At 69.2% G+C, this 57,031-nt stretch carries 56 protein-coding genes and 1 pseudogene (2 of these 57 only partly in view); 32 read left to right on the top strand and 25 right to left on the bottom strand.

Translation table 11 applies throughout. The annotated features are described in order from the left end of the window. From lipB to sucB, 3 genes are all read right to left on the bottom strand, one after another. A protein-coding gene (lipB, locus tag A5781_RS03065; RefSeq protein ID WP_067200950.1) for a lipoyl(octanoyl) transferase LipB crosses the window boundary here: on the bottom strand, window positions 1-618 show its 5' portion. The gene continues 81 nt to the left of window position 1, outside the view; the window shows 618 of its 699 coding nt (coding positions 1-618); its start codon is at window positions 616-618; its stop codon lies off the left edge, out of view. Window positions 619-770: 152 nt separating this feature from the next. Further along, window positions 771-1,682, bottom strand: coding sequence for a TIGR01777 family oxidoreductase (locus A5781_RS03060; RefSeq protein WP_067200947.1), 912 nt, complete (start codon window positions 1,680-1,682; stop codon window positions 771-773). A 14-nt stretch (window positions 1,683-1,696) separates the two neighbouring features. Beyond that, window positions 1,697-3,517: a 2-oxoglutarate dehydrogenase, E2 component, dihydrolipoamide succinyltransferase gene (gene sucB, locus A5781_RS03055; protein WP_067200944.1), complete on the bottom strand. Its 1,821-nt coding sequence runs from the start codon at window positions 3,515-3,517 to the stop codon at window positions 1,697-1,699. 196 nt (window positions 3,518-3,713) lie between these two features. On the opposite strand from sucB, the gene A5781_RS03050 reads away from it, so the two are divergent. Continuing rightward, window positions 3,714-5,489 carry an SDR family oxidoreductase gene (locus A5781_RS03050; protein WP_067200941.1) on the top strand — a complete coding sequence of 592 codons (1,776 nt, stop codon included), beginning with the start codon at window positions 3,714-3,716 and terminating at the stop codon, window positions 5,487-5,489. 7 nt (window positions 5,490-5,496) lie between these two features. Here A5781_RS03050 and A5781_RS03045 read toward each other — a convergent pair whose 3' ends face one another. Next, window positions 5,497-5,841: an aminopeptidase gene (locus A5781_RS03045; RefSeq protein WP_067201068.1), complete on the bottom strand. Its 345-nt coding sequence runs from the start codon at window positions 5,839-5,841 to the stop codon at window positions 5,497-5,499. A 136-nt stretch (window positions 5,842-5,977) separates the two neighbouring features. Between A5781_RS03045 and A5781_RS03040 the strand changes: the two genes are divergently transcribed. Next, window positions 5,978-6,427 carry an SRPBCC domain-containing protein gene (locus tag A5781_RS03040; RefSeq protein ID WP_067201064.1) on the top strand — a complete coding sequence of 150 codons (450 nt, stop codon included), beginning with the start codon at window positions 5,978-5,980 and terminating at the stop codon, window positions 6,425-6,427. Continuing rightward, window positions 6,424-8,019, top strand: coding sequence for an NAD(P)/FAD-dependent oxidoreductase (locus tag A5781_RS03035; RefSeq protein ID WP_067200938.1), 1,596 nt, complete (start codon window positions 6,424-6,426; stop codon window positions 8,017-8,019). Before A5781_RS03040 ends, A5781_RS03035 begins: the two co-directional genes overlap by 4 nt. 15 nt (window positions 8,020-8,034) lie before the next feature. Here A5781_RS03035 and A5781_RS03030 read toward each other — a convergent pair whose 3' ends face one another. Beyond that, window positions 8,035-9,582 (bottom strand): leucyl aminopeptidase, encoded by a 1,548-nt coding sequence (locus tag A5781_RS03030; protein WP_156624331.1) that lies wholly within the window; start codon window positions 9,580-9,582, stop codon window positions 8,035-8,037. Between the two features lie 11 nt (window positions 9,583-9,593). Beyond that, complete coding sequence (locus A5781_RS03025; RefSeq protein WP_067200931.1) at window positions 9,594-10,718, bottom strand: adenylate/guanylate cyclase domain-containing protein; 1,125 nt, start codon at window positions 10,716-10,718, stop codon at window positions 9,594-9,596. A 41-nt stretch (window positions 10,719-10,759) separates the two neighbouring features. On the opposite strand from A5781_RS03025, the gene gcvT reads away from it, so the two are divergent. Both gcvT and A5781_RS03015 read left to right on the top strand, forming a co-directional pair. Next, window positions 10,760-11,857, top strand: coding sequence for a glycine cleavage system aminomethyltransferase GcvT (gcvT, locus tag A5781_RS03020; protein WP_067200929.1), 1,098 nt, complete (start codon window positions 10,760-10,762; stop codon window positions 11,855-11,857). Between the two features lie 53 nt (window positions 11,858-11,910). Further along, window positions 11,911-13,017: a branched-chain amino acid aminotransferase gene (locus tag A5781_RS03015; protein ID WP_067201062.1), complete on the top strand. Its 1,107-nt coding sequence runs from the start codon at window positions 11,911-11,913 to the stop codon at window positions 13,015-13,017. A gap of 66 nt (window positions 13,018-13,083) precedes the next feature. On the opposite strand, the gene A5781_RS03010 is transcribed toward A5781_RS03015, so the two are convergent. Genes A5781_RS03010 through A5781_RS02995 form a run of 4 tightly spaced genes read right to left on the bottom strand, consistent with a single transcriptional unit; the run spans window position 13,084 to window position 16,126 of the window. Continuing rightward, a complete protein-coding gene (locus A5781_RS03010; RefSeq protein WP_067200926.1) occupies window positions 13,084-13,842 on the bottom strand; it encodes an adenosylcobinamide-GDP ribazoletransferase in 759 nt (252 codons plus the stop codon). After that, window positions 13,839-14,894 carry a nicotinate-nucleotide--dimethylbenzimidazole phosphoribosyltransferase gene (gene cobT, locus A5781_RS03005; RefSeq protein ID WP_156624346.1) on the bottom strand — a complete coding sequence of 352 codons (1,056 nt, stop codon included), beginning with the start codon at window positions 14,892-14,894 and terminating at the stop codon, window positions 13,839-13,841. The genes A5781_RS03010 and cobT overlap by 4 nt, the downstream gene beginning before the upstream one ends. Then, window positions 14,891-15,427 carry a bifunctional adenosylcobinamide kinase/adenosylcobinamide-phosphate guanylyltransferase gene (locus A5781_RS03000; protein WP_067200920.1) on the bottom strand — a complete coding sequence of 179 codons (537 nt, stop codon included), beginning with the start codon at window positions 15,425-15,427 and terminating at the stop codon, window positions 14,891-14,893. Before A5781_RS03000 ends, cobT begins: the two co-directional genes overlap by 4 nt. A gap of 24 nt (window positions 15,428-15,451) precedes the next feature. Continuing rightward, window positions 15,452-16,126, bottom strand: a complete 675-nt coding sequence (locus A5781_RS02995) for a DUF3043 domain-containing protein (protein WP_067200917.1) — start codon at window positions 16,124-16,126, stop codon at window positions 15,452-15,454. 191 nt (window positions 16,127-16,317) lie between these two features. Between A5781_RS02995 and A5781_RS02990 the strand changes: the two genes are divergently transcribed. Together A5781_RS02990 and A5781_RS02985 are read left to right on the top strand one after the other, a co-directional pair. Then, window positions 16,318-17,394 (top strand): glycerate kinase, encoded by a 1,077-nt coding sequence (locus A5781_RS02990; RefSeq protein ID WP_066951824.1) that lies wholly within the window; start codon window positions 16,318-16,320, stop codon window positions 17,392-17,394. Between the two features lie 100 nt (window positions 17,395-17,494). Beyond that, on the top strand, window positions 17,495-17,851 hold the full coding sequence (locus A5781_RS02985; protein ID WP_067200914.1) for an iron-sulfur cluster assembly accessory protein: 357 nt from the start codon (window positions 17,495-17,497) through the stop codon (window positions 17,849-17,851). 16 nt (window positions 17,852-17,867) lie between these two features. On the opposite strand, the gene A5781_RS02980 is transcribed toward A5781_RS02985, so the two are convergent. Further along, window positions 17,868-18,527, bottom strand: a complete 660-nt coding sequence (locus tag A5781_RS02980; RefSeq protein ID WP_067200911.1) for a hypothetical protein — start codon at window positions 18,525-18,527, stop codon at window positions 17,868-17,870. A 185-nt stretch (window positions 18,528-18,712) separates the two neighbouring features. Here A5781_RS02980 and A5781_RS02975 point away from each other — a divergent pair, with 185 nt between their 5' ends. Further along, on the top strand, window positions 18,713-19,687 hold the full coding sequence (locus A5781_RS02975; protein ID WP_067200908.1) for a carbohydrate kinase family protein: 975 nt from the start codon (window positions 18,713-18,715) through the stop codon (window positions 19,685-19,687). 79 nt (window positions 19,688-19,766) lie between these two features. Here the strand turns inward: A5781_RS02975 and asnB are convergent, their stop codons facing one another. After that, a complete protein-coding gene (gene asnB / locus A5781_RS02970) occupies window positions 19,767-21,710 on the bottom strand; it encodes an asparagine synthase (glutamine-hydrolyzing) (RefSeq protein WP_067200906.1) in 1,944 nt (647 codons plus the stop codon). 156 nt (window positions 21,711-21,866) lie between these two features. Between asnB and A5781_RS02965 the strand changes: the two genes are divergently transcribed. From A5781_RS02965 to A5781_RS02950, 4 genes are all read left to right on the top strand, one after another. Beyond that, on the top strand, window positions 21,867-22,943 hold the full coding sequence (locus A5781_RS02965; protein WP_067200904.1) for a cytochrome c oxidase subunit II: 1,077 nt from the start codon (window positions 21,867-21,869) through the stop codon (window positions 22,941-22,943). A gap of 13 nt (window positions 22,944-22,956) precedes the next feature. Beyond that, window positions 22,957-23,376, top strand: coding sequence for a cytochrome c oxidase subunit 4 (locus A5781_RS02960; RefSeq protein WP_067200900.1), 420 nt, complete (start codon window positions 22,957-22,959; stop codon window positions 23,374-23,376). Window positions 23,377-23,557: 181 nt separating this feature from the next. Further along, the gene (locus A5781_RS02955; RefSeq protein WP_067200897.1) at window positions 23,558-24,502 is read left to right on the top strand and encodes an MmpS family transport accessory protein; all 945 of its coding nucleotides are present in this window, start codon (window positions 23,558-23,560) and stop codon (window positions 24,500-24,502) included. Further along, window positions 24,502-25,149 carry a DUF2561 family protein gene (locus A5781_RS02950; protein ID WP_067200895.1) on the top strand — a complete coding sequence of 216 codons (648 nt, stop codon included), beginning with the start codon at window positions 24,502-24,504 and terminating at the stop codon, window positions 25,147-25,149. The genes A5781_RS02955 and A5781_RS02950 overlap by 1 nt, the downstream gene beginning before the upstream one ends. 3 nt (window positions 25,150-25,152) lie before the next feature. Here the strand turns inward: A5781_RS02950 and A5781_RS02945 are convergent, their stop codons facing one another. Next, window positions 25,153-25,386, bottom strand: a complete 234-nt coding sequence (locus tag A5781_RS02945; protein ID WP_067200893.1) for a hypothetical protein — start codon at window positions 25,384-25,386, stop codon at window positions 25,153-25,155. A gap of 367 nt (window positions 25,387-25,753) precedes the next feature. Here A5781_RS02945 and A5781_RS02940 point away from each other — a divergent pair, with 367 nt between their 5' ends. Beyond that, window positions 25,754-26,215 (top strand): DUF5994 family protein, encoded by a 462-nt coding sequence (locus tag A5781_RS02940; protein WP_067200890.1) that lies wholly within the window; start codon window positions 25,754-25,756, stop codon window positions 26,213-26,215. Here the strand turns inward: A5781_RS02940 and A5781_RS02935 are convergent. From A5781_RS02935 to A5781_RS02920, 4 genes are read right to left on the bottom strand one after another with little or no spacing between them, the layout of a single operon-like run. Continuing rightward, on the bottom strand, window positions 26,212-27,909 hold the full coding sequence (locus A5781_RS02935) for a cytochrome bc complex cytochrome b subunit (RefSeq protein ID WP_067200887.1): 1,698 nt from the start codon (window positions 27,907-27,909) through the stop codon (window positions 26,212-26,214). The two genes, A5781_RS02940 and A5781_RS02935, sit on opposite strands and share 4 nt — an antisense overlap. Then, entirely contained in the window at window positions 27,906-29,117 is a 1,212-nt protein-coding gene (locus A5781_RS02930) for a ubiquinol-cytochrome c reductase iron-sulfur subunit (RefSeq protein WP_067200884.1), read from the bottom strand. The genes A5781_RS02935 and A5781_RS02930 overlap by 4 nt, the downstream gene beginning before the upstream one ends. After that, a complete protein-coding gene (locus A5781_RS02925; RefSeq protein ID WP_067200882.1) occupies window positions 29,114-29,968 on the bottom strand; it encodes a c-type cytochrome in 855 nt (284 codons plus the stop codon). Before A5781_RS02925 ends, A5781_RS02930 begins: the two co-directional genes overlap by 4 nt. 40 nt (window positions 29,969-30,008) lie before the next feature. Next, window positions 30,009-30,620, bottom strand: a complete 612-nt coding sequence (locus A5781_RS02920; protein WP_055401014.1) for a heme-copper oxidase subunit III — start codon at window positions 30,618-30,620, stop codon at window positions 30,009-30,011. 138 nt (window positions 30,621-30,758) lie between these two features. Here A5781_RS02920 and trpD point away from each other — a divergent pair, with 138 nt between their 5' ends. Further along, window positions 30,759-31,853: an anthranilate phosphoribosyltransferase gene (gene trpD / locus A5781_RS26035; RefSeq protein ID WP_156624327.1), complete on the top strand. Its 1,095-nt coding sequence runs from the start codon at window positions 30,759-30,761 to the stop codon at window positions 31,851-31,853. Here trpD and A5781_RS02910 read toward each other — a convergent pair. Continuing rightward, a pseudogene (locus A5781_RS02910) lies at window positions 31,791-33,632 on the bottom strand (DEDD exonuclease domain-containing protein); the annotation flags it as partial. The gene trpD and the pseudogene A5781_RS02910 sit on opposite strands and share 63 nt — an antisense overlap. Before the next feature lie 167 nt (window positions 33,633-33,799). Here A5781_RS02910 and A5781_RS26030 point away from each other — a divergent pair. From A5781_RS26030 to pimB, 4 genes are all read left to right on the top strand, one after another. Next, window positions 33,800-34,054, top strand: a complete 255-nt coding sequence (locus tag A5781_RS26030) for a hypothetical protein (RefSeq protein WP_082939197.1) — start codon at window positions 33,800-33,802, stop codon at window positions 34,052-34,054. A 183-nt stretch (window positions 34,055-34,237) separates the two neighbouring features. Next, window positions 34,238-35,389 carry a peptidoglycan hydrolase RipC gene (gene ripC, locus A5781_RS02905; RefSeq protein WP_067200879.1) on the top strand — a complete coding sequence of 384 codons (1,152 nt, stop codon included), beginning with the start codon at window positions 34,238-34,240 and terminating at the stop codon, window positions 35,387-35,389. Continuing rightward, the gene (locus A5781_RS02900) at window positions 35,352-36,275 is read left to right on the top strand and encodes a hypothetical protein (protein ID WP_369817670.1); all 924 of its coding nucleotides are present in this window, start codon (window positions 35,352-35,354) and stop codon (window positions 36,273-36,275) included. Before ripC ends, A5781_RS02900 begins: the two co-directional genes overlap by 38 nt. A 46-nt stretch (window positions 36,276-36,321) precedes the next feature. Beyond that, a complete protein-coding gene (gene pimB / locus A5781_RS02895; RefSeq protein WP_067200876.1) occupies window positions 36,322-37,473 on the top strand; it encodes a GDP-mannose-dependent alpha-(1-6)-phosphatidylinositol monomannoside mannosyltransferase in 1,152 nt (383 codons plus the stop codon). Window positions 37,474-37,482: 9 nt separating this feature from the next. Here pimB and A5781_RS02890 read toward each other — a convergent pair whose 3' ends face one another. Beyond that, window positions 37,483-39,285 (bottom strand): long-chain fatty acid--CoA ligase, encoded by a 1,803-nt coding sequence (locus tag A5781_RS02890; RefSeq protein ID WP_067200873.1) that lies wholly within the window; start codon window positions 39,283-39,285, stop codon window positions 37,483-37,485. A gap of 131 nt (window positions 39,286-39,416) precedes the next feature. Here A5781_RS02890 and A5781_RS02885 point away from each other — a divergent pair, with 131 nt between their 5' ends. The 5 genes from A5781_RS02885 to A5781_RS02865 all read left to right on the top strand — a co-directional run bounded on the left by A5781_RS02885 (window position 39,417) and on the right by A5781_RS02865 (window position 42,812). Further along, window positions 39,417-39,806: a polyketide cyclase / dehydrase and lipid transport gene (locus A5781_RS02885; RefSeq protein ID WP_067201051.1), complete on the top strand. Its 390-nt coding sequence runs from the start codon at window positions 39,417-39,419 to the stop codon at window positions 39,804-39,806. A 116-nt stretch (window positions 39,807-39,922) separates the two neighbouring features. Further along, on the top strand, window positions 39,923-40,357 hold the full coding sequence (locus A5781_RS02880; RefSeq protein WP_067200870.1) for an SRPBCC family protein: 435 nt from the start codon (window positions 39,923-39,925) through the stop codon (window positions 40,355-40,357). Then, complete coding sequence (locus A5781_RS02875) at window positions 40,354-41,622, top strand: ArsA family ATPase (RefSeq protein WP_197503674.1); 1,269 nt, start codon at window positions 40,354-40,356, stop codon at window positions 41,620-41,622. Before A5781_RS02880 ends, A5781_RS02875 begins: the two co-directional genes overlap by 4 nt. Next, complete coding sequence (locus A5781_RS02870; RefSeq protein WP_067200863.1) at window positions 41,619-41,999, top strand: hypothetical protein; 381 nt, start codon at window positions 41,619-41,621, stop codon at window positions 41,997-41,999. The genes A5781_RS02875 and A5781_RS02870 overlap by 4 nt, the downstream gene beginning before the upstream one ends. Window positions 42,000-42,083: 84 nt before the next feature. After that, window positions 42,084-42,812 (top strand): 1-acyl-sn-glycerol-3-phosphate acyltransferase, encoded by a 729-nt coding sequence (locus A5781_RS02865; RefSeq protein ID WP_067200860.1) that lies wholly within the window; start codon window positions 42,084-42,086, stop codon window positions 42,810-42,812. A gap of 13 nt (window positions 42,813-42,825) precedes the next feature. Here the strand turns inward: A5781_RS02865 and A5781_RS02860 are convergent, their stop codons facing one another. Continuing rightward, window positions 42,826-44,121, bottom strand: coding sequence for a glycosyltransferase 87 family protein (locus A5781_RS02860; RefSeq protein WP_067200856.1), 1,296 nt, complete (start codon window positions 44,119-44,121; stop codon window positions 42,826-42,828). A 109-nt stretch (window positions 44,122-44,230) separates the two neighbouring features. Here A5781_RS02860 and A5781_RS02855 point away from each other — a divergent pair, with 109 nt between their 5' ends. Genes A5781_RS02855 through A5781_RS02845 form a run of 3 tightly spaced genes read left to right on the top strand, consistent with a single transcriptional unit; the run spans window position 44,231 to window position 47,081 of the window. Next, window positions 44,231-45,097, top strand: coding sequence for a hypothetical protein (locus A5781_RS02855; protein WP_197503673.1), 867 nt, complete (start codon window positions 44,231-44,233; stop codon window positions 45,095-45,097). Between the two features lie 10 nt (window positions 45,098-45,107). Further along, a complete protein-coding gene (locus A5781_RS02850; RefSeq protein WP_067200850.1) occupies window positions 45,108-45,632 on the top strand; it encodes a polyadenylate-specific 3'-exoribonuclease AS in 525 nt (174 codons plus the stop codon). Between the two features lie 60 nt (window positions 45,633-45,692). Beyond that, window positions 45,693-47,081, top strand: coding sequence for a class II 3-deoxy-7-phosphoheptulonate synthase (locus A5781_RS02845; RefSeq protein WP_067200847.1), 1,389 nt, complete (start codon window positions 45,693-45,695; stop codon window positions 47,079-47,081). Here the strand turns inward: A5781_RS02845 and A5781_RS02840 are convergent. Then, window positions 47,078-48,316, bottom strand: a complete 1,239-nt coding sequence (locus tag A5781_RS02840) for a protein kinase (RefSeq protein WP_197503669.1) — start codon at window positions 48,314-48,316, stop codon at window positions 47,078-47,080. The two genes, A5781_RS02845 and A5781_RS02840, sit on opposite strands and share 4 nt — an antisense overlap. 80 nt (window positions 48,317-48,396) lie before the next feature. On the opposite strand from A5781_RS02840, the gene A5781_RS02835 reads away from it, so the two are divergent. Further along, window positions 48,397-48,801 (top strand): Rv2175c family DNA-binding protein, encoded by a 405-nt coding sequence (locus tag A5781_RS02835; RefSeq protein WP_067200840.1) that lies wholly within the window; start codon window positions 48,397-48,399, stop codon window positions 48,799-48,801. A 4-nt stretch (window positions 48,802-48,805) separates the two neighbouring features. On the opposite strand, the gene A5781_RS02830 is transcribed toward A5781_RS02835, so the two are convergent. Both A5781_RS02830 and idsA2 read right to left on the bottom strand, forming a co-directional pair. Beyond that, window positions 48,806-50,350, bottom strand: coding sequence for an alpha-(1->6)-mannopyranosyltransferase A (locus tag A5781_RS02830; protein WP_067200837.1), 1,545 nt, complete (start codon window positions 50,348-50,350; stop codon window positions 48,806-48,808). Between the two features lie 4 nt (window positions 50,351-50,354). Further along, window positions 50,355-51,404, bottom strand: a complete 1,050-nt coding sequence (gene idsA2 / locus A5781_RS02825) for a bifunctional (2E,6E)-farnesyl/geranyl diphosphate synthase (RefSeq protein ID WP_067200834.1) — start codon at window positions 51,402-51,404, stop codon at window positions 50,355-50,357. A gap of 279 nt (window positions 51,405-51,683) precedes the next feature. Here idsA2 and A5781_RS02820 point away from each other — a divergent pair, with 279 nt between their 5' ends. Then, window positions 51,684-52,580, top strand: a complete 897-nt coding sequence (locus tag A5781_RS02820; protein WP_067200831.1) for a mycobacterial-type methylenetetrahydrofolate reductase — start codon at window positions 51,684-51,686, stop codon at window positions 52,578-52,580. Here A5781_RS02820 and A5781_RS02815 read toward each other — a convergent pair. Together A5781_RS02815 and A5781_RS02810 are read right to left on the bottom strand one after the other, a co-directional pair. Beyond that, window positions 52,577-53,224 (bottom strand): DUF3153 domain-containing protein, encoded by a 648-nt coding sequence (locus tag A5781_RS02815; protein ID WP_067201046.1) that lies wholly within the window; start codon window positions 53,222-53,224, stop codon window positions 52,577-52,579. The genes A5781_RS02820 and A5781_RS02815 overlap by 4 nt on opposite strands. A gap of 140 nt (window positions 53,225-53,364) precedes the next feature. Then, complete coding sequence (locus A5781_RS02810; protein ID WP_067200828.1) at window positions 53,365-53,973, bottom strand: N-acetyltransferase; 609 nt, start codon at window positions 53,971-53,973, stop codon at window positions 53,365-53,367. 329 nt (window positions 53,974-54,302) lie between these two features. Here A5781_RS02810 and A5781_RS02805 point away from each other — a divergent pair, with 329 nt between their 5' ends. The 4 genes from A5781_RS02805 to A5781_RS02790 form a co-directional block, all read left to right on the top strand. Next, window positions 54,303-54,707 carry a DUF3040 domain-containing protein gene (locus A5781_RS02805; RefSeq protein ID WP_066947030.1) on the top strand — a complete coding sequence of 135 codons (405 nt, stop codon included), beginning with the start codon at window positions 54,303-54,305 and terminating at the stop codon, window positions 54,705-54,707. Window positions 54,708-55,137: 430 nt separating this feature from the next. Continuing rightward, a complete protein-coding gene (gene mraZ, locus A5781_RS02800; protein ID WP_007170790.1) occupies window positions 55,138-55,569 on the top strand; it encodes a division/cell wall cluster transcriptional repressor MraZ in 432 nt (143 codons plus the stop codon). Then, entirely contained in the window at window positions 55,544-56,701 is a 1,158-nt protein-coding gene (rsmH, locus tag A5781_RS02795; RefSeq protein ID WP_156624323.1) for a 16S rRNA (cytosine(1402)-N(4))-methyltransferase RsmH, read from the top strand. Before mraZ ends, rsmH begins: the two co-directional genes overlap by 26 nt. Further along, window positions 56,698-57,031, top strand: the beginning of a protein-coding gene (locus A5781_RS02790) for a hypothetical protein (protein WP_067200822.1). 839 nt of this gene lie beyond the right edge of the window; the window shows 334 of its 1,173 coding nt (coding positions 1-334); the start codon lies at window positions 56,698-56,700; its stop codon lies off the right edge, out of view. Before rsmH ends, A5781_RS02790 begins: the two co-directional genes overlap by 4 nt.

Here is a 57,031-nt window from a genome sequence, read left to right as displayed (position 1 = left end):
GACGGCCGCGCGGACGTCGTCGACGACCACCGAATGTCCCAGCTCGGCGGACAACGACGTCACGCCGGCGTCGCTGATGCCACAGGGCACGATCGTGCCGAAAGCGCCGAGGTCGCAGTCGCAGTTGAGCGCGAACCCGTGCAGGGTGGTCGCGCGCGACACCCGGACGCCGATGGCCGCCACCTTGCGGTCGGGCCGGCCGCCAACGCCGGGCACCCACACCCCGGAGCGGCCGTGCACCCGACCGGTCTCCAAGCCCAGGTCGCCGCACACCTTGATCAACGCCTCCTCCAGGCGCCGCACGTAATTCACCACGTCGAGCGGTTCGGCCAGGCCGATGATCGGATATCCGACCAGTTGCCCCGGGCCGTGCCAGGTGATCTTGCCGCCGCGGTCGGTGTCGACGACGGGGGTGCCGTTAACCGGCCGCTCGTGCGGCTCGGTGCGCCGCCCCGCGGTGTAGACGGGCGGGTGCTCCAGCAACAGCAGCGTGTCGCTGCCGCCGGCGACCCTGGCGTCGGCCAGCTCGCGCTGCAGCTGCCAGGCGGTGCTGTAGTCGACTGTTCCGAGCTGGCGAACCTCGATCGCGGCCCGGCTGGACCGGATGGAATCGCTCACGTTCGCGACGGTACTCGCCGGACAACCACCCCGCGACGGGGCGTCACGCTGGGCGGCGTCAGCCACGCTGGCGTGACACTCGGCCGGCCGTAGTGGCTAGTCCCGATGGCGGCGACCCGCTTCGACCGGCTCCGCCGCCCTCGCGATCGCCGCTAGTCCTGGTCGCGCCGCGCGGTGGCGTAGCCGAGCGCCTCGCCAATCGTGTTGTGGTGGAACTGGAAACCGGCCCGCTCCAGCGCGGACGGGATGGCACGCTGGCCGGTCAGCACGCCCTCGTCGGCGAACTCACCGAGCGCGGCGCGCACTGCGAAACCGGGCATCATCAGCGGCGTCGGCCGGTTGACCGCCCGGCCGAACGCGGTGGTGAACTCGGCGTTGGTGACGGGCGCGGGCCCCGTCATGTTGACCGGGCCGGACAGCGCGGTGTTGGAGATCGCGAACAGCAGCGCCCGCACCTCGTCCTCCAGGGTGATCCAGGACATGTATTGACGGCCGCTGCCCAGCCGGGCCCCGAGGCCCGTCCGGAACAACGGCCGCAACCGCCCCAACGCGCCACCTGAGGGGGCGAACACCAGCCCCGTGCGGGCGAGCACCACCCGGGCGCCACCGTATTGCGCCGGCAGCGTGGCGGCCTCCCAGTCTTCGCACAGCTGGGCCAGGAAACCCCTTCCCGCCCGGTCGTTTTCGTCGACCACGTGGTCCTTGGTGTTCCCGTAGTAGCCCACCGCGCTGGCGTTGACCAGCGTCCCCACCCCGGCCTCGGCGACGGCATGCGCCAAGACTTCGGTCGGAGCGATCCGGCTGTCCCGCAGACCCTGCTTGAAGGCGCCCGACCAGCGGCGCTGGCCGACGTTGACACCGCACAGGTTGACGACGGCGTCGGCATCGCTGATCGCGTCGACGTCGAATTCGCCGCTCTCGGGGTTCCAGTGCAATTCGTCGGAATTCGACGGCGCCCGGCGCACGATGCGCAACACCCGGTGGTCGGCCGCACGCAGCGCCGCGGTCAAAGCGGATCCGATCAGTCCGGACGACCCCGCTATGGCGATGACGAGCTTGCCCACCGTTCGCCCGCCCCCTAAAGACCCAAGTCGGCCTCGAACGCTCCCTCTTCGAGGCGGTTCTTGATCGTGGTGAGGAAGCGTCCGGCATCAGCGCCGTCGATGAGCCGGTGGTCATAGGTGAGCGGGAGATAGCAGATGGAGCGGACGCCGATGGACTCGTTGCCGAATTCGTCGACGATCACCCGGGGCCGCTTCACGATGGCCCCGGTGCCCAGCATGGCGGCCTGCGGCGGAACCAGGATGGGGGTGTCGAACAAAGCGCCCTGGCTGCCGATGTTGGTGATGGTGAAGGTCCCGCCGGACAGTTCGTCGGGTTTGAGGTCACCCGAGCGGGCGCGCGCGGCGATGTCGGCGATGGCCCGGGCCAGTCCGGCCAGCGAGAGGTCGCCGGCGTTGTGGATGACGGGGGAGAGCAGCCCCTGTTCGGTATCGACCGCGAAGCCGAGATGCTCGGCGTCGTAGTAGGTGATCTCCTTGGTCTGCTCGTTGTAGCTCGCGTTGATGTTGGGGTGGACCTTCAACGCGTCGATCACCGCCCTGGCGATGAACGGCAGGAAGGTCAGGTTCACCCCCTCGCGTTCGGCGAACGCGGACTTCGCCCTGGCCCGCAACCCGACGATCCTGGTCATGTCGACCTCGTGGGTCTGGGTGAGCTGGGCCGTGGCCTGCAGGGATTCCCGAGTTTTGTTCGCGGTGAGCTGGCGGATCCGGCTGGCCTTCTGCGTGGTGCCGCGCAGGTGCGCCAGCGCCGGCGCCGTGGTGGGGGCGGCCGCCGGAGTCGCCTTGCCCTCCCCGGCCGGCGCGGCGGCGGGTGCCTGCGCTGGCGCGGGCGCCTTCTGGGCCTGTTGTTTCTTTTCCGCCGCGGCGAGCACGTCTTGCTTGCGGATGCGGCCGCCGACGCCGGTGCCGGTGATCCCGGCGAGGTCGATGTCGTGTTCGGTGGCCAGTTTGCGCACCAGCGGGGTCACGTACGGCGCGCCGTTCGGACTCGAGCCACTGGGCTGGGCCGCCGGTTGTGCCTGCGGCGGTTGGGCTTTCGGCGCCGGCTCGGGCTGCGAAACCGGCTGCGGTTCGGGCTTCGCCTCGGCCTTGCGTGGTTCGGGTGCCGGCTCGGGCTTGGGTTCCGGTTTGGGGGCGGGCGGGGGCGTGGGAGCGGAAGCGGCTTGCGAACCGCTGCCGATGCGTGCCAGCTCGCCGCCGACCGGCACGGTGGCGTCCTCTTCGGCGGTGATGCTGATCAGGACGCCGGCCACCGGGGAGGGAATCTCGGTGTCCACCTTGTCGGTCGACACCTCCACCAGCGCATCGTCTACCTGGACCGAGTCGCCGACCTTCTTCAGCCAGCGGGTCACCGTGCCCTCGGCCACCGACTCGCCGAGCTCCGGCATCAACACCGGGGTCGCGTCGCCGCCGGAGCTCTGCGCGGCGGGCTGAGGCTCGGGCTCCGGCTGGGCCGGGGCTTCGGTTTCGGGCTCGGATTGGGCCGGCGGGGCGGCTTCGGCCTGCGGTTCCGGCTGGGCGGCTTCGGCCTGCGGCTCCGGCTGGCTGGGTGCCTGCGGGGCCGCCTGGGAACCGCCGCCCTGCGAGCCACCCTCCGCCGAGTCACCGATCACAGCCAGCTCGCCGCCCACCTCGACGGTGTCGTCCTCCTGGGCGACGATCTTGGTCAGCACACCGGCGGCGGGCGACGGGATTTCGGTGTCGACCTTGTCGGTGGACACCTCGACGAGGGGTTCGTCGAGCTCGACCGTGTCGCCTTCCTGCTTGAGCCAGCGGGTGACCGTCCCTTCGGTGACGCTCTCACCGAGTGCCGGCATCTGGACGGAGAAGGCCATCGTTTTTGACTCCTCGATCGCTCGTGGGTCGGGGCGGGTCGAACATGTCGCTAGCCGTTCGAAGTAACTATCCAAAACTATCCTGTCACTGCATCCGCACCGGCACACATCCAGGGCGGACCGCGCGCGGATGCCGGGACGCCCCGAACGCCCTTGCTACGGTGTGGCCACTGCAGTTCAAGCGGGGAGGTCGGAGATGCCGGCAACACAACAGCTAGCCCAGCATTTCGTCGACAGCGCCGACGGCGCGCGAATCGCTGTCTACGAAGAGGGCAATCCCGAGGGGCCCACCGTCGTGCTGGTGCACGGCTTCCCCGACTCGCATGTGCTCTGGGACGGTGTCGTGCCGCTGCTGGCCGACCGGTTTCGCATCCTGCGGTACGACAACCGTGGCGTCGGTGAGTCCTCGGTGCCCAAGCCGGTGTCGGCATACCGCATGGACCGGTTCGCCGACGACTTCGCCGCGGTGACCGGCGAGCTCAGCCCCGGCCGGCCCGTGCACGTGCTCGCCCACGACTGGGGCTCGGTGGGCGTGTGGCACTACCTCAAGCGGTCCGGTGCCGGTGACCGGGTCGCCACGTTCACTTCGGTGTCCGGGCCCAGCCAGGACCAACTGGTCGACTACATCTTCAGCGGGCTGCGGCGGCCCTGGCGCCCGCGCACCTTCGCCCGGGCGATCAGCCAGGCGCTGCGGCTGACCTACATGATCTTCTTCTCGATCCCGGTGCTCGCGCCGCTGTTCCTCCGGCTGACGCTGTCGATCCCGGCTCTTCGGCGCAACGCGGTGGACAACATCCCGGTCGAGCAGATCCACCACTCGCCCCACCTGGCCCGCGACGCCGCCCGTTCGGTAAAGACGTATCCCGCCAACTACTTTCGCTCGTTCTCCGGCCGCGGGCAGGGCGTCGAAGTCGTCGACGTGCCGGTGCAGCTGATCGTCAACACCAAGGACAAGTACGTGCGGCCGTACGGCTACGACCACACGCCCCGCTTCGTGCCGCGGCTGTGGCGGCGCGACATCAGGGCCGGCCACTTCTCGCCGATGTCCCACCCGCAGGTGATGGCCGCGGCGGTGCACGAGTTCGCCGATCTGGCCGAGGGCAAACCGCCCAGCCGCGCGCTGCTGCGCGCGCAGGTCGGGCGCCCGCGCGGATCCTTCGGCGACACCCTGGTGTCGGTCACCGGCGCCGGCAGCGGAATCGGCCGCGAGACGGCGTTCGCGTTCGCGCGGGAGGGCGCCGAGCTGGTCATCAGCGACATCGACGAGGCGGCCGTCAAGGCCACGGCCGCCGAGATCGCCACCCGCGGCGGCGCCGCGCATGCTTACGTGCTGGACGTGTCCGACGCCGCGGCCGTGGAGGCGTTCGCCGAGCGGGTGAGCGCCGAACACGGCGTGCCCGACATCGTGGTCAACAACGCCGGCATCGGCCAGGCCGGGGGATTCCTGGACACCCCGGCCGAGCAGTTCGACCGGGTGCTCGACGTCAACCTGGGCGGTGTGGTCAACGGGTGCCGGTCCTTCGCGCGGCGGCTGGTCGAGCGTGGCACCGGCGGGTACATCGTCAACGTGTCATCGATGGCCGCCTACGCGCCGTTGCAGTCGCTGAACGCCTACTGCACCTCGAAGGCCGCGACCTACATGTTCTCCGATTGCCTGCGCGCCGAACTCGACGCCGCGGGGGTGGGGCTGACCACCATCTGCCCGGGCGTCATCGACACCAACATCATCAACACCACCCGGTTCGACGCGCCCGCCGGAAAGGGCGAACAGGTCGACGGCCGGCGCGGCCAGCTCGGCAAGATGTTCGCGCTGCGGCATTACGGCCCCGACAAGGTCGCCAACGCGATCCTGTCGTCGGTCAAGAAGAAGAAGCCGATTCGCCCTGTGGCTCCGGAAGCCTATGCGCTGTACGGTCTTTCGCGCGTGGCGCCGCAGGGCTTGCGTAACTTCGCGCGGATGCGGGTGATCTGACCGCGGTTTAGGTGCCCGCCCGGGCCGCGCCCTGACGGCCCGTCAGCAACACCCCGCCGATCGCGAGCAGCCCGATGACCGCCAGCGGAATGGACCACGTGCGCCGGCTGCCCACCGACGACTGGCACTGCGCCACATAGTCGGTGTGTGGAACAACCTGATTGAGGATCGGGATGTTCGCCACGCTGTTGTTGTTGGCGCTTCTGGCCGCGGACAGGTCCGTCGCGACCGCGTTCCCGCACCCGATCGAATGGCCGTTGCTGTCGGAAATCGACACCGGCGCCAATAGCCCGATCACACCGGCCAGCAAAAGTACCGCGCCCACACCGAGAATCAACCGTCGCACCGTCACGATCTCGCCTTTCGCCGTCCGGATTTTGACCGCTAGGAGATTAACCACTGTTGGGGCCCGGTAAACCCGAATTTGACCGGTACGGCGGCCGCTACGTGGGTATTCCGCCGCGGTAGCCGAAAGGGGAATGGTTGTGGTGCTGAGTGCGACGCGGGATGTGGCCGCGCCTTGCGAGCGGGTGTGGGAAGTGCTGGCCCAAGGGTGGACCTACACCCAGTGGGTGGTGGGCAACAGCCGCATGCGGGCCGTCGATCCGGACTGGCCGGAGCCCGGCTCATCGATCAGGCACTCGATCGGGATCTGGCCGCTGGTGATCAACGACGCGACGGTGGTCGAAGAGTGCGAACCGCCGCACAAGCTGGTGCTGTGCGCCCGCCTCGGGCCGCTCGGTGCCGCGCGGATAACGATGCTGCTGCACGAGACCCCCACGGGCTGCCGGGTCGAGATGATCGAAGTGCCCGTCGAGGGCCCGATGGGGGCCGTGCCCAATTCCCTTGCGCTGGCTGCGGCTTACCCGCGCAACAAGGAATGCCTGTGGCGTCTGGGGGCTCTGGCGGAGCGCAAGGAGCCGAGCCAGGTGAAGTGATCGTGGGGGATACCGCGGACGCCGTCGTCATCGGGGCCGGACACCACGGGCTGGTTGCCGCCTCGATGCTGGCCGACGCCGGATGGGACGTGCTGGTGCTGGAAGCCCAGCCGGAACCGGGCGGCGCGGTCCGCAGCGCGGAGCTGACGCCCGGCTACATCACCGACCTGTTCAGCTCTTACTACCCGATGACGGTGGCCTCACCGGCGATGGCGGCGCTGCAGCTCGAAGACCACGGGCTGCGGTGGTCACACGCGCCGGCGGTGGTCGGGCATCCGCGCAGCGCGGCCGATGACGACCCGCCCGTCATCTATCACGACCCTGCCCGCACGGCAACGGAATTCGCGCGGCGGGAACCCGCCGATGGCGATAACTGGTGGCGGCTGGTGGACTTGTGGCAGCGGATCAAGGCTCCGCTGCTCGACGCCATGCTGGCGCCCTTCCCGCCCGTGCGCCCGCTGATGCGACTGCTGACCAAACTCGGCACGGCCGAGGCGATTCGGGTGGCGCGCCTGCTGGTGCAGCCGGCCAACACCATGGCGAGTGAGCTGTTCGCTGGCGAGGCGCCCCGAGTATTGTTGTTGGGCAACGCGATGCACGCCGACGTCCCACCGGACGCGCCGATCAGCGGCGCCATGGGGTTCCTGATGACAATGCTGGCCCAGGACGGCGGCTGGCCCGTGCCGGTGGGCGGTTCCGGTCAGCTGACGGCCGCCCTGGTCAACCGTGCTCGCTCCGCAGGCGCGCGAATCGAGTGCAACCAGAACGTTTCCCGTATCCAGGTGCGGGGCGGTCGCGCGGTCGGCGTGACGACGGCCGGGGGGCGCACCGTCGCGGCCCGGCGGGCGATCGTCGCCGACGTGGCGGCGCCCCGGCTGTTCCGCGACATGCTTCCCCCGGATGCGCTGCCGCCCAAGCTGTTACGCGACCTCGAGTATTTCATGTGGGATCCGCCGGTGGTGAAGGTCAACTACGCCCTCGGCGGGCCCGTTCCCTGGCGCGCCCAGAACCTGCACGGCGTCGGCACCGTCCACCTGGGGGCCGACGGTGACGGGCTGGTCCGCTGGATGGCCGACCTGAACACCCGGGTGGTGCCGGAGCATCCGTTCATGTTGTTCGGGCAGACCACCACCGCGGATCCGAGCAGGTCTCCCGCGGGCACCGAAAGTGTCTGGGCCTATACGCATTTGCCGCGCAACGTCGCCGACGACGCGTCGGCCGACCGGCTCGCCGCGGGGATGGACCGAGTCATCGAGGAACACGCGCCGGGCTTCGGTTCGGCGGTCATCGACAGGTTCGTGCAGCGGCCGTCGGACTTGGAGGCCAGCGACGCCAACCTGCACATGGGGGCGCTCAACGGTGGCACGGCGCAGTTGCAGCAGATGCTGATCTTTCGCCCGGCGCCCGGCATGGGCCGCGCCGAAACCCCGGTGCAGGGGCTGTATCTGGGCAGCGCGTCGGCAACCCCGGGCGGCTCCGTGCACGGCGCCTGCGGCCGCAACGCGGCGAACGCCGCGTTGGCCGCCGACGGCGCGAGCGGTTGGCCGCGCCGCACGGTGCAACGGGCCGTCTTCTCGTTGCTGACGAAGTGAGGCGCTAGCCGTTCGCTAGCCCTTTTCGCAGATGTCCTCGAGCACCGCGAACATGGTGCGGGTCGGCACACCGGTGCCGCCCTTGGGGGTGTGCCCCCACGGGCCGCCGGTGTTGTACGCCGGGCCGGCCACGTCGATGTGGGCCCAGCTCACGCCGTCGGCGACGAATTCGCGCAGGAACACCCCGGCCACCAGCATGCCGGCGAAGCGCTGGCCGCTGATGTTGGACAGGTCGGCCACCGTGGACTTCAGGTCTTCCTTGAGTTCGTCGGGCAGCGGCATCGGCCAACCGTTCTCGCCCACCCGCTGCGAGATCGCGGCGACCCGGTCGCGGAACTCGTCGCTGCCCATCACCCCGGGGATCCGGGCGCCCAACGCCACCGTCTGCGCGCCGGTCAACGTGGACGTCTCGATCAGGTAGTCGGGGTTGTCCTCGCAGGCCCGCACGATGGCGTCGGCCAGGATGAGCCGACCCTCGGCGTCGGTGTTCTGCACCTCGACGGTGATGCCGCCGTATTGGGTCAACACGTCGCCAGGACGCTGCGCGGTGCCCGACGGCATGTTCTCGGCCATCGGCACGGTGGCGATCACGTCGATCGGCAACCGCAACTGGGCGGCCAGTGCCACCGTGGCGATGACCGCGGCCGCGCCGCCCATGTCCGAGGTCATGTGGTGCATCGACGCCGCCGGCTTGATCGAGATGCCGCCGGTGTCGAACGTGATGCCCTTGCCGACCAGCGCGACTCGCTTGGCCTGCTTGGACTTCTTGGCCAGCTTCGCACCCCGGTGGGTCAGCCGTACCAGCCGCGGCGGTCGCGACGAGCCCTGGCCGACGCCGATCACGCCGCCGTAGCCGGCCTTCTGTAACGCCTTCTCGTCGAGCACCTCCACCTCGAGGCCCACGGATTCGCCCAAAGCCCTTGCACGCTTAGCGAATTCGGCCGGGAAGAGGTGACTTGGCGGCGTGTTGACGAAGTCGCGAGCGGTGGCCACCGCCGTCGCCACGGCCGCGCCGTGCGCGCTGGCCGCTTTGGCGTCCTTCGAGGCTGACAGGACGGTGATCTTGCGCAGCCCTTTGTCTTTCGGCGCGGTCTTGCCGCTGCGGAATTCGGTGAACCGGTAGCTGCCCAGGATGAGTCCCTCGACGGCCGCCGAGCAGACGTCGGCGTCGAAGTCACCGGGCAGCGTGAGGATCGCCGCCTCGGCGGTGCCCACCGACCGCGCCGCCACACCCGCGGCGCGCCGGACCGTGTCGGCCAGCCACTCGGGACGCGGTTTACCCAGGCCGATCGTCAGCACGCTCGACACCGGCAGCGACGGCACCACCAGGCGGTGGACCTGCTCACTACCGCCGGTGGCGTCGAGTGCCCGCAGGCCGGATTCGATCTCGGCGACGGCGTCGGCCGTCAGCAGCGACTCGCCGGCCGCAACCGCCGCCCCGGGCCGGTCCTCGTCGCCGGTCGAGACGACCGGCACGATCAATACCGAAGAACCCGCCCCGCGTTTCGGCAGCGACGTGGCGACGTTGACGGATGGGCTTGCATAGCTCAATTCGGTGGTCACGGGCATTTACCCTAATCGGCGGAGCCCGCGCCGAGGTCGGGGGCGCCCGCGCCCCGCAGCTCAAAGGCGACGACGGGGGCGTCAAAACCCTTGAGTTCAAAGGGGCCGCGGGCCGTCGCCGGCCAGTCCGGCAGTTGCTCGTGCAGGGCCGAATCGGCCAGGATCTGGCACGGGGCGGCGGCCCCGACCAGGCGCGCCGCCAGGTTGACCGGACTGCCGAAGTAGTCCCCGTTGATCGCCAGGACGCTGCCGTACGCAAGGCCGGCGCGGACCTGCAAACCCTCCTCGCGCGCCCGCGGATGGTCGACGAGGTCGACCGCCGCCCTGGCCAGGCGTTCGGGCGACGCGCTCACCCACATCACCTCGTCACCGATGAACTTCACCACCCGGCCGCCATCGCGGTGCACCACATCCGCGACGGTCCCGGCGAACTCGTTGAGCAGATCCGAAAGCTGCGCGGGGGTCAGCGCGCGGGTGAGCACGGTGAAACCGGACAGATCCGCAAAACCGATGCCGCACACCACGCTTGCCGAGGTGTCGCGAAGGACGCCTTCGAAGTGGGTTCGCGCGCCGGTCAGATGGTGGCGATGAGCGACGTCGATCAGCGCCGAAATCCGGGGGACGAACTCCGCGACCGCGCGGTAAGCCTGCGCCGTGGCGAGCTCGTCGTTGGTGTAGGTCATCTGGATGTCCGGCGTCCCGGCCCGGATCGCGGTCGACTCGGCCTCCGCGAGCCGGGCCATCGCGGCACCGAGCACCCGCAGCAGCCCGAACGCGCCGTCTTCGCCCACCACCGTCTTCAAGGCGACCCAGGTCGCCAGCGCATCGACGTCGGCCTGGCTCAGCGCGGGAACGTCGGGACCGGCGACGGTCAGGCCGAGCAAACCCCACGCGTGGGTGACTTCCGCGGGCGCCAAGCCGAGCTGCTCGGCGGCGGTCGCCATCGTGTGGATCGGGCGCCCCGACCATTGCAGGACGTCGCCGGCAAGCCCGAACAGCCGTCCGCGCTGCTCGGCCTCCACCATTTCGTCGACGCTGAAGCCGAGTTCGTCGAGGTATTTGATCAGATCGGCCCGTTCGCGCGGGCGAGCGATTCCGGCAGCCTCAAGCGCTTCGAAGTCCGGGGAATCGACCACCCACCCAAGTGTGCCAGCAGCCGCGATTAGGGTGAACCGTCGTGACCGATGACTTACAGCATGGCCCGCTGGAAGACCGCCACCGCGACCTGGGGGCCAGTTTCGCTGAGTTCAGCGGGTGGCTGATGCCGGTCTCGTACGCCGGCACCGTCAGCGAACACAACGCCACCCGCAACGCCGTCGGCCTGTTCGACGTCAGCCACCTGGGCAAGGCGTTGATCCGCGGGCCGGGGGCCGCCGAATTCGTCAACTCGACGCTCACCAACGACCTGAGCCGCATCGGGCCGGGCAAGGCGCAATACACGTTGTGCTGCACCGAATCCGGCGGCGTCATCGACGACTTGATCGCCTACTACGTCGACGACGACGAGATCTTTCTGGTGCCCAACGCGGCCAACACCGCCGCGGTGGTCGAGGCGCTGCAGGCCGCTGCCCCGGCGAGCCTGACGATCACCAACGAGCATCGCTCCTACGCGGTGCTGGCGGTGCAGGGCCCGCGCTCGGCGGACGTGCTCGGCGAGCTGGGCCTGCCGACCGGCATGGACTACATGGGCTACGCCGACGCCTCCTATGCGGGGGTGCCGGTGCGGGTGTGCCGGACCGGATACACCGGAGAGCACGGCTACGAGCTGCTGCCCCCGTGGGAATCCTCGGGGGTGGTGTTCGACGCGCTGGCCGCGGCGGTCGGCGCCGCCGGCGGGGAGCCCGCCGGGCTGGGCGCCCGGGACACGCTGCGCACCGAGATGGGCTACCCGCTGCACGGGCACGAACTGGCGCTGGACATTTCGCCGCTGCAGGCCCGATGCGGCTGGGCGATCGGCTGGAAGAAGGACGCGTTCTTCGGCCGCGACGCGCTGCTGGCGGAGAAGGCGGCGGGGCCGCGGCGGCTGCTGCGCGGCCTGCGGTTGGTCGGCCGCGGTGTGCTGCGGCCCGGGCTGACGGTGCTCGCCGGCGAGACGCCGGTGGGGGTCACCACGTCGGGGACGTTCTCGCCGACGCTGCAAGTCGGCATCGGGCTGGCGCTGGTCGACGCCGACGCCGGCGTCGAGGACGGGCAGCGCATCACCGTCGACATTCGCGGGCGTGCCGCCGAGTGCGAGGTCGTGCGGCCACCCTTCGTCGAAGCGAAAACCCGTTAGTGCCGCCGGTTCAGGTGAAAAGCCCGGTCGCAGGCGGATATACAATCAGCCGCATGACCAGCGGCTCGCTCGAGTTCACGGTTTCGCGTTCGGCCCACCCCGCGACCGACGCCGAACGTGGATCCATCCTGGCCGAGCCCGGTTTCGGCAAATACTTCACCGACCACATGGTGTCGATCGACTACGACGACGACCGGGGTTGGCACAACGCGCGGGTCATCCCGTACGGCCCGATCGAGCTGGACCCGTCGGCGATCGTGCTGCACTACGCGCAGGAGATCTTCGAAGGGCTCAAGGCGTACCGCTGGGCGGACGGCTCGGTCGTGTCGTTTCGCGCCGAGGCCAACGCCGCGCGGTTGCGTTCGTCGGCGCGGCGGCTCGCGATGCCAGAACTGCCCGAAGAGCTGTTCATGGGCTCGCTGCGTCAGCTCATCGCGGTCGACAAGCCCTGGGTGCCCGCCGCCGGGGGCGAAGAGGCGCTGTATCTGCGCCCGTTCATCATCGCGACCGAGCCCGGGTTGGGCGTGCGGCCGTCCAAGCGGTACCGGTATCTGCTGATCGCCTCACCGGCCGGGGCGTACTTCAGGGGCGGCATCAACCCCGTCACCGTGTGGGTGTCGACGGATTACGTGCGGGCCAGCCCGGGCGGCACCGGCGCGGCCAAGTTCGGCGGCAACTATGCAGCCTCCCTGCTGGCCCAGGCCGAGGCCGCCGCCCACGAGTGCGACCAGGTGGTGTGGCTGGACGCCGTCGAACGGCGCTTCGTCGAGGAGATGGGCGGCATGAACATCTTCTTCGTGTTCGGCAGCGGCGGGTCGGCGCGGTTGGTCACCCCGGAGCTGTCCGGTTCGCTGTTGCCCGGGATCACTCGGGATTCATTGCTGCAGTTGGCAATTGACGCCGGATTCTCCGTCGAGGAACGCAAGATCGACATCGACGAATGGCAGAAGAAGGCCGCCGCCGGCGAGATCACCGAGGTGTTCGCCTGCGGCACCGCCGCCGTCATCACACCCGTCTCGCACGTGAAGTACGGCGACACCGACTTCACCGTCGCCGACGGCCAACCCGGCGAAGTGACGATGGCGCTGCGCGACACGCTGACCGGAATCCAGCGCGGGACCTTCGCCGACACCCACGGCTGGATGGCGCGGCTGGGCTAGCCGCGTCCGAACGCCCGGCCAGCCGGACAGCGGGACGCGAGCGCCCGGGCGCCCGGGCGCTCGGCCCTAGAACCGCACCAGCGCGGCGAGCGCGACGGCGCTCACCGTCGTGGTCAGCTCGATGGCGGCACCCAGCACGTCGCCGGTGATGCCGCCGAATCGGCGCACGCAGTGCCGGATCAACACCGCAGCGCAGCACAGCGCCGCGAGCACCGCGACCGGACCCTGCCACGGCCGAGGTCCCGCCGCCAGGGCAACGACCAGCAGCACCGCGACCCAGACCGCCGCCACGACCACCGGCTGGCTGCCGGCGACCCGCACGCCCAGCGCGCTGCCCGCGGCCGCCGGCACCGACCGCCGACTCGCCAGCACCGCGGCGACGCGGCCCGCGAAGACCGCCACGGCGATGCCGATGATCCCCGGCCTGCCCGCGGCCCCCAGCGCCGCGAAGGCCAGCCCCTGCAGCGCGATCACCAAGACGACGGCCGCCGCGCCGAACGGGCCGGTCGACCCGTCGCGCATCACCGCCAGCGCGCGCTCCGGCGGCCCGTAACAGCCCAGCCCGTCGGCCGTGTCGGCGACACCATCGAGGTGCAGGCCGCGGGTGGCCAGCAGCAGCGCCACCACCGCGAGCAGGCCGGACAGCGGGCTGGACGCGCCAAACGCGTGAGCACCGCCCCACGTCACCGCCGCGGCCAGCGCACCCAGGACGGCGCCCACCACCGGCAGCGCCGTCATGGCGCCGCGGCCCATCGGCGCGTGCCGTGAACGCGGGACGGGAAGCACCGTACCGAACGCGAAAGCCGTTGCCAGCGAACGCATCACTGCGGGGGGGAAGCCTGGTTGGACACACCGGCCTGCGTGAACGTGGCCATCGACGACAGCGTGGCCACCGCGGCGCGCAGCAGCGGCAGCGCCAGCGCCGCGCCGCTTCCCTCACCCAGCCGCATCCGCAGATCCAGAATCGGCTCCAGGCCCAGCTCGGTAAGCGCCAGGGCATGACCGGGTTCGGTGGACCGATGACCGGCCTGCCACCACAGCCGGGCGCCGGGAGCCAGCCGCTCGGCGACCAGCGCGGCGGCCGTCACCGCCATCCCGTCCAGCAGCAGCGGAGTGCGTCGCACCGCGGCCTGCGCGCAGAAGCCCGCCATCGCGGCCAAATCCGCGCCGCCGCCGCAGCGCAGCAACGCCACCGGGTCGGGCAGCACGCGGCGCGCCCGGAACAGGGCGTCGCGCACCGCGGCCGTCTTGCGCGCCCAGCCGGCGTCGTCGATCCCGGTGCCGAAGCCCACCACCGAAACCGGTTCGGCGTTCGTCAGCGCCGCCACCAACACCGCGGCCGGGGTGGTGTTCCCGATCCCCATGTCCCCGGCGATCAGCAGGTCGGCGCCGGCGTCGACCTCCTCGTCGGCGATGGCGCGACCCGCGGCGATCGCGGCGGCGGTCTCGTCGTCAGTCAGCGCGTCCTCGACGGCGATGTTGCCGCTGCCGCGCCGCACCTTGTGGGCGCCGATCCGGTCGGTCAGGGCGTCGCCCGCCACCGCCAGGTCGGCGACCCGCACCGTCGCGCCGGCGAGATCGGCCAGCACATTGATCGCCGCCCCGCCGGCATCGAAGTTGGTGACCATCTGAGCGGTCACCTCCGGCGGGTAGGCCGACACCCCGGAGCGGGCGACGCCGTGGTCGCCGGCGAACACCACCACCCGGGCGCGCTCGAATTGCTTTGGCGGGCAGAGCCCTTGGCACGACGCGACCCACACGGAAAGGTCCTCGAGGCGGCCCAGCGCGCCCCTCGGCTTGGTCAGGGTGTCCTGGCGGGCGCGGGCGGCCGCGGCGACGCCCGCATCGGGCGGCGATACCGGGGCGAATTCCATCAGGTCCCCGGCGGCTTGATCGGCACCGCTTGCCCGGCCACCACCAGCACCACCCGGTCGCACAGCTCGGCGACCCGCTGGTTGAGGCTGCCCAGTTCGTCGGCGAACCGGCGCCCGGACACGGTGGCAGGGACGACGGCCAACCCCACCTCCGGGCTGACCAGCACCAGCGTGGAACCGAAGTCGCTGACCGCGGCGAGCATCTCATCGACCGGAGCCGCCACCGATCCGCCGTCCCATCCGTCGTGGCGATCCAGCGTGCCGGTCAGCCAGCTGCCCAGATCGTCGACGAGCGTCGGAGTGTCCGGCGAGTTCCGCAATTGCGTTGCGACGTCGTCGGATTCGACCGTCGACCAATGCGCCGGCCGACGGTTGCGGTGCTCGGTGACCCGGTGCGCCCAGTCCGCGTCGCCCGAACCGGTGGGGCCGGGGGCCAGGTAACAGACCGGCTGGCCGGCCGGCAGCGCCTCGGCGATCGCGTCTTCCGCCCACCGGGATTTGCCCGACCGGATCCCGCCGAGCACCAGAGTGCGCACCGTGCTCAGGCGGCTTTCCCGCGTCTAACCGACATCGCTGCCGCGCTCGACCTGGGGCCGCGGTGTGCGCATCCGTCGCATCTGCGAGGCCCGGCCGGCGGCGTAGAGGCCCAGCTTCCAGCGGCTTTCGGTGTTGTCGGGGAACTTGGCGTCCACCAGCTTGCTCACTTTGCGGCCCAGCAGGACCCCGTCGATACCCATCACGGCCATCAGCACCAGCATCGCCGGGGAAACCCAGAGCTGCAGCTGCGGGGTGGTGAACATGACGAACATCAGAAACAGCGTCGCCGGCATGAACAGGCCGAGCAGGTTGCGCCGGGAGTCCACCACGTCGCGCGCGTAGCGCCGTATCGGGCCCTGGTCACGCGGCAGCAGGTAAGCCTCTTCGCCGGCCATCATGCGCTGTCGGCGATCCGTCATCCGCGCGCGGCTGGCGGTCCGGTCGGCCTTGCGCTCCTCGCGACTGAGCTTGGGGCCGGCCAGCGTTTTGCGCCGGGCGCGCGCCTCCGACGCGCTCATCGGCGCGGGCGCCACCGGCCCCTTGCGCCGCGCCTGACTGCGCTTGGGCGTCGGCCGGCCCTTGGGGCTCGTCCCACGCGACCCGCTAGCGGTTGTCTCGGGGGCGCCGGCGGCATCCGCTGCGGCCGCGCCCTCGTCAAGCTCTTCGTCCTGGCCTTTCTTACGGCCCATCAACTTCACAGAGGCCAGGTTACTTCGCGAATGGCTCGTCCCGGAATTGGCTTGGAATGCCTTGCTATTAGACCTGCGTCAGCCCCTCACTTGGCCCTACTCTTACCAGTGATGGACGGCTGCCTGTGATGGACGACGGGTCGATGGCCTCGGACGATGCTGCCTTGGGCCTCGCTCCCGGCCGTCTGCAACTGCCCGCCATGCTCGTCCTGGTGGCTCCGGATTGCTATGGCGACAGCATGACGGCCGTGGAGGCGGCCGCGGCCATCGCGACAGGCTGGACCAGGTGCCGCCCCGGCGACCGGTTCATCGTCGCCCCGCAGTCCGACGGCGGCCCCGGCTTCGTCGAGGTGCTGGCCAGCCGGCTGGGCAAGACGCGGCGTCTGCGGGTGTCCGGGCCGCTGTCCACCATGGTCGAGGCCAAATGGGTGTTCGACCCCACCACGACCACCGCTTACCTGGAGTGCGCGCAGGCGTGCGGCCTGGCCCTGCTGGGCGGTCCGCCCACCCCGGAGACCGCGATGGCGGCCCACAGCAGGGGAGTGGGGCAGCTGATCGCCGAGGCTATGCGGGCCGGGGCGACGCGGATCGTGGTCGGCCTCGGCGGCAGCGCGTGCACCGACGGCGGGCAGGGGATGATCGCCGAGCTCGGCGGCCTGGACTCCGCCCGCCGCCAGCTGGGCAATGTGGAGCTCATCGCCGCCTCCGACACCGAATATCCCCTGCTCGGGCCGTGGGGAGCGGCCAGGGTGTTCGGGCCGCAGAAGGGCGCGGACACGGTCACCGTCGCGGCCCTGGAAGTCCGCCTCCAGGCGTGGGCCTTGATCCTGGAAGCCGTGGCCGGACGCGACGTCAGCGCCGAACCGGGGGCGGCCGCCGCCGGCGGTATCGGCGCCGGGCTGCTGGCGCTCGGCGGCCGGTGCGAGTCGGGCGCGGCGATCATCGCCCATCACACCCGCCTGGCCGATGACCTGGACATGGCGGAGCTAATCGTCACCGGTGAAGGCCGCTTCGACGAGCAGTCGCTGCACGGCAAGGTGGTGGGCTATCTCGCGGACGCCGCCCGGCCGCGGGGAGTGCCGGTGATCGTGCTGGCCGGCCAGGTCGACCTGGACAACGCCACCGTCCGCTCGGCGGGCATCATGTCCGCCCTGTCCATCGCCGAGCACGCCGGATCGGCGCGGCTGGCGCAGGCCGACGCGGCCAATCAGCTGATGGGTCTGGCATCCGTGGTGGCGGCGCGGCTCGGGAATAGCGGTCCCGCAAGGTACCGTTGATCCAGTGGGCTTTTTCCGGGCGGATCTGGCCGCTTAACTCGAGGCCAGCGGGCTCGAACCTGAATGGACCCACCCAACGATGAGGCATGTAGGAGAAGCAATGACGGTGCAAAACGAGTCGACCGCCAAGACGCACGGCGTGATCTTGACCGAGGCCGCCGCCACCAAGGCAAAGTCCCTGCTCGACCAGGAGGGCCGGGACGACCTGGCGCTGCGTATCGCGGTCCAGCCGGGCGGGTGCGCGGGCCTGCGCTACAACCTGTTCTTCGACGACCGGACGCTGGACGGCGATCTGACCGCGGACTTCGGCGGTGTGAAGCTGACGGTGGACCGGATGAGCGCGCCCTACGTGGAAGGCGCGTCCATCGATTTCGTCGACACCATTGAGAAGCAGGGCTTCACGATCGACAACCCCAACGCCAGCGGCTCGTGCGCCTGCGGCGACTCGTTCAACTGACCGGGTAGCCCCGGGCTCAGTACGAGCCCCCGGTGCGCAGCACGTACGAGCAAACCATGATCTGGCCCCGCTGGAACAGCAACTGGGCGATGCCCTGCAATTGACCGCGCAGCGGTCCGCCGGTCGCGGGCGACACCTTCATGGTGAACAGCGCCTGGGCCTGGTACTGCGACAGGTAGACGATCTTGTCGATCGAGGTGACCTCGACCTCGGAGAACTGCTTGCGGAACGCGTCGCTGCTCAGCTTGGCCAACGCCTGGTCGGAGCGTTTGTCGCGCACGCCGTCGTACATCCCGCACAGCGCGTTGCGCACGATCTCCTCGGTGTCGCGGTGGTCTAGCGCGTCCAGGTACCCCTGGATGGCCGTCTTGGCGGCGCCCTCCGAGAACGTGGCCCCGGTGTTGGCCCCGTTGGTGCGGACGCCGTAGACGATCGCCACGGTCAGCGCGGCTACCAGCGCGAAGGCCAACAGGATGCCGACGACCAGCCGCCGCTTGGATCGGGGCGGCGGCGGGTAGGGCATCGGCGGGGGCGGCTGCCCGGCATAATTGGCCGGAGCCGGGTCGCCGGCGCGCGGGTCGTCGGGAAATTCGAGCGGCTGAGATCCGGCCGGGGGCTCAGGTCCGCTGGGTCCGCTGCCGCCGACGGTGTGGTTCGGCGAGTGCGGACCTGCCATCCTGGTTCTCCTACGGTGGTAGACGGGAGTACGCGCGGGATACCCCGACCGAGCATCGTGTCCCGGCGACTTGAGCGAGTTCCCTAGGGAGGCTAGCGCACCGCTTCGTGCCGACCGTGGACACAGCGACGGTCCGGAGGCGTGCGTAAGCTAGATAACCTTACTAACGAAGGGCGGAGACATTCGTGACGATCGCGGTGACAGGTTCGATTGCGACCGACAATCTGATGCGGTTCCCGGGCAAGTTTTCCGAGCACCTGCTGGCTGAGCACTTGCAGAAGGTATCGCTCAGTTTTCTGGTCGACGACCTGGTGATCCACCGTGGCGGCGTGGCGGGCAACATTGCCTTCGCGATCGGCGTGCTCGGCGGCGACGTGGCGCTGGTGGGCGCGGCCGGCGACGACTTCGACGACTACCGGCAGTGGCTGCAGTCGCACGGTGTCAACTGCGACAACGTGCTGATCTCGAAGACGGCGCACACGGCGCGATTCACCTGCACCACCGACGTCGACATGGCCCAGATCGCGTCGTTCTACCCCGGCGCCATGTCGGAGGCCCGCAACATCAAGCTCGCCGACGTGGTGTCGTCCATCGGCGAGCCGGAGCTGGTGATCGTCGGGGCCAACGACCCGGACGCGATGGTGGTGCACACCGAGGAGTGCCGCAAGCTGGGCCTGCCCTTCGCCGCAGACCCGTCCCAACAGCTGCCCCGCCTGTCCGGCGAAGAGATCGACAAGCTCGTCGACGGCGCCGCCTATTTGTTCACCAACGACTACGAGTGGGAGCTGCTGCTCAATAAGACCGGCTGGTCGGAGTCCGACGTGCAGGGCAAGGTCGGCCTGCGGGTGACCACGCTGGGCCCCAAGGGCGTGGACATCGTCGAGCCTGACGGCACGACGACCCACGTGGGCGTCGTGCCCGAGACCAGCCAGACCGACCCCACCGGCGTCGGCGACGCGTTCCGGGCCGGTTTCCTCACCGGGCGCAGCGCGGGCCTGAACCTGGAGCGCTCCGCGCAGCTGGGCTCGCTGGTAGCCGTGCTGGTGCTGGAATCGACCGGGACCCAGAACTGGGAGTGGGACCGCGAGACGGCGGTGAGCCGGTTGGCGGGTGCCTACGGCGACGACGCGGCCAACGAGATCGCCACGGTGCTGGCCTGACGGCGTCGAGCGTGAGCTGAGGGCGGCGACACACCGAAAATCTCCGCCCAGGGTTCACACTCGAAGCTCGCGACCCGGCCTATAGCTGGACGGGGTAGTGCGGCTCGCTGATCTGCGGCACCACGGTGTGCTCGACGAAGATCGCGTGCCAGAGCATGAAGATCAGCAGCGTCCACAGCCGGCGGCTGTGATCGCCGGCGCCGTTGCGGTGCTCGTCGAGCATCCGCCGGACGGCGGCCAGGTCGACGAGGTGACCGGCCTGCGAGGTGGCCACCAATCCGTAGGCCCAGTCCAGCAATTCGCCCGCGCGCAACCAGTGCCGGATGGGCACGGGAAACCCGAGCTTGGGCCGGTGCAGCACGTGCGCCGGCACGATCGGCTCGAGGGCCCGCCGCAGCGCGTACTTGGTGGTGGTGCGGGTGATCTTGGCCTCGACGGGCAGCCGCGAGGCGACGGCGAACACCTCGGGATCCAGGAACGGCACCCGCAGCTCCAGCGAGTTGGCCATCGTCATCTTGTCCGCCTTGACCAGGATGTCCCCGCGCAGCCAGGTGAACAGGTCGATGTGCTGCATGCGGGCCACCGGGTCCCAGCCGGCCGACTGGGCGTACACCGAGGCGGTGATGTCGGTGTGGGTCCATTCCTCGCGGAAGCCCGGCAGCACGTCGCGCAGTTGCGCGTCGGAGAAGCTGCGGGCGTTGCCGTAGTAGCGCTCCTCGAGCGTCAGCGAGCCGCGGTGCAGCAGGCTCTTGCCCCGCATGCCCTCCGGCAGCGGCTTGGACACCTTGCCCATCGACCGCCGCAACGGCCGCGGCAGGTAATCGAAGGGCTTGAGCGACAACGGCTCCCGGTAGATCGTGTAGCCGCCGAAGAGCTCGTCGGCGCCCTCCCCGGACAGCACCACCTTCACGTGCTTGCGGGCCTCCCGGGCGACGAAGAACAGCGGCACCAGGGCGGGGTCGGCCACCGGTTCGTCCAGGTACCACACGATTTCGGGCAGGGCGGCGACGAACTCGTCCGGGTGGACCACCTTGGCGATGTGGCGGGCGCCGATCGCCTCGGCCGAGGCGACCGCGACGTCGATCTCGGAGAACCCCTCCCGCTCGAAGCCGGTGGTGAAGGTGATCAGGTTGGGGTTGTGCCGGATCGCCAGCGCCGCGATGGCGGTGGAGTCGATGCCGCCGGACAGAAACGCCCCGACGGTGACGTCGGCGCGCATGTGCTTGGCCACCGAGTCCTCGAGCACCGCGGTGATCTCGTCGTAGCGGGCCTGTTCAGTGTCGCGGGTGATGGGTGTGGCGGCGAAGCGCGGCACGAAATAGCGGGTGACCTCCGGCTGCCGCCCGGGCCGTATCCGCGCGTAGCAGCCCGATTCGAGCCGGCGCACCCCGCGGTGCAGCGTCTCGGGCTCGGGCACGTACTGCAGCACGGTGTAGTGCTGCACGGCGCGGTCATCGATACCGGTGTCGAATCCGCCCAACTCCGCCAGGTCCAGCAGGCATTTCTTTTCGCTGGCCACCGCCGTGCCGCCGGCGCCGGTCGCCATGAAGAGCGGCTTGATTCCGAAAGGGTCTCGGGCGCAGAACAATTCGAGGGTGGCGGTGTCCCACAGGGCGAAGGCGAACATGCCGCGCAGCCGGGTGAGCACGTCGGCGCCCCAGTAGTGGTAGCCGGCGACGATGGCCTCGCCGTCACCGTCGGTGGCGAACACCGCGCCGTGCGCGGTGGCCAGCTCGTCGCGCAGTTCGAGGTAGTTGTAGATCTCCCCGTTGAACACCAGCACGTAGCGGTCGGGAGCCTCCGGCGGTCCCCACCGCAGCGGCTGGTGCGAGTGCGCGATGTCGATGATCGACAGCCGGTTGAAACCGAACACGACCGATCCGTCGGCACCCGGGTCGGTCCACGTGCCGGGCTCGTCGGGGCCGCGGTGGCGCATCAAGTGCGACGCGCGCGCGATGGCATCGTCGGCCCGGGCGGGGTCGGCACTGTCCGGGGCAGCGACGAACGCCAGCAGACCACACACGGCGCCCCAGTATGCCGCACGTTGGGCACGCCGTTGCGGTCCCACCCGGGACGCCCGCAAATGGCCGGGCGGCCCAGCGCGCCGGGGTTTCGTCGCTCGGGTCGGCGGCGTGGTCTACGCTGCGTAGTATTCGATATCCGAGCAGGAGGCGCCAACGTGACACCTCGCGAGCAGGTCCGTTCGCAACGTATGTCGCAGGGCAGGTTTCGGCAGGGTTTTTCCCGTCGTCTGCGGCCCCTGGCGCTGGCCGCGACGTTCGGCGTGTTGGCGCTCACCCTGAGCGGATGCGGCTGGTCGGACGTGCTGGGTCTGGGCTGGCCCAAGGGCATCACCCCGCAGGCCCAGCTCAACCGCGAGCTGTGGATCGGAGCGACGATCGCCTCGCTGGTGGTCGGGGTCATCGTGTGGGGTCTGATCTTCTGGGCGTCGGCCTTCCACCGGAAGAAGGCCACCGACACCGAGCTGCCGCGTCAGTTCGGCTACAACATGCCGCTCGAGCTGGTGCTCACCGTGACGCCGTTCCTGATCATCTCGGTGTTGTTCTACTTCACCGTGGTGGTGCAGGAGAAGATGCTGCACGTCGACAAGGACCCCGAGGTGGTGGTCGACGTCACCGCCTTCCAGTGGAACTGGAAGTTCGGCTACCAGCGCGTTGACTTCAAGGACGGCACGCTCACCTACGACGGTGCCGACCAGGCGCGTAAGAACGCCATGGTCTCCAGGCCCGAGGGCAAGGACGCTCACGGCGAGGAGCTCGTCGGGCCGGTCCGCGGGCTCAACACCGCGGACCGCACCTACCTGAACTTCGACAAGGTCGAAATCCTGGGCACCAGCGACGAGATCCCGGTGCTGGTGCTGCCCACCGGCAAGCGCATCCAGTTCCGGTTGGCGTCCGCGGACGTCGTCCACACGTTCTGGGTGCCCGAGTTCCTGTTCAAGCGCGACGTGATCCCCAACGCCGAGGCGAACAACTCGGTGAACGTCTTCCAGGTCGACGACATCAGCAAGCCCGGGGCGTTCGTCGGGCACTGCGCGGAGTTCTGTGGCACGTATCACTCGATGATGAACTTCGAGGTTCGGGTGGTGCCGCCCAACGACTTCAAGGCTTACCTGCAGCAGCGGATCGACGGCAAGAGCAACGCCCAGGCATTGCAGGCGATCGGCCAGACGCCGCTCGCGGTGACCACTCACCCGTTCGACACCAAGCGCGGTCAGTTGGCCGGAAGCCAGTAGGTTAGGACACCAAATGCATATCGAAGCCAGGCTTTTCGAATTCGTCGCCGGGTTCTTCATTGTGGTTGCGGTGCTTTATGGCGTGCTGACGGCGCTTTTCGCCACCGGCGGCGAGGAGTGGGCCGGGACGACCGCGCTGGCACTGACGGGCGGACTGGCGTTGATCGTGGCCACCTTCTTCCGGTTCGTGGCGCGCCGCATCGATACTCGGCCCGAAGACTACGAGGGCGCCGAGATCAGCGACGGAGCAGGTGAATTGGGCTTCTTCAGCCCGCACAGCTGGTGGCCGATCCTGGTCGCGCTGTCGGCGTCGGTGAGCGCGGTGGGTATCGCGCTGTGGCTGCCGTGGCTGATCGCCGCGGGGGTGATGTTCGTCCTTGCGTCGGTCGGGGGACTGGTCTTCGAGTACTACATCGGGCCCGAGAAACACTGATCCGCAGCCGTTAAGGTCACAATCCGATCACGTGATCTGTGGCCGGTTCGCCAAGACTTCTTTGCCCCTCTCGGTTCGGTAGTGTTTTGCCCAGGCAAATGACAATTTCTCAAGCGCGCGCGCAACGATATGGCCCCGGGGCCCCGCGCGCTGGTGAGGCAGTCGGACAGGGCAGGCAAAGATGAGCGGGCCGAAACCACCGGAATGGGATCCTGAGGAACCCGATTCGGTGAACGAGGCTCCCCACCAACCGGATTCCGACATCGAGCCCGCGGACGTCCCCGAACCCGAGGGCGAACCCGGGCACGTCGAAGAGATCGAACCCTTCGACGACGGCGCCGAGCCGGCGGCCGACCAGACGGGCCAGACCGACGCCTATTCGCGGGCCTATTCGGCGCCCGAGTCCGAGCATTTCATGAGCGGCCCGTACCTGCCGGCCGACCTCAGGCTCTACGACTACGACACCTTCGACGAGTCGGCCGACGCCGAGGACGAACACGGCGCTCCGCGCTGGCCATGGGTGGTCGGGGTCGCCGCCATCGTGGCCGCCATCGCGCTCGTGGTGTCGGTGTCGCTGCTGTTCGCGCGCACCTACACCACCAAGCTGGCCAACCCCAACACCACCACCGTCCCGTCGACGCCGCCGATGCAAGACGAGATAACGACCACCAAACCGCCGCCGCCACCGCCTCCACCGCCGCCCACGACCGAACCGCCGCCCCCGCCACCAACGGAGACACAGACCGTGACGGTCACACCTGCACCGCCGCCACCACCGCCGGCGCCCGCTCCGGCGCCGCCCCCGGCCACCTCCACGGCGGCGGCGCCACCCCCGCCGCCGACGACCCCGGCCGGGCCGCGACAGGTGACCTATTCGGTGACCGGCACCAAGGCGCCCGGCGACATCATCTCCGTGACCTACGTCGATGCGTCCGGTCGGCGGCGCACCCAGCACAACGTGTACATCCCGTGGTCGATGACCGTCACGCCGATCTCGCAGTCCGACGTGGGCTCCGTCGAGGCGTCCAGCCTCTTCCGCGTCAGCCGGCTGAACTGCTCGATCACGACAAGCGACGGAACGGTCCTTTCGTCGAACACCAACGACTCACCGCAGACGAGCTGCTGATGGTCAGCAGGTATTCGGCGTACCGGCGCGGGTTGGGGGACGACACCATCTCGCCCGACGTCATCGACCGCATACTGATCGGGGCGTGCGCTGCCATCTGGCTGGTATTGCTGGGCGTGAGCGTGGCCGCGGCCGTCGCACTGGCGGACCTGGGGCGGGGCTTTCACAAAGCGGCCAGCGGCACGCACAGCACCTCCTGGGTGTTGTATGCCGTGATCATTGTGTCCGCGCTGATCATCGCCGGGGCGATCCCGATGCTGTTGCGGGCCCGCCGGATGGCCCAGACCGAGCCGGCCGCCCGGGGGATGACCGCGCCCAACCGGCCCCCGGTGCGACTAATGTCCCAGGCGCCGCGCACCGCGGCCGAACGGGCGAGGCAACCGCGGGTGCAGGCGCCGGTTCAGGCTGCCGACTCCGAATGGTCGGGTGAGACGGTCGATCGGGTGTGGTTGCGCGGCACCGTGCTATTGGTCGCCGCGATCGGCGCGGCCCTGGTCGCGGTGGCCACGGCAACCTATCTGATGGCCGTGGGCCACGACGGCCCCTCCTGGGTCGCATACGTGGTCGCCGGCGTCGTCACCGCGGGGATGCCGGTTATCGAGTGGCTGCACGTTCGTCAGCTGCGCCGCGCCGTCGCCGCGCAGTAGGCCCTACGACGCCTTGGCGTACCTGCGAACCAGTTCGTCCTCACCGAACGTGCTCGTGTGCTGCGTGCCGTTGTCGTCGCGGCCGAAGAACGTCCAGCGCCGGGGAGTGGTCTGCGGCCCGCTGATCATCTTGACGGTGTAACGCAGCTTCGTCGGACTCAGCGTGCCGATGATGTCACCGACCCGGATCTTCGAAGGATGGATCTCCGGGGCGTCGCCCCAGTCCTGTATCGCCATTGCGCCCATCCTCATCGTGTAAGCCCACCGCTCACCCGGAAAGCGTCACGGTCAGGCCCTCGCCACTTTAGTGCACAGACGGGACCGGCCCGTCCGCCCGGCCGCGGATGCGCCCGGCCAGATCGGTTCCTGCGCCATCGTGACGGCCGTCCGGCACCCTGGCCGCTCCCGAGGGTCACTGGGGGCGTAGCGTCAGCTGCGAGCCGTTTCGTTGTCAGCGGTGGTGCGCCGCGATCGGTGCGGCGCCACCTACGGGCAATGCGATTCCTCCGTCCGTCCCGCGCTCGCCGGGGCGAACGACGCCGACGTGAAGGGAACCGCCCGTGGATGCCGCAGAAGTTCCTGGCCGTGCCGGCCAGGTCCTTGGATGACCGAATTGATCGAACGCCGACGCCGGGCCAACCCCGTCCGGCTGTCGGTTTGTCGTGAACTCGGCCGCCCCATCGACGGCGCGTGGTGGCCACGCGCGGACCGCATCACCAACGAATTGCCCGAGCTGGTCGCCCTCCTGACTCCCTTGCTGGGCGGCGTCAACGCCATCAACGTCAACTGGCCACCACTGCAGCGACCACCCGACTTGAACTGGTCGGGATGGGAACGAAAGCGCCAGCACGTGATGACCGTCGTCGGGGGCGACGCACGCGTCAACCTGCTCGTCATCCCCTACGCGACCTACAGCGCGCTCGCCCTCATGGTGCTGCGCTGCGCGGCCGGCCTACCCGTCGAAGAGCGCGACCAGACGAAGCCGGCGTTCCTGGCCGCCGGCTCCATCCTGCGGGCCGCCCAGCAGCAGTGCGCCACGGCCTGCACCGAACCAGCACGAAGCTAGTGGTGCTCGCCGTTCTTCCCGTTCGAACCGACCGTTGTTTCCTGGTGCTCGCGCAGGGCGGTGAGCGCACGTTGTTCGGAGCTGTGTGCAGCCTCGCGCAGCGCCGCATCCTCCGACGCGGGATCGGCGAACAAGAAGCTGCCGCTACCCGGTGAACCGGCCGAGCCCAGCTTGTTCATCCGCTTGGGCAGCGCCGCACCCTGGTACTCGAGCGGGAGCGGGTGGCCGTGGTCGTCCACCGGTCCGAGCGGCTGATGCAGCTCGATGTAAGCGCCGTGCGGCAGCCGCTTGATGATGCCCGTCTCGATGCCGTGTGCGAGCACCTCCCGGTCGCTGCGCTGCAGCGCGATGCACCACCGGTAGGCGATGAAGTAGACCACCGGCGGGAGGACGACCATGCCGATGCGGCCGATCCACGTCGTCGCGTTGAGCGAGATCTGGAACTTCAACGCGATGATGTCGTTCATCGCGCTCAGCGTGAGCACCATGTAGAACGCGATCGCCATGGCACCGATGGCCGTGCGCACCGGGGCGTCACGTGGCCGCTGCAGCAGGTTGTGGTGGGCACGGTCGCCGCTGAACCGCTTCTCCAGGAACGGATAGACGATCAGCAGGATGAAGATCAATCCCATCAGCAGCGCCACCCAGACCGGCGCCGGGATGGTGTGGTGCCAGAAGTAGAACTCCCACGGCGGCCAGACACGGGCCAGGCCTTCGGTCCACATCATGTAGAAGTCGGGCTGCGAGCCGGCCGAGACGTGAGAAGGCTTGTACGGGCCCAGGTTCCAGATCGGGTTGATCTGGAGCAGCCCGCCCATCAGGCCGAGCACGCCGACGATCGCGGCGAAGAACGCGCCGGACTTGACCGCGAAGATGGGCATGACGCGCACGCCGACGACGTTCTGCTCGGTGCGACCCGGCCCGGGGAACTGGGTGTGCTTCTGGAACCACACCATGGCCAGGTGTAACCCGATCAGGGCCAGGATGATCCCCGGCAGCAGCAGAATGTGCAGGGCGTACATGCGCGGGATGATGTAGCCCGCGGTGGCGCATTCGTTACCCACACCGCCGCAGGGGAAGTCGCCGCCGAACAGCGCCCAGTGCAGCCACGTGCCGATCACCGGCATCCCCAGCGTGATCGATGACAGTGACGCCCGGATCCCGATGCCCGAGAGCAGGTCATCGGGAAGCGAGTAGCCGAAGAAACCCTCGAACATCGCCAGAATAAACAGCAGCGAGCCGATCACCCAGTTGGCCTCACGCGGCCGCCGGAACGCGCCGGTGAAGAAGATTCGCGCCAGGTGCACCATGATCGACGCCGCGAAAATCAGTGCGGCCCAGTGGTGTACCTGCCGGACGAACAGGCCGCCGCGCACCTCGAACGAGATGTCAAGAGTCGAGGCGAAGGCCTTGGACATGTCGACGCCACGCAGCGGCTGATAGGCGCCGTTGTAGGTGATCTCGGCCATGGACGGGTCGAAGAACAGCGTCAGGTACACGCCGGTGAGCAACAGCACGATGAAGCTGTACATCGCGATCTCGCCCAACAAGAACGACCAGTGCGTCGGGAAGACCTTGTTGAGCTGCCGACGTACCGCCGCCGAGGGGTGATAGCGCGTGTCGATGTCTTCACCCTGACGGGCCAAGACGTCGCCGATCTTGGGCGGTTTCGGGGGACTCAGTTTCGGACTCATGTTGTCGTCCTCTCCCAGAATGCCGGTCCGACGGGCTCGGCGAAGTCACCGTTGGCGACTAGATACCCGTTGGTGTCGATCGTGATGGGCAGTTGCGCCAGCGCGCGGGCCGCCGGGCCGAAGATCGGCTTGGCGAAATGCAAGGCGTCGAACTGCGACTGGTGGCATGGGCACAGGATTCGGTAGGACTGCTCCTCGTACAGCGACGCGGGGCAACCCAGGTGCGAGCAGACCTTGGTGTAGGCGAACAGCTCGCCATAGTTGAAGCTCTCCTGGCCCTGGCGCTTGACCACCCGGGGCATGTCCGACGGTCGAACCCGGATGAGCATCACGGGGTTGCGGACGCCCTGGTTGATGGCGCGGAGCTTTTCCTGTGATTCCGGCGTGGTGCCGTCGCCGTCGGATTCGCGCCACGGGAAGACGGTCTCCATGCCGCCGGCGTCGATGTCTTCGGGGCGCATCTTGACGAACGGTGATGCACCGGCAGAGCCGGTTGCCCGCGCGAGGAAGATGGTCTCGCCCGCATAGCGCGGTGTCCAGCCGGACGTCCACAGCACGGCTTTCTTCCCATTGGCGCTGGGCACCAACGGTTTCCACGGGTTCTTGATCAGACCGCCGGCAAACGCCACCAGCGTCGACAGGCCGAACGCGCCCAGGCCCAGTCCCAGGGAAAGCCCGATCACCTTGCGCCGCCGGACGGTTGAGCCATCAAGGGCGTCAGTCAGGTTCGCCACCACCGTCTTGCGGTCGATGTCCCGGGAGGCCCCGTCATGCCGCTCCTGGATCGAGATCTCTTCCGGGATAAACCTTTTCTGGTACAGGATGGTACCGATGGCGATCGACAGGATCGACATCCCGAAGGTCAGCCCGTACAGCGGGGTGGCCAGGTCGTACAGCAGACTGCCGGGGGCATCCTTCGGCTTGTACTCCCACGGCCAGAACAGGAAGACCAGCAGCAGCGCCAGCCCGAAACCACCGCCGAGCAAGAGCCACAGGGCGACTCCACGCTCGGCGCGTTTCTCGGCTTTGGTGCCCTCGACGGGCCAGCGGGGTTCCTTGACGATCGTCTCGACGCCGTCCAGCTTGCCGCCGAGCGCCACCAGCTCCTGCTGCGACATCGCTGCCAGCGCCGCGTCGTCGGGTTCCCTCTCGCCGACACCCTGGGCGGTCCCGCCGGTGTCGGAGCCGCGAACGTCCTCTTCGCTCATGATGCTCGTGCCCCAATCCACAGTGCCAACGCGATGGCGGCGACCATCCCGATGATCCACGCGGCCATGCCCTCGGGTGCGGGCCCGAATCCACCGAGGCCGTAGCCGCCGGGCTGGCGCTCTTCACTGACCGACTTGATGTAGCCGATGATGTCCTTCTTGGCTTCGAAGGACAGCTGACGGTCGGAGAACTTCGGCATGTTCTGCGGGCCGGTCCGCATGGCCGCCAGGATCTGCTGCTCGTTGGGCGCCTCGAGGGCCGGCGCGTACTTGCCCGACGACAGCGCCCCGCCCTTGCCGGTGAAGTTGTGGCAGGAGGAGCAATTCAGCCGGAACAGGTCGCCGCCGCGGCCCAGGTCGTCACCGCGCAGCGACTTCATCGCCAGGCTGCCGTCCGGGTTGCGCACCGTCGTCGGACCGCCGCCGTTGGCCTGCACGTACGCGCCCAGCGCGTCGACCTGCGCCTCGTCGAAGATCGGCTCCTTGCGCGGCGCCTGCGCCTCGCCGGTCATCGCGGGCATCCGGCCGGTGGAGACCTGGAAGTAGACGGCCTCCTCACCGACGCCGATCAGGCTGGGCCCGCGGTCGGGCACACCCTGCAGGTTGGCGCCGTGACAGGACACGCACGACGTGTCGAACAGCTGCTTGCCGGTCCGCAGCAGCGCCGAGGACGACTCGTCGGCGACGGCCACCTGCGGGCGTGGCGTCAGCACGGCGGCCAGGCCGCCGGCGATGGTCAGCGCGATCAGCAGCAACAGCCCGCCCGACAAGCGGCGGCGCAGCCGCCGCCTCGAGCGGTCGCGCTGCCCTTGACGCGGCTTCCGGTTTCGCATGGACCCCAGCTTCTTCAACCGAGAACTCCTGTTCATTCCTGTATTCGGAGCCGCCGGCTCATCGGATGAAATAGATCACGGTGAACAGCGCGATCCACACGATGTCGACGAAATGCCAGTAGTAGGAGACGACGATGCTCGCGGTGGCCTGCGCCGGAGTGAACTTGCTCATCGCGGTGCGGGCCAGCAAGAAGATGAAGGCGATCAGACCGCCGGTGACGTGCAGGCCGTGGAAGCCGGTCGCCAGGTAGAACACGCTGCCGTAGGCGCTGCCGGGAATCGTGGTGCCGTGCGTGGCCAGGTGGAAGTACTCGTAGCCCTGCCCGCAAACGAAGAACAGGCCCATCAGGAAGGTGATCACGTACCAGCGGCGCAACCCGAAGACGTCGCCGCGTTCGGCCGCGAACACACCCATCTGGCAGGTGAACGACGACGCGATCAGCACGAGCGTCACCGGGACGGCCTGATAGAGGTTCAGTTCGGTCGGCGGTGGCGGCCACTTGCCGCCGGACTGTGCACGCGCGGTGAAGTACATCGCGAACAGGCCAGCAAAGAACATCAGCTCGCTGGAGAGCCAAACGATGGTGCCGACACTGACCATGTTGGGTCGATTCAACGAATGAACGCGCGACGTGATTGCAGTACCTGAGGTCCCTACAGCGCTGGTCACATCCGCAAGTATGACGCTTTGTAGTTGATTAACTCCACCCGGGGCGGCATTTGATGTTTTCGCGTCGCGACGCCGTCGGGAGCCGACGGCTTTCCGCGCCGGTTGGGGCAGGTCGGGTCCGCGTGGGACCATCGGCGCGTGGCTGTGTCATCTGAGGCTTCCACCGGCGGGTCCGCCGCGCGACCGGCCGGGGCGGCACCCTCGTGGCCAGGTGTTCTGGCCCGGTTGATGGGCGGTCAGGATCTGGCGCGCGGCCAGGCCGCCTGGGCCATGGATCAGATCATGGCCGGCGACGCGAGCCCGGCGCAGGTCGCATCGTTTGCGGTGGCGATGCAGATGAAGGTCCCGACCTCGGCCGAGGTCAGCGAGCTGGCCGACGTCATGCTGGGCCACGCGCGCCCGATGCCCGCCATCCGCGACGACAGCGTGGACATCGTCGGGACCGGTGGTGACGGCGTCAACACCGTCAACCTCTCCACCATGGCGGCGATCGTGGTCGCGGCCGCCGGCGTGCCGGTGGTCAAACACGGCAACCGCGCGGCGTCGTCGTTGTCCGGCGGTGCCGACACGCTGGAGGCGCTCGGGGTGCGTATCGACCTCGAACCCGAGCGGGTGGCGCAGAGCCTGACCGAGGTGGGCATCGGGTTCTGCTTCGCGCCGCTGTTCCACCCCTCGTACCGGCACGCGTCGGTGGTGCGCCGCGAGATCGGCGTACCGACGGTGTTCAATCTCCTTGGACCCCTTACCAATCCGGCTAGGCCGCGGGCCGGCCTGATCGGCTGCGCGTTCGCCGACCTCGCCGAGGTGATGGCGGGGGTCTTCGCCGCGCGCCGGTCCAGCGTGCTGGTGGTGCATGGCGACGACGGGCTTGACGAGTTGACGACGACCACCACCAGCACGATTTGGCGGGTGCAGGCCGGGACGGTGGACAAGCTGACATTCGACCCGGCCGGATTCGGTTTTGCCCGAGCCGATCTCGGAGATCTGTTGGGCGGCGACGCGCAAGCCAACGCGGCGGAGGTGCGCGCGGTGCTGGCCGGTGACAAAGGCCCGGTCCGGGACGCCGTCGTGCTCAACGCCGCCGGGGCGATCGTCGCCCACGCCGGCCTATCCAGCCGCGCTGAATGGTTGCCGGCGTGGGAGGACGGGCTGCAGCGCGCCGTCGCGGCGATCGATTCCGGCGCGGCCGAACAGCTGCTCGCGCGATGGGTGCGGTTCAGCCAGCAGGTCTGAATCGTGTTGGGCCGCTTGTTCGTAGGCCAGCCGCGCCGAGCGCGCCGAGGCCGCCCAGGACGCCCACGCGCCGGCCGAGCGCAGTGGTGAAGCCCAGCCGGCGGCGTCGGGGGAGTCGTCGACCCGAACGATGCGCACCCCAGGACCGGCCAGCCAGCGCGCGATGAGCGCGGATTCCTCCACCAGCGCACCGCCCAGCGGGGCCGCGACGGGCAAAATCGCCTGTGCCCCAGCCACAATGGCGTCGACCATCGGCATCGGGGGCACCCCGCGCCTGGCGGTGCCGGCCGCGGCGAGCTGGCCGTGCCGGACGACGGCGAGGTGGTAACCACCGTGCCCGTCGGGCGCGGCGGCGATCAGCTCGGGCAGCGTGGCCAGGGCGCGCAACCGCTGGCCGCGCCACAGGATCTCGACGGCCGTGGCGGTGCGGTCGCGCAGGCGCGCGGCGCTTTCGAAATTGCGGCGCTCGGCCAGCGCCGTGACCTGATCGACGGCTGCCGATACGGCGGCGTTCTCCATCCCGTCGATCAACGCGGCGATGCGCGCCACGGCCGCCGCGTATTGCGTGGCCGTGATGCCGCGCGCCGCGGGACACGGTGAGACCTCGGCCTCGGGGCAGGCCGGCCCGTGCAGGACCGAGCGGCCCAGCCGGGCCGTGCAGGTCCGAAGACCGGTGAAGCGGGCCAGCAGCGCGGCGGTGTCGGCGGCGTCGGCGCGCGACCGGAACGGGCCGACGGCGCGGTCGTGGCGCGGTGCCCGGACCACCGCGAGCCGCGGGTACGCCTCGTCGGTGAGCGCCACCCACCACCACCGGTGCGGGAACCGGGAACGGCGGTTGTAGGGCGGGGCGTGCGCGGCCAGCAGCCGCAGCTCGCGGACGCCGGCCTCCAGCGCGTGCGCGCACTCGACGTGGTCGACCGCGGTGGCCAGATTGACCATCTCCTTCATCCGGCCGCGTGGGTCGGCGCCGGTGAAATACTGCCCGACCCGGCGGCGCAGGTCGACGGCGGTGCCGACGTAGAGCACCTCGCCCGACGGCCCGCGAAACAGGTAGACCCCCGGGCGGTGCGGCAGGCCCTGGGCTAGGACCCGCTTGCGCCGCTGGGCCGGCGTCACGTCCGGCAGGTAGGAGCGCAGGTCGGCGTAGGTGTGCACCCCCTGGTTGCCCACCCGCTCGATGAGCGCGTGCAGCACGTCGACGGTGGCGCGGGCGTCGTCCAGCGCGCGGTGCGTGGGCTGGGTGGCGACGGCAAACAGCCGCGCCAGCGCGGCCAGCCGCACCGTGGGGGCTTCCTCGCGGCTGAGCACCCGGCGGGCCAGCCGCACGGTGCACAGCACCTGCGGCCGGGGCCAGGGGATATCGCACCACGCCGCGGCGGCCCGCAGAAATCCGACGTCGAACCCGGCGTTGTGGGCCACCAGCACTGTCCCGTGGTCCAAACCCGCGAATTCGAGGAACATCGGCAACACCGCGTCGATTGTCGGAGCGTCGGACACCATCGCGGTGGTGATGCCGGTCAGCCGCACGATCTGGGGCGGGATGCTGCGCTCCGGGTCGACGAGCGTGGCGAACTCGCCGAGCACGGCGCCGCCGCGCACCTTGACCGCCCCGATCTCGGTGATGGCGTCGGGCGCGTTTCCGTCGGTGCTTTTCGTGCGTCCGCCCGTGGTCTCCAGGTCCACCACCACGAAGGTCGTGTCGCGCAACGTGACGTCGGCGGTGGCGAAGGATGACCCCAAGTCGGTGAAACTGAGCTGAGTCGCACCACCGGCACCCATGGCCGCGACGTTAAGCGGGTCCACCGACACCCGCGCGGTTCCCACGCCGAGCGAGCCGAACGCGTCCGCCAGCCGAAACGCGGCGCCGGGGGTTGTCGGTGGGTGTGGTTACCGTTCGGAGAATCCGACCTGACGTTCGCCAAGCTTGACCGAGAGGACCGATCCCGATGGCACGAAGCAATGGGCCCGACAGCGACGGCGCGACGGTGCCGGACTCGGGGGCGCCGGTGGTGATCGACTGCGACGACTGCGCGGTGCGCGGACCGGGATGCCGCGATTGCGTAGTCAGCGTGTTACTCGGGGTCCCGGGAACTTTGTTGGAGGACGAATGCGCTGCATTGGCGGTGCTTGCCGATGTTGGCCTGGCACCGCGATTACGGTTGGTGCCTATCCGCCGCGAACGCGATTCGGGCGTAGCCTAAGATGCTTTGTGTGCCAAAGGTTTACGAGGGCGTCAGCGTCGTCCACATGATAATGACAGAAATCTATCCAATTTCTTAACCCCCCGCTTTGGACAAACGTCGATATCGTTTCGTAACCTGTTTGAGACCTAAACCAGCTCGACGGCGCCTGGTCGTCGATGGCCCGTTTAAGGAAGCAAAATCTTGAGGCTTGACGCTAGATACCCGTTTGCGCGTGTCATCACACGATTTGTCATCGGGACGCTAGCGGGCTTGACAGTCTTAGCGGGTGCCCTCGCCGCGAACGTCTCGGCCGACCCGGCCGAAGATGCGCTGGCCAAACTCAACGAGTTGTCCCGCCAGGCCGAGCAGACCACCGAGGCGATGCACAGCGCGCAGCTCGACCTGAACAACAAGTTGGTGGCCCAGCGTGCGGCGGACAAGAAGCACGACGACGCTCAGGCCGCCGTCGATGCGGCCAAGGCTCGCCTGGCGTCGTTCCAGGGTGCCGTGAACAAGCTCGCCGCCGCGACCTACATGGGCGGCCGCGTCGACGGCATGACGGCGATGCTGACCGCGGGATCGCCGCAAGGGCTGATCGACAAGCTGGCCATGCAGCGGCTGATGGCGACGCAGATGGCCGACCAGATGACGAGTTTCCGGGCCGCCGGCGAGCAGGCCACCAAGGCCGAGCAGGCGGCCGCCAAGTCCGCCGCCGACGCGAAGAGCGCGGCCGAGCAGGCCGCCGCGGTGCGAGCGAGCCTGCAGTCCAAGCAAAGTCAGCTGCAGGTGCAGATCGCGGTCGTCAAGTCGCAATACGTTTCCTTGTCGCCCGAGCAGCGCACCGCGCTCGCCGATCCCGGCCCCGTCCCGGCGGGTCTCCCGGCGCCCGGCGCCCCCGCGCCGGAGGCCGCACCGCCCGGCGCGCCGCAGGCACCAGGGCAGGCCCCCGGTGAGGCTCCGCCTCCCGGCGGAATGCCCGGACCGTTCGGCGGCGGCGTCGGCGGCGGTGACCGCGGGACCGTCGTACAGGCGGCCTTGACGCAGGTCGGTTCGCCGTACGTCTGGGGCGGTGCCGCGCCCGGCGGGTTCGACTGCTCCGGCCTGGTGATGTGGGCGTTCCAGCAGGCCGGCATCTCGCTCCCGCACTCCAGCCAGGCGCAGGCCCAAGGCGGCCAGCCGGTGTCCCTGTCGGACCTGCAGCCCGGCGACGTGGTCACCTTCTACAACGACGCGTCACACAGCGGCCTCTACGTCGGTGACGGCATGGTGATCCATTCCTCCACCTACGGCCAACCGGTGCGCGTGGTGCCGATGAATGCGGCAGGCCCGATCCACGACGCCCGCCGCTACTAGAGGCCCCAGCCCGCGGCGCCGGCGGCTGACGCTGCTGCTGGCCTGGGTTTTCCTTGTCGAGCTCATCGTCGCCGCGGCCGTACCGCTGGACGCGGGACGCGGCGGCGGCACACGACCCCCGCAACTGATCACGCCCGCACGCAGCCAGGTCAGCGCCGCGACGAAGTCACTGGTCGTCGGTGACCGCAACGTTCGGCTGCTCGGCCTCGGCGGTCCGGCCGGCGACCGGCTGCTGTCCCGGGTGGCGTCCGGCATCGGTGCCGCGATCAACGCGGTCGAGGCGTTCTGGGGCGCCGACTGGTCGCGCGACATATCGGTGGTCGCCGCCCACACCGACGAGGAGTTCCGCGCCGCCGCCGGCGGCGGTCCGGCGGCGCAGTGGGCGGACATCGCGGCGGTGACGGTCGCCGAACGTGTCGATCCCGCTCACCGGGTGGTTATCGGTCAGCGGATCGTCTTCGCGCCCGGCGCGGCCAACATGACCGAGGGTGCGCTGCGAATCGTGTTGACCCACGAGCTTTTTCACTACGCCGCCCGTGCGGACACCGCCGCGGATGCGCCCCGGTGGCTGACCGAGGGCGTGGCCGATTTCGTCGGCCGGCCCCGGACTCCGGTGCCCCTCGACGCGCTGCCGGTCCCGCTGACGCTGCCCTCGGACGCCGACCTGGACGCGCCGGGGCCGCAGCGGTCGCTGGCGTACGACCGTGCGTGGTGGTTCGCGCGTTTCGTCGCGGACACCTTCGGGACGGCCAAGCTGCACGACCTGTATCTGGCCGTCTGCAGTGCCGGGCACACCGACGTGGCCTCCGCCGTCCACGACGTGCTGGCCACCGACTCGCCCGGCCTGCTCGCGCGCTGGCACGAGTGGCTGACCCACGCCGGCTGACCGATGCCCCGCACGGACCGTGCGCGCGTCAGGCTAGCCTGACGCAGTGAGTCGGGTCCTGCTGGTAACCAACGACTTTCCGCCCCGGCCGGGCGGCATCCAGTCCTACCTGAGCGACTTCGTCGGGCACCTGGTCGACGCCGGGTTGCATTCGATCACGGTGTACGCGCCGCAATGGAAGGGCGCCGACGTCTTCGACGCTGCGGCCGAAGCGGCGGGTTACCGGGTGGTCCGTCATCCCGGGACGTTGATGCTGCCCGGCCCGGCGGTGGACGCCCGGATGCGCCGGCTGATCGGCGACAACGGCATCGACACCGTCTGGTTCGGCGCGGCCGCGCCGCTGGCGCTGCTGGCGCAGCGCGCCCGGCAGGCGGGGGCGACCCGGGTGGTGGCCAGCACGCACGGTCACGAAGTGGGCTGGTCGATGCTCCCCGTCGCGCGGTCGGTGCTGCGGCGCATCGGCGACACCACCGACGTCGTCACGTTCGTCAGCCGCTACACCCGCGCCCGGTTTGCGCCGGCCTTCGGGCCCAACGCCTCGCTGGAATACCTGCCGCCCGGCGTCAACACCGACCGGTTCCGGCCCGACCCGGCGGCCGGCGCCGCGCTGCGCGACCGGTATCGGCTGGGGGAGCGGCCCACGGTTGTGTGCGTGTCCCGGCTGGTCCCGCGCAAGGGTCAGGACATGCTGATCAAGGCGCTGCCGTCGATCCGGCAGCGCGTCGAGGGCGCCGCCCTGGTCATCGTCGGCGGCGGTCCCTACCTGGAATCGCTGCGCAAGCTCGCCCGCGACTGCGGGGTGGGCGAGCATGTGACGTTCACCGGCGGCGTACCGGCCGCCGAGCTGCCCGCCCACCACGCGCTGGCCGACGTCTTCGCGATGCCGTGCCGCACCCGCGGCGCCGGCATGGACGTCGAGGGCTTGGGCATCGTCTTCCTCGAGGCCTCGGCGACCGGCAAGCCGGTGATCGCCGGCGACTCCGGTGGGGCTCCAGAAGCCGTGCAGCACAACAAGACCGGACTAGTTGTCGATGGGCGCTCGCTGAACGCCGTCGCCGACGCCGTCACCGAGTTGCTCCGCGACCGCGACCGGGCCGCCGCCATGGGCGCGGCCGGGCGGGAGTGGGTGACGGCCCACTGGCGCTGGGACACCCTCGCTGCGCGGCTGGCCGAAATCCTCCGCGCTGACGGCGCCTGACGGCGGCCGCTAGTCCTTCTCGTAGATCCAGTCGATGTCGGAGGCGAACTTCTCGGCGACCACGTTGCGCTTGACCTTCATCGTCGGTGTCAGCTCGCCGGTGTCCTCGGTGAAGTCGACCGGCAGGATGCGGAACTTGCGGATGGACTCGGCGTGCGACACCGCCAGGTTGGCGTGCTTGACGGCGGCGTCCACCTCGGCGACCAGGTCCGGGTCGCTGGCCAGATCGGCCACCGACGCGGCGGCCGCCTTGTGGTTGCGCTCCTTCCACGCGCCGAACGCCTCGGGGTCGATGGTGATCAGCGCGCCGATGAACGGCTTGGCGTCGCCCACCACCATGGCCTGGCTGATCAGCGCATGCGCCCGCAGCTGGTCCTCGAGCACGGCCGGGGCGACGTTCTTACCACCGGCGGTGACGATGATCTCCTTCTTGCGGCCGGTGATCTTCAGGAAGCCGTCCTCGTCGAGCGCGCCGAGATCCCCGGTCTTGAACCAGCCGTCGGTGAACGCGTCGTTGGTGGCCTGCTCGTTGCGCCAGTAGCCGCTGAACACCACGCCGCCCCGGACCAGAAGCTCGCCGTCTTCGGCGATGCGCATGCTGTTGCCCGGCAACAACGTCCCGACCGTCCCGATCCTGACGTTGCCGACCTGGTTGACCGTGATGGCCGAGCTGGTCTCCGTCAGGCCGTAGCCCTCGTGGATGGTCAGGCCCACCCCCCGGTAGAAGTGGCCCAGCCGCGCACCCAGCGGCGCGCCACCCGAGACGGACGCGTGGCATCCACCGCCCAGCGCGGCACGCAGCTTGTGATAGACCAGCCGGTCGAACAACGCATGCTTGGCGCGCAGCACCAGCCGCGGCCGCCCGCTGTCCTGCGCCTGGCTCCAGTCGACCGCGGTTTGCACCGCGGCCGCGAAGATCCGGCCCTTGCCGTCGTTGACTGCGTTCTGCTCGGCGGTGTTGTAGACCTTCTCGAACACTCGGGGCACCGATACCACCACCGTCGGCTTGAACACGGCGAACATCGGCAGCAGGTTCTTGATGTCGCTGGTGAACCCGACCGTCACCTTGTTGGCGAATGCCGAGAGCGTCAGCGAGCGCGCCAGCACGTGGGCCAGCGGCAGGAAGATCAGCAGCCGCTGCCCCTCGTCCAGCAGTGTCGGCAGGCACTCCTTGGCGCCGCGGGTCTCGTACAGCAGGTTGGAATGGGTGAGCTGGCAGCCCTTGGGCCGTCCGGTGGTGCCCGAGGTGTAGATGAGCGTCGCCGGGTCGTCGGCGCGCAGCGCCTCCTGGCGGGCGGTGAGCTCGGCGGGCTCGACCGATGCGCTGGCCTCCGCGAGCTGATCGAGCGCCTTGGGTCCGGAGCCGTCGATGTGCAGCACGCGGCGCAGGGCGGGCAGGTCGGCGGTGAGTTCGGTGACCATCGCGGCGTGCGCATCGGTTTCGGCGAAGGCGACCACCGCCTCGGAGTCCTGCAGCACCCAGCGCACCTGCTCGGCCGACGACGTCTCGTAGATCGGCACGGTGACCGCGCCGACGGACAGGATCGCCAGGTCGATGATCGCCCACTCGTAGCGGGTGGCCGAGAAGATGGAGACCCGGTCGCCGGCCTGGACCCCGAGCGCGATCAGACCCAGCGCCGCGGAGCGAACCTGTTTGGCCACCTCCGCGCAGGTGACGTCGGTCCATTCGCCGTCGACCTGACGCCGGAAGATGACGAAGCCGGGGTCTGATCGCTCGTGCTCGAAGACCATGGCCGCGATGTTGTCGTGCTCGCCGACGGAGAAGCGGGCGGGGACACTGTACTCACGCACTCTTACTGACCTCGTTTTGGCTTGGGTGACGTTCCGGGGGCCGGCTTGTTGCCGTCCAGCCTAATCCGCGCGTTCGCGCAGGAACCGTGGCCGTCTGCCGCCATCGGCGATCGGTGTGTGAAGCTGGGGTGGTGAACAGCATCCAGATCGCCGACGAGACGTTCGTCGCCGCCGACGGTGCGCGGGTCGGCGCCGCGGTCGCCGACCCGTCCAGCTGGCGCCGGTGGTGGCCGGACCTGCGGCTGCAGGTGGTCGAGGAGCGCGGCGACAAGGGGATCCGCTGGGCGGTCACCGGCGCGCTGACCGGAACCATGGAGATCTGGCTGGAGCCGTCGCTGGACGGGGTGGTGCTGCATTACTTCCTGCACGCCGAACCCACCGGGGTGGCGGCCTGGCAGTTGGCCAAGCTGAATCTGGCGAAAATGACGCACCGCCGTCGGGTGGCGGGAAAGAAAATGGCCTTCGAGGTCAAGACGACACTGGAACGGTCGCGTCCGGTCGGGGTTTCTCCGGTAGTTTAGCCGGGTCAGGTTTGCGGGCAGAGTACCGTTTCGGACCGGAGGCCCGGGGGTTAAACCCGCACGGTAGTTTCCCCGCCGGCGGCGTCGACCGCTCGCGGGAGAGAGGGCAGCACCAGGTGGCGGAGAAGACGTCGCAGACCATTTACATCGACGCCGACCCGGGCACGGTGATGGGCGTCATCGCGGATATTGATTCCTACCCGCAGTGGATCTCGGAGTACCGGGAAGCCGAGGTCCAGGAGACGGACGCCGACGGCTATCCCAAAGTCGCGCGGGTGGTGCTGGACGCCGCCGTGCTCAAGGACACGATGGTCATTTCCTACCAGTGGCCCAAGGACCGGCAGTCGGTCAGTTGGACCGTGGTCTCCAGCTCGCTGCTGCGTTCGCTGGAGGGCACATATCGATTGGCGCCCAAGGGATCTGGCACCGAGGTCACCTACGAGCTCTCTGTTGACCTCGCCGTTCCCATGATCGGTCTGCTCAAGCGCAAGGCCGAGCGGCGGTTGACCGACACCGCGTTGAAGGATCTGAAGAAACGAGTCGAGGGCTGAGTGAGTCCAGCGAATCGCGGGCGCCCACCCCGGCCCGAATCAGCCTCTTCGTTGGCAAGGGCGGGGTAGGAAAGTCCACGCTGGCCTGTGCGACGGCGGTCGGTGCCGCAAGCGCGGGGCAGCGGGTGCTGGTGGTGTCGACCGATCAGGCGCACTCACTCGGCGACGTGCTCGGTGTCCCCGTCCCACCCAGCCAGGGCGAACTGGTTCGGGTCCTTGCCGATGACGAGCAGGCCGGCGGTGGCTTTCTCGACGCGCTCGCGTTGGACACCTTGGCCCTGCTCGAGGTTCGCTGGCGCGACGTGGTCGACACGCTAGATCGGCGGTTCGCCGATACTGAGCTGAGTACCATTGCCCCCGAAGAACTTTCGGCGCTGCCGGGTGTTCAGGAAGTGCTCGGGCTGCACGCCGTCGGCGAGCTGGCCGTCTCCGGGCGCTGGGATCGCGTCGTCGTCGACTGCGCCTCGACCGCCGACGCGCTGCGGATGTTGACCTTGCCCGCCACCTTCGGGCTCTACGTCGAGCGCGCCTGGCCGCGGCATCGGCGGCTGTCCGTCGGCGCCGACGACTCCCGCTCGGCGGCCATGGTGGAGCTGCTGGAGCGCATCAGCGCCAGCGTCGAGGCGCTCAGTACCCTGCTGACCGACGGCGAATTGGTCGGCGCGCACTTGGTATTGACGCCGGAGCGGGTGGTCGCTGCGGAGGCGGCCCGGACGCTGGGTTCGCTGGCATTGATGGGGGTGCGCGTCGAGGAACTGGTCGTCAACCAGGTTTTGACCGAAGACTCATCTTACGAATACCGCAACCTGCCGGAGCACCCCGCGTTTTACTGGTACGCCGAACGCATTTCCGAACAACGTGGTGTTCTCGACGAGCTCGACGCCACCATTGGTGAGGTGGCCCTGGTGTTGACTCCGCACCTGTCCGGGGAGCCGATCGGCCCCAAGGCCCTGGGCGAGTTGCTCGACTCCGCGCGCCGTCGCGGCGGGGCGCCGCCGCCGGGTCCATTGCGGCCGACGGTGGACCTGGAATCGGGAACGGGACTTGGTTCCATTTATCGAATGCGGCTAGCGTTGCCGCAACTCGATCCGTCGACGCTGACGCTGGGACGCGTTGACGACGACCTGATCATCAGCGCCGGCGGATTGCGGCGCAGGGTTAGGTTGGCGTCCGTGCTCCGGCGCTGCACGGTGCTAGACGCACAATTGCGGGGTAGCGAGCTGACGGTGCGATTTCGACCAGATCCGGAGGTGTGGCCTAAGTGAGTGGGGCTCATTCGGATATCGGTCCGGAGCTGCGCAGGCTCGCCCAGACAATCCTGGACGGGATCGACCCGGCGGTGCGGACGGCCGCCGCGCTGACGGCGGGACGGGGAGCCGGGACCGGCAAGTGCCAACAGGTGTGGTGCCCGGTCTGCGCGCTGGCCGCGCTGGCGACCGGTGAGCAGCACCCGCTGATCACCGTGATCGCCGACCACAGCATCGCCCTGCTCGAGGTGATCCGGGCCATGCTCGACGACATCAACGGCGCGGCGAAACCACCGCCCGACCGGCCGCCCGGCGACGGCGCCACCGAGGCGGAGCCTCCAGACTCCGCGACCAGGACCCGGTATCAGCCCATCCCCGTCACCGTCGAGGAGTGACCACGCTGCGTCGAAGGTGGTCCCTTCCGGATGCGGTGGGTACAGTTGGCGCAGAACACCGGCGGGCGGGCGAGAGGGAGGGCCATGTGGTACTGGCTATTCAAGTACGTACTGCTCGGCCCGTTGCTGGCCTTGCTCGGTCGGCCAAAAGTTGAAGGGCTGGAACATATTCCGAGTTCCGGCCCGGCGATCCTGGCCAGTAATCACCTGGCCGTGATGGACAGCTTCTACCTGCCGCTGGTGGTGCGCCGCCGGATCACCTTCCTGGCGAAGGCCGAATACTTCACGGGGACCGGCTTGAAGGGCTGGTTCCAGCGCTGGTTTTTCACCGCCGTGGGCCAGGTGCCGATCGACCGGACCGACGCCGACAGCGCGCAGGCCGCACTGACCACCGCCGAGCGGCTGCTCTCGACCGGCAAGCTGCTGGGGATGTACCCCGAAGGCACCCGATCGCCGGACGGCCGGCTGTACAAGGGCAAGACCGGTCTGGCGCGGCTGGCCCTGCACACCGGCGTCCCGGTGATCCCGGTGGCGATGATCGGCACCAACGTCGTCAACCCGCCGGGGACGAACATGCTGCGCTTCGGGCGGGTCACCGTTCGCTTCGGTAAGCCGATGGACTTCTCCCGATTCGAGGGGTTGGCCGGCAACCGCTTCATCGAGCGCGCCGTCATCGACGAGGTGATCTACGAGCTGATGGGGCTCTCCGGCCAGGAGTACGTCGACATCTACGCCGCCAGCGTCAAGGAAAGCCGCAACGGCGAGGGATCGACCAGCGAGGCCGCCCGGATCCCGGAAACCGCCGTCGGTTGATCCGCGGGCTCGACTAGCCGGCTGCTGTCACCGGCGTCAATTCTTGCGGCGCCGAATCCGGCGACGGCTTGCGAGTGGTCACCGTCAGCCCGGCCGCGACGATGACCGCCAGCGCCCACCACACGTAGGACATCCCGGCGAGCTGACGCCACCAGACCGCCGACACCTCGTGATGCTTGGGCAGCAGGTCGATCGGCGACCATCTCATCAACGCCACCCCCGCGGCACCGACCACGGCCAGCGTCACGTTGCGGCGCCGCCAGGCCAGGACAGCGAGCACCACGACCGTCGGCAACCCCCACACCCAGTGGTGTGACCACGAGACCGGGGAGACCATCAACCCGAACAACGCGACGCAGATGACCGCCAGCACGGGCTCGTCGGCCCGCAGCACCCTGCGCATCGCCCACACCGTCAGCGCGAGCACGAGCAGCGAGGCGACCACCCACAGCAGGAAGCGCTGTTGCTCGCCCAGCCCGAGCCGGGCCAGGGCCCCGGCGATGTTTTGATCGGTGTTCAGCGCCGCCTCGCCGATCCGATCGGTGTGCGGCAGGGTGTGCGTCCAGTACTCCCACGAATCACGCCATGCCAGAACGAAACCCACTGCCGTCGTCACCACGAAGGACGCCACGGCCGTGAGTGCCGCCCGGTTGTCGCGACGCAGCAAGAAGTAGAGCAGAAATACCGCCGGCGTGAGTTTGAGCGCTATGCCCAGTCCCAGCAGCAGCCCGCGCGGCCACGGTGTGCGGCGCGGCAGGCAGTCGGCGATCACCAGGGTCATCAACACGACGTTGATCTGGCCGAAGGCGAAGTTCGAGGTGATGGGTTCCAGCCAGAGCGTCGCCGCCAGCGTGATGACGACGGCCAGCCACCAGCGGCGCAGCCAGGCCGGGCCCGGCAGCGCCGTCGATGCGGCCCAGACGTCGAGGCGGGTCAGCACGATCACGGTGGACACCACCAGCAGCACCAACGTCAACGCCGTGATCGCGACGCTGGCGGCCGGCATGTGCAGCCAGGCGAACGGGCAGAACATGATCGCCGCCAGCGGGGGATAGGTGAACGGCAGGTTGAGCCCGATCGGTGTGTGGAACAGCACATCACCGTGGTACAGCGAATGTCCCTGCATCCACGCCTGCGCGCCCATCTGATACACGTCGATATCGATGCGATAGGGAATGTGGCCGAACAGTTGCCAGGCCACGTAGCCCAGCCCCGCCGCCGTCAGCAGCCAAAGACCGCACCACAACAGGACCTGCCCGGGGCCACGTTTGCTTGGGTGGCCCGCGTCGGGCGCCCGCCATCTACTCATGTCGCACAACAGCGTAATCGGTGCGCGGACGTGGTACGTCCCTCCGCGCGGCTTCCGGCGGTGTCGACGACCACAGGCGTACGTTTCAAGAGTGCTCCACTGGTTCGTGCTGCGGGTGACGCGCTGGTTCGCGCACGACATCCTCGAGGGCGGCCGGTTGCCCCTGCTGTGTTGCCTGGTGGCGTTCATCCTGACGTTTTTCGTCACGCGGACGTTCGTGCGGTTCATCCGCCATCGCTCCGAGACCGGCCGGCCGGCCAGCTGGTGGCACCCGCGCAATGTCCATGTCAGCGGGGTCCACATCCACCACGTGACGTTCGGCGTCGTCCTGGTGCTGCTCTCCGGCCTGACCTTGGTCACCCTGGCCATCGACGGACACGAGCCCGAGTTCACCTTGTCCGCAATATTTTTCGGCATTGGGGCGGCCCTGGTGCTCGACGAGTACGCGTTGATCCTGCACCTGTCCGACGTCTACTGGTCGGAGGACGGGCGCACTTCGGTGGACGCCGTGTTCGCCGCGGTGGGAGTAGCCGGGCTGTTGATCATGGGCCTGCATCCGCTGATGTTTTTCCTGCCGATCTGGGAAGGAACCGATTCCTGGCCGCTGCGCGCCGCGGTGGCCGGCGGACTGGTGTTGACGCTGCCGCTGGCCGTGATCGTCGTGCTCAAGGGCAAGGTATGGACCGGGCTGCTCGGCATGTTCATCGTCGTGCTGCTGGTCATCGGCGCGGTCCGGCTGTCCCGCCCGCATGCGCCATGGGCTCGCTGGCGATACACCAACCAACCCGAGAAGATGCGCCGCGCGCTGCAACGCGAACGGACGCTGCGCCGCCCGGTGGTGCGGGCCAAGCTGTATCTGCAGTGCGCAATCGCGGGCACGCCCCGCCTGCCCGACGAACGCGCGGTCGACGCCCAGCTCGACCACGACGTACATGCGGCACCGCCGCCGACGGGTCCCATCCTGATCAGCAGATAGGCTTTCACCGGTGCGGTACTTCTACGACACCGAATTCATCGAGGACGGCCGCACCATCGAGTTGATCTCCATCGGGGTGGTCGCCGAGGACGGCCGCGAGTACTACGCCGTGTCGACGGAGTTCGATCCCGAGCGCGCCGGCGGCTGGGTGCGTGCCAACGTGCTGCCCAAGCTGCCACCGCCTTCGTCGCAGCTGTGGCGCTCGCGCAGGCAGATCCGCTCGGACCTCGAGGATTTCTTTGGCGTCCAGGGCACCGACCCCATCGAACTGTGGGCGTGGATCGGCGCCTACGACCACGTCGCCCTGTGCCAGTTGTGGGGCACGATGCCCGAACTGCCACGGGCGCTGCCCCGTTTCACCCGGGACTTGCGGCAACTGTGGGAGGACCGGGGTTGCCCGCCCATGCCGCCGCGGTCGCGCGATGCCCACGACGCGCTGGTCGACGCCCGCGACCAGATGCGGCGATTCCGGCTGATCACATCGGCGGAGGCGGACGGCCGCGGGAGCGATCCGAACGACGCAGCATCGGCCTGAGGCCGCCCGGACGGCGTTCGCGCTGATCAGTCACCCTGGCGCCCCGGTTACCATGGACCGATGAACTGGACCGTCGACATCCCGATCGACCAGCTGCCGTCGTTGCCCCCGCTGCCGACCGACCTGCGGGCGCGGCTGGACGCCGCACTGGCCAAGCCGGCCGCCCAGCAACCCAGCTGGCCGGCCGAACAGGCGGCGGCGATGCGCACGGTCCTCGAGAGCGTGCCGCCGGTGACGGTGCCCTCGGAGATCCTCCGGCTGCAGGAGCAGCTGGCCCAGGTCGCCAAGGGCGAGGCGTTCCTGCTGCAGGGCGGGGACTGCGCGGAGACGTTCACCGACAACACCGAGCCCCACATCCGGGGCAACATCCGCGCCCTGCTGCAGATGGCCGTGGTGCTGACCTACGGCGCCAGCATGCCGGTGGTCAAGGTGGCCCGCATCGCCGGCCAGTACGCCAAGCCGCGCTCGGCCGACATCGACGCCCTGGGGTTGCGGTCCTACCGCGGGGACATGATCAACGGCTTCGCCCCGGATGCCGCCGCGCGCGAGCACGACCCGTCGCGGCTGGTGCGCGCGTACGCCAACGCCAGCGCGGCGATGAACCTGGTGCGGGCGCTGACGTCGTCGGGCCTGGCGTCGCTGCACCTGGTCCACGACTGGAACCGGGAGTTCGTCCGGACGTCGCCGTCCGGCGCCCGCTACGAGGCGCTGGCCACCGAAATCGACCGGGGTCTGCGGTTCATGAGCGCCTGCGGCGTGGCTGACCGCAACCTGCAGACCGCCGAAATCTACGCCAGCCATGAGGCTTTGGTGCTCGACTACGAGCGGGCCATGCTGCGGTTGTCGGAGAGCGAGGACGGGGAGCCGCAGCTGTTCGACCTGTCGGCGCACACCGTCTGGATCGGCGAGCGGACGCGCCAGCTCGACGGCGCGCACATCGCGTTCGCGGAGGTGATCGCCAACCCGATCGGCGTGAAGATCGGTCCGACGATGACCCCGGAACTGGCGGTCGAATACGTGGAACGGCTTGACCCGCACAACAAGCCGGGCCGGTTGACGTTGGTCAGCCGGATGGGCAACAACAAGGTGCGCGATCTGCTGCCGCCCATCGTCGAGAAGGTCCAGGCGACCGGTCACCAGGTGATCTGGCAGTGCGACCCCATGCACGGCAACACCCACGAGTCGTCCAACGGGTACAAGACCCGGCATTTCGACCGCGTCGTGGACGAGGTGCAGGGCTTCTTCGAGGTGCACCGCGCGCTGGGCACGCACCCGGGTGGCATCCACGTCGAGATCACCGGCGAGGACGTCACGGAATGCCTCGGTGGGGCGCAAGACATTTCGGACCTGGACTTGGCGGGGCGCTACGAGACGGCATGCGACCCGCGGCTGAACACCCAGCAGTCGCTGGAGTTGGCGTTCCTGGTCGCCGAGATGCTGCGCGACTAGCCCGCTATCAGCCCGTCCAGGTTGGTCCCGATCGTCCACGCCGCGGTGGCGACCAGCCCGGTCAGCGCCAGCACCAGCGCCACCCAGATCAGCACCATGCGCCGGCCGTGCTGCCGGGCGTACGCGAATTCGCTGATCGGAATGCCGGCGAATTCCCCTGTGACGGGCTGGTATTCGTAGTCGTCGGGCTCGTCGTCGGAGTGCGGTGGGTGCTGCGGCTCGGACCAGTCCTCGGGGCCGCGCGTCAATTGGCGGGTGGGGTGGCGGACCGGTGCGGCCGTGGGCGGCGCGGCCGTGTCCGGGCGCTGGCTCATTCGGCTGTGTTGCAGGGCCGCCGACCGGTGCTGCGCGGAGTTGCGCGGCGCCGGGACCCGAAAGTCCGGCAGCGCAAGTTCTTCGGCGATCGCGTCGAGCTCGGCGCCCATCTCGACCGCGTCGGCATACCGGTCGCCCGGGTCGCGCGCGGTCGCGCGCCGCACGAACTCGTCGAACTGCGGGGGCACACCGTCGATCGCGGCACTGGGCGGCGGCACATCGGTGTCCAGCCGTTGGTAGGCGATCGACAACGCGGAGTCGCCGGTGAACGGGGTGCGCCCGGCCAGCAGCTCGTAGGTGAGAATCCCGGCGGAGTACACGTCGCTGCGGGGACTGGCGTCGCCGTGGCGCACCTGCTCGGGCGACAGGTAGGCCGCGGTTCCCAAAATCACGCTCGTGGAGGTGATCCCAGCGGCCGCGACGGCACGGACCAGACCGAAATCGGCGATCTTCACGTCGCCGTCGTCGGAGATCAGCACGTTCTCGGGCTTGACGTCGCGATGGACCAGACCGGCCCGGTGCGCGGCGGCCAGGCCGCCCAACACCGGGCGCAGCACCGCGGCCACGGCATAGGGCGGCATCGGCCCGCGCTCGGCCAGCAGCTCGCGCAGCGTGCCGCCCTCGATGAGCTCCATCACCAAGAAGGGGTGCCGGGCGTCTAAGCCCTGGTCGTAGACCGCGACCAGGCCGGGGTCCTTCAGCCGTGCGACCGTGCGGGCCTCGCGCTGAAACCGGGTCAGGAACTGGTCGTCGCCGGCGTATCGGGAATCCATCACCTTCACCGCGACGGGGCGGTCGAGCCGCGTGTCGAGGCCGCGGTACACCGTTGACGTGCCGCCGCTGGCGATCTTGGACTGCACCAGGTAGCGGCCATCCAGCAATGCGCTGTCCAAGGGGTCTCGCGTCCCGGGTCCGGCCACGGGGCCATCGTAGGGGTGACGGTGTGATTGGGCGTCAGAACACGGGTTCAATGCGGGTGCCAAGGCCTACACTTGCGCGGGTGAGCAGTGTTCCTGCCGGTGACGATGTTCTGGATCCCGACGAGCCCACCTACGACCTGCCGCGGGTCGCCGAATTGCTCCGGATTTCGGTCAGCAAGGTCCAGCAGCAACTTCGGGAAGGTCACCTGGTCGCGGTGAAGCGCGAGGGCGGCCTGGTGGTGCCGCAGGTGTTCTTCACCAAGTCCGGTGAGGTGGTCAAGAGCCTGCCGGGACTGTTGACGATCCTGCACGACGGCGGCTACCACGACACCGAGATCGTGCGGTGGTTGTTCACCCGCGATCCGTCGCTGACGATCACCCACGACGGCAGCCGGGATGCCGTCAGCAACGCCCGCCCCGTCGACGCCCTGCACGCGCACCAGGCTCGGGAAGTCGTGCGTCGGGCACAGGCGATGGCTTGCTGAGGGCTTACTGAGCGGCAGCTTCCTCGGTTATGCCGGCCCGCTCGTCGGGGGCACGGTAGAGGCTGTACCAGGCGATCAGCGCGCAGGCGGTGGCCAGCGAGAAATGCAGCCACGAGTACATCCCGTGCGAGCCATCGGGTTTGAAGATCACCATCACCCACGTCGACAGGCCGGCGATGATCGCGACCGCCCGCCGGGACTGCGCCAGCGGGGCCACCACCGCCAGCGGCCAGGAGTAATACCACGGCAGCGCCGCGGGGACGAAGAGCACCACCACCAGCATCGAGTACGCGATGCCGGTCAGGGCGGCCCGGTCGTCACGCCGGAACCGCCACCACAGCAGGGGCAGCGACACCGCGATGATCGCGATCCCGATGAAGCGGGTGATGCGCAGCAAGGGGTAGAAGTGCACCGCGAAGAAGCCGCTGAACACGGCGTGGATGATGTTTGCGGCCGCGGTCGGCACGGTCAGCCAGTTGATGATCTTCACGGACCCGGCCAGTGCCGTCAGCCACCCCAGGCCCACGCCCGCCACCGCCGACAGGATGCCGAACACGACGGCGAAGACCAGCAGTGATACCGCGGTGGCCGCCACGAACGCCCAGGCCGGCCGGTACCCGCGGCGGTCGCGCAGATGCCGCGTCCACACCCACACCATGAACGGCAGGGCGATCCCGGCGGTGGCCTTGACCGCGATCGCCACGGTGATCAGCGAAGTGCCGAGGACGTGGCGGCCGGCGAAGCTCAGCGCGATGCCGGCGGCCATCAGTCCCACCATCAGCATCTCGTTGTGCACCCCACCCATCAGATGGATGAGCACGAGCGGGTTGAGAACACAGATCCACAAGGCCGTCGAGCCGTTGGTGCCCAGGTGGCGGGCCAATCGCGGGGTGGCCCAGATCAGCAGGGCCAGCCCCGGCAGCATGCACAGCCGCAGCAGCGCCGTTCCGGCCACCACGTTGTTGCCGACGAGCATCGTGACGAGTTTGGCCACCAGAATGAACGCCGGGCCATAGGGGGCGGTGGTGATCGTCCAGATGGGACTTACGTTGTCCAGCAGGTTGTTCGGGTTGGCGACCGGTCCGACGGCGTAGGGATCCAGTCCATCGCGCAGCAGGGCGCCCTGGGCCAGATACGAATAGGTGTCCCGGCTGAAGACGGGCACCGACAGCAGCAGCGGCGCCAGCCAGAAGCCCGTGGTGACCTTCATCATGAACTCGGTCATTTCGCCGGCTAGCACGCGTCGGCCCAGCCCCAGCCATGCGATCAGCATGAGGCCCACGCCCATCCACAACACCACCGACGACAACACCAGGCCGTGGCCAAAACGCAGCCACGACATATGGATTGACTCCAGCAGCGGGTCGTGTTGACGGGTGCTGCCCGCACCCAGGCCGCCTACGCCGATCAGGACCGAACCGAGCATTCCCAGTTTCGCCGGCCGGGACTGCGTGGTGGTGGTGAATGCGTGCAGCCGCGAAAACCACCCACCGCCAGGCGGTTCCGTTGCCGGCGTGTCGGACGGCGGGGTGTGCGTCGGCGTGGTCATCGGCTCATGCGGACCGGTCGGTGGCCATTCTGGCCAGCTCGGACAATCCGGCCTTGGCCGCCGCGTTGATGGGCGCGGCCACCAGCGCGGCCAGTGCCCGTTGCGTCAGCTCGGCGATGCGTCGCTCGGCCGCGGCCAGGGCGCCCACCGACTCGATCACCTCACGCAGCCGATCGACCTCGGCGTCCGTCAGCTGCGCCCCGATCGAGTCGCGTAACAATTTGGCCGCCAACGGATCCGACCTGTCCGCCAACTCCAATGCCTCGGCCAGCAGCACGGTGCGCTTGCCCGACCGCAAGTCGTCACCGGACGGCTTGCCGGTCACCGCCGGGTCCCCGAACACGCCCAGCACGTCGTCCCGGAGTTGGAACGCCACGCCGAGGTCCGTCCCGAATCGGCCGAAGGCGTCCTGCACGTCGGGCCGGTCGGCGGCCGCGGCCGCCCCCAGCTGCAGCGGTCGCGACACGGTGTAACAGGCCGTCTTGTACGTGTCGACGTTCATCGCCGACGCGATCGATTCGGCGGCGCTGGCCTCGGCGACGATGTCCAGGTACTGACCCCCCAGCACCTCGGTGCGGATTTCGGCCCACACCCGCTGGACGCGCCGCGCGGCCTCGGGTGACAGGCCCACGCGAAAGACGATGTCGTCGGCCCAGGACAGCGCGAGGTCCCCGAGCAGGATGGCGGCCGACATGCCGAACCGGTCCGAGGAGCCGCGCCACTGCCGATCGCGATGCAACTCCGCGAACTGGACATGGGCGGTCGGCCGGCCGCGGCGGGTGGAGGAGTCGTCGATCACATCGTCATGGACCAGCGCGCAGGCGTGCAGCAGCTCCAGCGCGGAAAACAGCAGCAGCGCTTCGGAATCGGGTTCCCCGGTCGCTACGGCGCGCCAGCCCCAGTAGGCGAAGGCTGGCCGCAGCCGCTTGCCCCCGTTGAGCACGAAGGCTTCGAGCGCGGCGACGAGGTCTTCGTAGTCGCCGCCGATGTAGGCGGTGTCGGCGCGCCGGTCGTGCAAATACTGCCGCAGTCGATCGGTGATGGCGCCGGTCAACTCGACGGTTGCCGCTGCTTCTGAAGCTTTCAGGCTCAGCGCGGCGCCCCTTTCTCCCTCGACGTGTCTGCGTGTGGCAGGCCCGACCAGTGTATTCGGCGCGGCATCGGAGATCCTTCCAACCTGGCGTGGATGGGGGACCGCGGTTGCTTCGACTGGCTCACTATTCCCCCGAAAGCGGGTGGGCACCCCACGCCTATGCTGGCTGGGGTGTCGGGGCCGCCCACTGGTGTGCGGCCGGGTGATGCCCCAAGCATTCGTCGGATGGAGAGAAGCCGCGTGACACTCAACACCATTGCGCTCGAGCTGGTGCCGCCCAACGCCGATGAAGGCCGGGAGCGGGCACTCGAAGACGCGCGAAAGGTGGTGCAGTACTCGGCCGAATCCGGTCTGGACGGCCGGCTCCGGCACGTGATGATTCCGGGCATCATCGCCGAGGACGACGACCGTCCCATCACGATGAAACCCAAGCTGGACGTGCTGGACTTCTGGTCGATCGTCAAGCCCGAGCTGCCGGGAATCCACGGCCTGTGCACCCAAGTCACCGCCTTCTCCGACGAGCCGACGCTACGCCGGCGGCTGACCGATCTGCGCGCGGCCGGGATGGAGGGCGTGGTCTTCGTCGGCGTCCCGCGCACCATGAACGACGGGGAAGGCTCCGGCGTCGCGCCCACCGACGCCTTGTCGATGTACCGCGAGCTGGTGCCCAACCGCGGCGTGATCCTGATTCCCACCCGCGAAGGGGAGCACGGCCGGTTCAACTTCAAGTGCGACCAGGGCGCGACCTACGGCATGACCCAACTGTTGTACTCCGACGCGATCGTGGGATTCCTGCGCGAATTCGCCAAGAACAACGATCACCGGCCGGAAATCCTGCTGTCGTTCGGCTTCGTCCCGAAGATGGAGAGCCGGGTCGGCCTGATCAACTGGCTGATTCAGGACCCGGGTAATCAGGTGGTCGCCGACGAGCAGGAGTTCGTCAAGCGGTTGGCCGGCAGCGAACCGCCCCAGAAGCGCCAGCTCATGGTCGACCTGTACAAGCGCGTGATCGACGGGGTGGCTGAGCTGGGCTTCCCGCTGAGCATCCACCTCGAGGCGACCTACGGGGTGTCGGGGCCCGCCTTCCAGACGTTCGCAGAGATGCTGGCGTACTGGTCACCGGCACAGCGGGTCTAGCTCGGCGGCTGGTCGCGCGGCGCGGTCAACCGCGGCGAACGGTCGCGGTTCATCCAGGCCAGCAGCGCGACCACGCCGGCCGCCGCGAAGGATGCGATGCCCAGCCACACGCCCGCCCCGGTCAGGGACCGCGTGTTCGGGTCGGTGTAACGGGCCTGGGCGGTCATGGTGCTCACCACGCCCGGTTTGAGCTTCCAGGAGACCACCGTGGATTCGACGCGGTCGCCGTTGGTGGAGGTCACCACGCCCGGAAAGGCGACGGTCAGTTCGACATCGGCTTCGGGATCGGTCAGGGAGGTCAGGTCCGCTCGGCCCTCGAGGATCACCAGGTTGCCGTTCCGGCGCAGGGTGAGGTTCACGCCCTGCGCGTCGGAGTTCATGTTGGCCAGCTGCGGCAACTCGGCGAAGGTCAGGTCGGAGAACACCGCTTGCGACCCCACGTAACCGTCGCTGTCGTAGTTCGACACCGCCACCTTCTGGCTGAACGGCAGGTTGTTGCTGTCGAGCTGGGGGCCGGTGTCCTTGGGCGTCTTGGGTTTCGCGGCGGCGACGATCTCGCCGGACACCAGGTCATCGGGTGAGATGGTGAGCGACGCCCTGACCCGCAGGCACCCGGTGGCCAGCGGCACCAGCATGAGCAGCATCCCGATGGCCACGAAGCGGCGCCGCCGAGCGGTGAATCCACGGGTTCGGGGCGGGGCATGGCTGGCGCGCACCAGGTCATCGTGCCAGATCGGGCGTGCCGCTTTCGCGCGTTCGCCCGGGCGCGCCCTCGAGCCGGCGGTCACAGCGGCAGCTTGCGGCCCAGGATCGCGAATGCCCGTGGATCCCCTGCGAAGTGATAGCCGCGGATGACGTCGGTGAAGCCCAGCCGCCGGTACAACCGCCAGGCCCGGTTCGGCTCACCGTTGGTCTCCGGCGTGGACAGCAGGACATTCTCTTCGGCCCGGCCGGCCAGGAGCCGCCGGGCCAGCGCCTCGCCGAGCCCGCGACCCTGCGCGCGGGGATGGATGTGCAGCTCGGTCAACTCGAAGTAGCTGCTCATCAGGCCGGCGATCTGCTGGGGCGGCAGGCCGCCGCGTTGCAGGCCGAGGACGACCTGCTGCTGCCACCACTGCCCGGGCGCCCCCGGGTAGCCGTACGCCACGCCGAGTAACGGTGCATTGCTCAGTTCGGCCGCCTGCGGGATCGGGGCGTCCGCGTCGTCGCCCACCTCGGCATCCACGACGCCCACCCCTTGCCACCCGCGCCGGCGGATGTGCTCGAGCCACATGGCCGCGCGCTGGTTTTCCGTGCCCCGCGGGTACCGCATCGCGTCGACGTACACCTTCAGGGCGTCACCGAGGCGGCGCTCCATATCGGTGGGCGGCAGATCGATGAGGAATATCGCCAAGTTGCGGTTTCCTCCTCATCCTGTGCTCCGGCGCTTCGGCTTCGCGCGGCCGCTCGGCCCGGGCCGTCATCGCCATTATCGGACCCGGGAGAGGTTGTTCGGCGAGCGGCCGCGGCAACGATCCCACGGGCGACCGCGGGTGGGGAAGCCGGTTGTAGCGCACGGCCGTTCCGGTTCCCACGGGTGCCGAGCACCGGCCAGGATAGAATCGCCACCGAACCAGTGGTAAGGCGCAGATTGACCTCGTATCATTTCAATTAGTTGCCCCCACAACGGGCATCCGCGTGCTATCGATAGTTACGCGTCAGACTGTCGGCAAGGAGGGACGAATGCCACTCTCCGATCATGAGCAGCGGATGCTCGATCAGATCGAGAGCGCTCTCTACGCCGAAGACCCCAAATTCGCGTCGAGCGTCCGCGGCGGAGGGTTCCGTGCACCCACCGCGCGCCGGCGCCTGCAGGGCGCGGCGTTGTTCGTCATCGGTCTGGCGATGCTGGTTTCGGGGGTGGCGTTCAAGGCCACCATGATCGGAAACTTCCCGATTCTCAGTGTTTTCGGGTTCATCGTGATGTTCGGCGGAGTGGTATTCGCCATCACCGGCCCGCGGTTGTCCGGCCGGCCCGACCACCCCGGATCGGCGCCCGGGTCGCTCCGCCAGCGCCGTAACAAGGGCGGTGGTGGCTCGTTCACCAGTCGGATGGAAGACCGGTTCCGCCGTCGCTTCGACGACTAGCGGCATCGCCGACGCATAAGGGGTAGCCATCGGCTGCCCCTTTCTTTTGCATTTCTGCTGCCGCACCGGCCGCGCCGCCATGGTCACAGACGCACCCGGGCTGACCGGTGATCGGCGGGCCGCCGATGCCGTTTTGACGCCGGATCGAGCCCTAACCGAGCTTCGGCCCAGGTTGTGGGCCCCACCGGCCCCCACGCAGTCCCCCCACTAGGCCCCACCCGTGCCTTCACGCCGCTCTGACGTGCCGTTTTGTACCACCCGCCGCGGAGCCGGGCGTGACTCCCTAGGCCACCAGATGACGGCATGCGCAGCTGGGAGTGGCGGATAACCTGGAAAAGTCCGCCACGACACTTCAACAATGGGGCGAAGTGGGGGATTGTGGGGTATGGTGGCTGCAGTGTTTGGGTGACCCCGAGGGGGAGGTGAGCTGGTGTTTCTCGGCACCTACACGCCCAAACTCGACGACAAGGGGCGGCTGACGTTGCCCGCCAAATTCCGTGACGCGCTGGCAGGGGGGTTGATGGTCACCAAGAGCCAAGACCACAGCCTCGCCGTCTACCCGCGGGGCGAATTCGAGCAGCTCGCACGCCGGGCGAGCAAGGCCTCGCGGAGCAACCCCGACGCCCGGGCCTTCCTGCGCAACCTCGCCGCCGGCACCGACGAGCAGCATCCCGACGCGCAGGGGCGCATCACGCTGTCGGCCGACCACCGTCGCTACGCGAACCTCTCCAAGGATTGTGTGGTGATCGGAGCGGTCGATTACCTCGAGATCTGGGACGCGCAAGCCTGGCAGGACTACCAGCAGACCCACGAAGAGAACTTCTCCGCGGCCAGCGATGAAGCACTCGGCGACATCATCTGAGGCGCATGCCCGTGCAACGTGGCCTCTGCCCGAACCGACCCTGGCGTACTTCCCCAACGCCAGGTTCGTGCCTTCGGACAGGGACCTCGATGCAGGGGCATCTCGCCCGACCCGGGGAGGTGTTGCGGTGGTTGAGGATTCACCGGACTTCGGGCATGTGCCCGTCCTACTGCATCGCTGCGTCGAGCTGCTCACTCCCGCGCTGACCCGTCACGACGCCGACGGTTCGGGCGCAGTCCTTCTCGACGCCACCCTCGGCGCGGGCGGGCATGCCGAACGGTTCCTCACCGACCTGCCGGGGTTGCGGCTGATCGGACTCGACCGCGATCCCAGCGCGCTGGACATCGCCCGGGCCCGGCTGGCGCGATTCGCCGACCGGGTCACGCTGGTGCACACCCGCTACGACGGCCTCGCCGCGGCGCTGACCGAATCCGGTTACGCCACAGCCGGATCGGTCGACGGGATGTTGTTCGACCTGGGCGTGTCATCCATGCAGCTCGACCGAACCGAGCGCGGCTTCGCGTACGCCCAGGACGCGCCGCTGGACATGCGGATGGATCCGGAGTCGCCGTTGACGGCGGCCGACATCGTCAACACCTACGACGAAGCCGGGCTGGCGGACATCCTGCACCGCTACGGCGAGGAGCGATTCGCGCGCCGGATCGCGGCACAGATCGTGCGCCGCCGCGCCCGCGCCCCCTTCACTTCGACCGCGGAATTGGTAGCCCTGCTGTATCAAGCGATCCCGGCCCCGGCCCGGCGCACCGGTGGGCATCCGGCCAAACGGACCTTCCAGGCCCTGCGGATCGCCGTCAACGACGAACTGAACTCGTTGCGCAGCGCGATTCCGGCCGGGTTGGACGCGCTCACCGTCGGCGGGCGCATGGTGGTGCTGGCCTACCAATCGCTGGAAGACCGGATCGTCAAACGGTTGTTCGCCGACGCGGTGGCCTCCCGCACGCCGGTGGATCTGCCGGTCGAGCTTCCCGGCCACGAGCCGCGATTCCGGTCGCTGACGCATGGCGCCGAACGTGCGGACGCCGACGAGGTCGAACGCAATCCGCGCAGCGCCGCCGTGCGGCTGCGAGCCGTGCAACGAGTCAAGCAGTCAACCGGAAAGGGCGACGCATGAAAGCAAAGCGCGAGACGCCGAATCGCCGCGGCGGACGCGACGGTTCCGCCCGGCGGAGCCGGCGTTCGGCGGCCGATCCCGGTCCGGCGCGCCGCCCCCGGCCTGGACGCACCTCCGCGCCCACCCGTGAGAGCCGCGCGCCCAAGTCCGGACCGCACACCAGCCCGATCGCCCGGCCGGTCGAGCGGCCGGCGCGGCCCAAGAGCACGAGCCAGGCCAAGGCCCGAGCCAAGGCGCGGAAAGCCAAAGCCCCCAGAGTCGTTCGTCCTCGGCTGAGCGAACGTTTGGCGGCCCGGCTGGCCGCGATCGACCTGCGACCCCGCACCCTGG

It is taken from the genome of Mycobacterium sp. 852002-30065_SCH5024008, from assembly GCF_001665645.1.
In the GTDB taxonomy this organism is placed as follows: domain Bacteria; phylum Actinomycetota; class Actinomycetes; order Mycobacteriales; family Mycobacteriaceae; genus Mycobacterium; species Mycobacterium paraffinicum.
This window is presented reverse-complemented; position numbering and strand designations above follow the sequence as displayed.

Coding starts and splice junctions, on each gene's coding strand:
- A5781_RS02805 (WP_066947030.1), top strand. CDS start 54,303: ATGCCACTCTCCGATCATGAGCAGCGGATGCTCGATCAGATCGAGAGC.
- A5781_RS02940 (WP_067200890.1), top strand. CDS start 25,754: ATGACCGAATTGATCGAACGCCGACGCCGGGCCAACCCCGTCCGGCTG.
- A5781_RS03050 (WP_067200941.1), top strand. CDS start 3,714: ATGCCGGCAACACAACAGCTAGCCCAGCATTTCGTCGACAGCGCCGAC.
- A5781_RS02980 (WP_067200911.1), bottom strand. CDS start 18,527: ATGGCAGGTCCGCACTCGCCGAACCACACCGTCGGCGGCAGCGGACCC.
- sucB (WP_067200944.1), bottom strand. CDS start 3,517: ATGGCCTTCTCCGTCCAGATGCCGGCACTCGGTGAGAGCGTCACCGAA.
- A5781_RS02955 (WP_067200897.1), top strand. CDS start 23,558: ATGAGCGGGCCGAAACCACCGGAATGGGATCCTGAGGAACCCGATTCG.
- A5781_RS02865 (WP_067200860.1), top strand. CDS start 42,084: ATGTGGTACTGGCTATTCAAGTACGTACTGCTCGGCCCGTTGCTGGCC.
- rsmH (WP_156624323.1), top strand. CDS start 55,544: ATGAAGCACTCGGCGACATCATCTGAGGCGCATGCCCGTGCAACGTGG.
- A5781_RS26030 (WP_082939197.1), top strand. CDS start 33,800: ATGGCACGAAGCAATGGGCCCGACAGCGACGGCGCGACGGTGCCGGAC.
- A5781_RS02930 (WP_067200884.1), bottom strand. CDS start 29,117: ATGAGCGAAGAGGACGTTCGCGGCTCCGACACCGGCGGGACCGCCCAG.
- A5781_RS02950 (WP_067200895.1), top strand. CDS start 24,502: ATGGTCAGCAGGTATTCGGCGTACCGGCGCGGGTTGGGGGACGACACC.
- A5781_RS02815 (WP_067201046.1), bottom strand. CDS start 53,224: ATGCTGCTCATGCTGGTGCCGCTGGCCACCGGGTGCCTGCGGGTCAGG.
- A5781_RS02830 (WP_067200837.1), bottom strand. CDS start 50,350: ATGACCACGCCGACGCACACCCCGCCGTCCGACACGCCGGCAACGGAA.
- A5781_RS02935 (WP_067200887.1), bottom strand. CDS start 27,909: ATGAGTCCGAAACTGAGTCCCCCGAAACCGCCCAAGATCGGCGACGTC.
- A5781_RS02960 (WP_067200900.1), top strand. CDS start 22,957: ATGCATATCGAAGCCAGGCTTTTCGAATTCGTCGCCGGGTTCTTCATT.
- A5781_RS02860 (WP_067200856.1), bottom strand. CDS start 44,121: ATGAGTAGATGGCGGGCGCCCGACGCGGGCCACCCAAGCAAACGTGGC.
- A5781_RS02845 (WP_067200847.1), top strand. CDS start 45,693: ATGAACTGGACCGTCGACATCCCGATCGACCAGCTGCCGTCGTTGCCC.
- A5781_RS03015 (WP_067201062.1), top strand. CDS start 11,911: ATGACCAGCGGCTCGCTCGAGTTCACGGTTTCGCGTTCGGCCCACCCC.
- A5781_RS02985 (WP_067200914.1), top strand. CDS start 17,495: ATGACGGTGCAAAACGAGTCGACCGCCAAGACGCACGGCGTGATCTTG.
- A5781_RS02990 (WP_066951824.1), top strand. CDS start 16,318: ATGCTCGTCCTGGTGGCTCCGGATTGCTATGGCGACAGCATGACGGCC.
- A5781_RS02945 (WP_067200893.1), bottom strand. CDS start 25,386: ATGGCGATACAGGACTGGGGCGACGCCCCGGAGATCCATCCTTCGAAG.
- A5781_RS02900 (WP_369817670.1), top strand. CDS start 35,352: ATGCGGCAGGCCCGATCCACGACGCCCGCCGCTACTAGAGGCCCCAGC.